The organism is Cupriavidus sp. NPDC089707 (assembly GCF_044748965.1).
GTDB lineage: Bacteria > Pseudomonadota > Gammaproteobacteria > Burkholderiales > Burkholderiaceae > Cupriavidus.
On the sequence record NZ_JBIVHB010000021.1, the window covers coordinates 1 to 56206 of the forward strand.

Sequence of the window (56206 nt, forward strand, 5' to 3'; positions counted from 1 at the left end):
GGCGGTGCGCGTGTGGCAGGTCGGGGAGTTCCGGGGCGGACTGATGGTCAACCACCACGGCGAGCCGGTGGCCATCATTCGTCCTGCCACGGTGAAGATGTATCCGGGACTCAGCCACATCTATGAGATCGAAATTGACCTGTCCAGGCTGCCGGGTGGGGCGGGCTTGAGCGCCATGCACACGTTCGCCTGGATGGTGCCGGTGCCGCATAAGTATGCGCAGCGCCCGGAACTGGCGGGCATCGAGATGTGGGAGTACCAGGACCAGGTCATCCTTGATTTCCTGGACCGGCAGAAGGCCAATTCGCAGCGCAATCATTATCCCAGCCTGTACGAGTTTGACCTGTCGTCAGAATTGCCAGGCAACGCACTGCCAAGGCAGATCTCGGACAGCAATCATCGTCTGATGGCCTGGCACCCGGTGATCCGCGGCAAAGCCGCGCAACTCAGGATTGGCCATCTGTCCGATGTCCATGTCAACGTGCGCCAGAACGCGCTGGCAAAGTCACCGGCCCATCTGCTGGAACTGCCCGGCGGCGCTGCCGCGCCTGGTACGCCGGACTCCCCGCCCGCTTCCCGCCTGTGCAACAGCTTCGAGGCGCTGCATGGTCTCGTGAATCGCTTTGCAACAGGGGACAATCAAATGCCCAAAGCGGATGCGCTGGTCATCACGGGGGATTTGCTGGACTTCAACCGCAACCTGGACCCCGGCGCCGTACCATCGAACAGCATCGGCGAACAATGGAAGGCCTTCAACGTCCTGAACAAGATCCGCGATGGCAGGCTTTACAAGCGCGGCATGGACGACATGCTGGTCTATTCGCTGCTGCGCCACGCCTATCGCGACCTGAACCTGCCGGTGTTTCTGACCACCGGCAATCACGAGGCTTATCAGGTGCCCTATGGGATCTCGCCGCGCCAGAACGCCTGGGTGCTGGCTGCCGGCGTGCTGGAGGACGAAGGCGGCTTCGGCAATGCACCGCATGGCCTGCGGCCAGTCAATCTCGGGGCCGCGGGCCTTGTCAGCGCCGCAGCCAAGTACAAGGGCATGGCCGGGGCCGGCAAGGACGTTGATCTCACCCGCAACCCGACGGATGTCTACGCCGACGCACGCCGCGCCAGCGACTTTGTCGAGGCGAAAGCCAACGATGGCATCGCCGCCGATCACAACCTGACCCTCTACGAGGCCTGCCTGGCTTATGGACCGACCTACCCCCAGGTCCTCACCGCCAGGAACTTCGATGCTGGCCACTACGACTGGTTCTTTACGTTGTTCACGCCGCTCTCCGACTGGCGCCATGTCTATGGCGGACAGTGCATGCTTGGCCTGGATTGGGGCACGGAGGAAGAATACGTCAATCTGTCGGGCTGCTTGCCGCTACAGGCCGACAAGCAGGGCACTGGCATCTTGCCGCGCGCCAAACAGGCCATCAGTGATGCGCAGCGTGTCCTGCTGGACTGGACAACCCGCCTGGCCAAAAGAAAGTACAGGGCGCAGATGCTGCTCTTCTCGCACTTCACCTTCGTCAGCTACGACCTCAAGGTGGCATTCTCCGCGCCCGACCGCTGGATCGTACCCGCTGATTCACTATCCGAGAAAACCATGCCGGGGGAGAACAGCGGCGGCTGGAACTTCAACAACATGGGCACCTGCGAGCGCAACGTTCGCTGGTTCTTCGAGAACTGTGCCAACCAGTCCAGGAACGGCGGCGTGGACGTGCATTTCAGCGGGCATTCGCATCGTGCTGGGGTCTACACCACGGCGCGCAGTGGCAACGCCGTGAAGATCGAGAGCGCCTTCGATCCGGGATTGCAGCCCGCGCATGCGGCCAATGCCATTGAAGCTGGCAAGACCAAGTTCATTGTCAGTTCCTGTGGCGGACCGATCGGCGTGCAGAACCTGAACGACGAGCTGGGCGGCTGGACTCTGACCCCGCCTTCGGGCACGCTCTACGATCCATCGGCCAAAGTCCCCTTCCGCCAGGTTGCCTATACCAAAGGCAGCGCGCAACCGCGGCTGGCGGTGGCGCTGGATTATATGCACATCAGCAAGATCGAGCTCGTGCTCCATTGGGAGCCCGCCAAAGGGAATAGCCTTTTCATGGTCGTCGGCCCGAAGACGCACCGGCTGGCGTGCATTGCGGGGGTTCGGTTGTGGGGTTTTGGCAAGACCGCGAATCAGCCTGACGGGGGATGGATTCCCTTTGATACCGTGCTCAAGTTCCGGCACATCGCTGGGAGCTCAGCCTTTGAGAGCCCAGCCGCGGCACCGCAAAGCGGCATCTATGAGATGACACTGCCTGCCGGCAGGCAGGCTGAAATCGCTGCGTTACAGAATCCGCTTCTGGCGGATACCACCCGCTGGTTCTGTGAGGTCAAGCTCCAGGCGCCCAAGGGGCTCCCGGCGGATCATTTCAAGCTCGACCCGTGGTTCTTTCCGGTCGACTTCACCACTTGGAAGACTGCCTGGAAGGGTGGTCCCAGGCTTGTCCCAGTGTTGCGTCGGCGGTTGGGCGAGCAAGGGGAAGTGCCGGATTGGGATTGGCTACACGAGACGCTGAGCAAGAGTCGGTATCCCGACCCGAGAATTGCCACTCGCGTAGACAGATGAGCACCCGCCGCCAGTTCCTCGCCATGCTCGGCATGGCCAGCCTCACAATTACCGGATGCACCCGAATGACTGCCAAGAACATCGAGGCCATGCCTCACGAGTATGCCTTGCTGATGGACCCCGCCAAGCGCCGTGCGGCATTGGGCGACCAGCGGTTGAGAATCAGCGGTGCCGACTTCGGTTTGGGTGGCACGGACTTCTATGACAAGGCGTGGGAGAATGTCCACTTCTATGACTGCATCTTCTATGGAGTCATCCACCTGTCGCTGATCCAAAACTGCGTCTTCGAGCACTGCCAGTTTCCGGGCTCGAACTTCCAAGCCCGTACCATGGAAGATGTGCTGTTCGCGCGCAGTGACACGCTGGGCGGGGCCTATCTGATGGCGGCTGGGGGCAAGAATGTGCGCTTTGTGGAATGCGATTTTGGCGCCAAGAACCCAGACGTGAATCAATACGGCTCCATCTACTTCAACGGAGATGTTTCATACGAGCGCTGCACCGGCCAGTACATGGATGTCAGTGGCGACAGCGTCGTTATCTACCGCGACTGCAAGTTCGGCAGCGTCGATTTGAAAAACGGCACGTTTGAAAAGGGTCAATGGATTTATGCCACTGTGACGATCGAAAATTGCACCTTCAAGGGCCGGACAAGATTGTCCCGCTCGTCCCTCACCGGCCTCACGATCCGCAACAGCCAGTTCGACATTCTCAAGATCGGCCTCTCAGACGTGCAAGGCGACGTGCTGATCGAGGGGGTTCAGGCGCGCGCCATGGTCGACATGTTTGAGAATGCGCGCTCCATCACCATCCGCAACAGCCGGTTCCGGGGTGTCAGCATCAGCCCCGAAGGATACGAGGCGCGCTATCGCTCGCTCGATTGTGGTATCTCACCTGAGAATCGGAAGAACCTGAGATCCGTTGTCCTGGAGAACATTGAATGCGGGCGGGATGATTGGGGAGTGAACGACATCGTGGACAACAAGCTGACCAACATCTCCCGAGGCTGCCAGATCATGGGAGGGTATGACTCCACGGTCATTCGCCATTGCACGATCCCCAATGCTTCTCTCATGCTCGAATCCGCCAGCGTCCTGATCGACAAGTATGAAGGAGAAAAGGCCAGCTTTGTCACCAGCAAGATTGGCTCGTTGACTCTGCGTGATACCGCCATCGTCAAGGCCATCGATTTCACCGGCGTCCAGGTACAGAAGCTCGACGCAAGCGGACTGGTGCGCTACACCGGTCAGCAGATCGTGACCAAGGACAGCAATATCAACCTTTGAGGTGGTTGGCGTGGGGACGACAGACAAATGCCCAAAGGGAATGAGCTGGTCATCACGGGATCGTGAAGTCGCCGGATTTCCAGCACGCTGAAGGAATTCGCGCGCCGCTTCCAGGATGAGACGGTGAAGTTCGCGAAGCTGGTGAAGGACGGCAAGGTGACGATCGAGTAAGCGCCGCCGGCGGTTTGCTCCCTCTCCCGCTTGCGGGAGAGGGAGCGCCCAGAGAGTCTTCCCAGACGCCAGCTCAATCCGGCTTGATCTGCGCCCGCGCGATGATCGGCTTCCAGCGCTGCTGCTCCTGCGCAATAAACCGCGCAAACTCCGCTGGCGTATTGCCCACCACGATGGCCGCATCCGCGCTCAGCCGCTCGACCGAGCTTTGGCTCTTGACTGCCTTGATGGTCGCATCCGCCAGCTTGTCGGCAGCCGGCTGCGGCAGTGTTGCGGGCGCGAGCAATCCATACCATTGCGTCATCTCGAAGCCGGGATAGCCTTGCTCGGCCACCGTCGGCACATCCGGCAGTTGCGGCATGCGCTGCGTGGTGCCGGTGGCGATGCAGCGCACCTTGCCGGTCTTGATGAACTGCAGGATCGCCGGCGCGCCCACGGCGGCCGCTTCCAGCCTCCCGGAGAGCAGGTCGGTGATCTGCGGACCGCTGCCGCGGTAGGGCACGTGCGTGATGAAGGTGCCGGTCGCTGCCTTCAGGTATTCGAATGCCAGGTGCCCGGCGCTGCCATTGCCGGCGGAGCCGTAGTTGAGCTTGCCGGGCTTGCTCTTGGCCAGCGCAACGAATTCCTTCAGGTTCTTCGCCGGCACGTCGGGATGCACCACGTACAGGCTCGGGACCTTGGACAGCAGCGAGATCGGGCGGAAGTCCTTGACCGGATCGTACGGCAGCTTGGGGAAGATGAACGGGTTCACCGCCAGCGTGCCGATGTGGCCGAGGATCAGCGTATGGTTGTCTTCTGCGCGCGCCACTTCGCCCATGGCAATATTGCCGGCGGCGCCTGGCTTGTTTTCCACGAAGACCGACACGCCCAGCAGCTTGGTCAGCTCCGCCGCGGTGGAGCGCGCGACGATTTCCGAGCTGCCGCCGGGCGCGAACGGCACCACCAGCCGGACCGGCTTGGACGGCCACGCCTGAGCGCGGGCGAGCGTGGGGAAGAGGGCGCTGGCGCCAAGTGCTGCCGTGGCTTGCAGCAGTTGGCGGCGGACGGGGTTGATGCGGGTCATGTGAGTCTCCGTGAATGTCTCAGTCGTTGTCGCGCGGGAAGCCGATGCCCGCGATCATTCGGGCTTGACGTTGCCGTCCTTGATCACCTTGGCCCACAGCCGGGCCTGGCCGTCGATGAACTGCTGCGCCTGTGCCGGCGGCGCGGCCACCACCTCGCCGCCCAGTTCGGCCACGCGTTGCCGCGTCTCGGGGCTGTGCATGACCTTCTGCAGCGCGTCCGCGAGCCTGGCGACGATCGGTTCGGGCGTGGCCGCCGGCAGGAAGGCCGCGTTCCACTCATAGACTTCATAGCCGGGCACGCCGGCCTCCTGCATCGTCGGCACGCCCGGCAGCGCGCTGGTGCGCTGGTGGCTGGTGACCGCCAGCGGCTTGAGCTTGCCGGCCTTGATGTGCTGCAGGCTCGAGGCAACGTTGGCGAAGAACAGCGGCACCTGCCCGGCGATGACGTCGGTCATGGCCGGGCCGCCGCCCTTGTAAGGTACGTGCAGCAGGTCCACCCCCGCGCGCTGTTCGAACAGCGCGCCCGCCAGGTGCTGCGCCGAGCCATTGCCGGAGGAGGCAAACGCCACCTCGCCCGGCTTCTGCTTCGCCATCGCCAGCACGTCGCCGACCTTGGCGGCCGGGAAGCTGGGCGTGGAAACCAGCACATTGGGATAGCGCGCCAGCACGCCGACGGGCTTGAACGCCTTGGCCGGATCGTAGGGCAGCCTGGCATAGAGACTGGGATTCACGGCGTAGGAAGAGGCGTCGACCATCACCGTGTAGCCGTCCGGCGCCGCCTTGGCGACATAGGCCGCGCCGATCTGGCCGCCGGCGCCGGGGCGGTTCTCCACCACCACCGACTGGCCGAGTTCGCGGCCGAGGCCCGGCGCGATCAGCCGTGCCATCAGGTCGGCGCCGCCGCCCGGCGGATACGTGACCACGATCGTGATGGGCCGGGACGGCCACGTGGCCGCGCTCTCGGCTGCGTGCGCCGGTGCAGGTTGCAGCAGGATGCCGGTGGCGCCAATGGCCGCGGCCATCGCCTTGATGGAATGCATGAAACTGTCTCCTCGGATGCGGATCGGGTATCGGATGGCTAGCGGATGTCCGCCGTATAGCGAAAAGCAAAGGCATCGCCCCGGGTCAGCCGGTATTCGATGCAGGTGCCGCGCAGGTCGAAGGCATGCCGGGTCACCACCGCGCACGGGTGCGCATCCGGCAGTTCCAGCAACTCGGCCTCGTCATGCGCCAGCGTGCGGAAAGTGACCTCGTCGACCGCGCGGTGCACGGTGATGCCGCACTGGCTGCCGAGCAGCGGATACAGCAGGTCGCCCCATTCCCATACCGGCAACTGCTGCAGCGCTTCGCAACGCGGCAGCGGCAGCCAGATCGATTCCAGCAGGCGCGGCTTGTCATCCAGCCAGCGGCGGCGCGTGATCGCCAGGCCGCGCGCTCCGGATGGCAGCCCGAAGCGTTGCGCCATGGCCTTGTCCAGCCGCGCGGCGCGGCACGACAGGATCTCCGAGCGGGGCACCGTGGCGGCGCCGTCGGCGCCGCCGAAGCGGAAGAAACGCATCAGGCTGGCGCCGGTCAGGCCCTTGCGCACAAAGGTGCCCCGGCCCTGCACGCGTTCCAGCAGCCCTTCCTGTACCAGCACGGCGATCGCCTGTCGGATCGTCCCCAGCGCGATGCCGAACTCTTTCGCCAGTGCGCCCTCGGCGGGTATCGCCTCGCCCGGCGGCCAGTCGCCGGAAATGATGCGCGCCTGGAGCTGTGCGGCGATCTGGCCATATCGGCTCAGGCCGGCCGCGCTGGTGATTTTCTGAAGCTGGTCAATGTCCGCCATCGGTTGTCCATCGGTCTGGAACCGTGCTAAATTGTTATTCATATCCTCTAGAGGACTAGAATACTGACGCGGGCTTGCTTCCCCTATCCGGAATTACCCGTGGACACAGCAGGGCAGACCAATGAATCAAAGCGCAACCCCGGTGGTGGATTGCCACTTCCATATCTTCGATGCCGGCCCGGCAGCGCCCTCCGCCCGCTATCGGCCCCCATACGCCGCCACGCTGCCGGACTGGCAGCGCCTGGCCGGGGCGCTTGGCGATCCGTTCGGGGTGGTGGTGCAGACCAGCTTCCTCGGTACTGACAACACGGCGCTGCTTGCGGCGCTGCGCGCCATGCCGGCGCGGCTGCGCGGCGTCGCGGCGGTCGATCCTGACGTATCCGATGCAGCATTGCGTGAGCTGGACGATGCCGGCGTGCGCTGCATCCGGCTGAACCTCTACCGCGATCCCGGCTGGCAGCGCATCGGTTCAGCGCCGTGGCGCGCATTGTTCGCGCGTATCGCCGCGCTGGGCTGGCATGTCGAGCTCCATACGGACAACGGCGACGGCAGCGCAATGCTGGCCGCGCTGGATGCCGCGCTGGGCGAGGGGGACGTACCGGTGGTGCTAGACCACTTTGGCAGGCCGGGCGCCGCGGGAGTGGCGGATCCGGTGTTTGACGTAGCCGCTGCGGTGAGGGGACGCCGGCAGGTATGGGTCAAATGCAGTGCCCCGTACCGGCTGGTGGCGCCGGCGGCGTGGCGCGAACTGGCGCAGCGCTGGCTGGAAGTGGTCGGCGCCGATCGGCTGCTTTGGGGCAGCGATTGGCCGTGGACCAATCATGAAGCCGGGGAGCGGGCGGGAGAGTGCAGCGAAATCAGCCGCTGGACCGGCACCGCGCTGCCGGATGCTTTGCTGAACGAAGCGCTGCGCTGGCGCAATGCCGCGGCGCTTTACGGGTTTGCGATCGCGCCAGGGGCGGCGGACTAGCCCGCCGGCTTTCGCGGCTTGCTGCGGGTGGTCTTTTTTGCGCTCGTGGCCCGCGCCGCTTCGTTCTCGGCCGGTGCACCACCGCGATGCAGTTGTTCCAGCCACGCCATCGCCTCGACATACGAGAAAAACTGCTCCAGGTAGCCTGGCGACAGCTTGTGCATCAGCGTCAGCGCACGATGCACGAGGTGGTCGGAATTGAGCGGGCCGGCATTGCCCGGCAACTGCGCCTGCGACTGCCGCAGCTGGCGGCTGACACTGACGCGCGACCACGTGTCGCGGAAATAGTCGACCAGTTCCGGCTCGGGTTCGGGACGCAGCGCGCGCACCGGTGCGATGGCGCGCGGTGCAAGGGCGGGTTCAGCGGCGCGGTCGGCGGCGCGCGCATGGGCCTTGATGTAGCTGACCAGGCTGGCAAGCGTGCCCGCCGCTACCGCGGTTGCATCCTGTGCCGATGCTGCGGCCGCTTCGCGCCGCGCGGTGTCATACGCCACGGCCTCGCGGTAGCTTTCGACCAGCGCCGCCAGCCGCGCATCCAGCATCTGCCGCACAGCGCCATCATGGTCCGCCGAACGCCGCACCAGCGCTTCGATCAGCCGGAAGCGCACCGGATCGACGCCGGCGGCATCGCTGTCGCGCCAGGCGTCGAGCTGCGCGCGCGCGCTTGCGGCGACGTCTTCAGCCACGAGGCTTCCCCGTTCCCATGGTCACGCGCGGCACCGGCGCGATTTCCACACGCCGGTTCTTCGCGCGGCCCGCGGCATCGGTATTGGCGGTGACCGGCTGCTGCGAGCCGAATCCCGCCGAGAACAGCGACGCGGGAGGCACACCCGCATCGATCAGCGCGCGCGTCACGGTCAGCGCGCGCTGCGCCGACAGCTCCCAGTTGTCGGCGAAGCGGCGGTTGCTCTCGCGTACCTGCTGGTCGTCGGTGAAGCCGCTGACCATCAGCATTTCGTCGCGCGTGCGCAGGTAGGCCGACAGCGGCGCGGCCAGGCTGCGCAACAGCTCACGGCCTTCGGGCTGCAACTGGTCGGAGTTCAAGGCAAAGAGCACGCTGCCGCTGATGCCGATGCGGCCGTTCACCAGCGTCACCCGCCCGGCGGCGAGCGGGCCGGCCAGCGCCTGCTCCAGCGTCTGGCGGCGCTGCGCCTCTTCCTGCCGCTGCCGGACCTCGTCCTCAAGCCGCGCCGACAGTTCGAGCTGCACGCCGATGACGCCCAGCAGGACCAGCACGAACGCGCCCAGCAGCACCGACATCAGGTCGCCAAAGACTGCCCAGGCCGGTACCGTCGGCTCGGTGCCCGCGTCGATGTCATCGTCCTTCATGCCGCCTCTGCGCGCGCTGCCTGCCGGCCGCCCAGCTGCTGCAGGTCTTCCAGGATCTGCTTCTGCGACAGCATGCTGAGGTCGACCACCTCGCGCGCCTGCGCCACGTAGTAGGCCAGTTGCTCATCGCTGCGCGCCATCGACTTGTCGAGCGCGGCCTCGATGCGCTGCAGCTGCTCGGACAGCTTGTCGTTGGACGCGCTGAACATCTGCACCGCCACGCCGAAGGCTTCGCCCAGGCTCGCCACTTCGACGGCGCTGCCGGTGACCTGCGCCGCAGCCTGTGCCAGGCGGCCGGTCTCGGACTCGACCTGCTCGGTGAAGCGGCCGCCGACGCGTTCCAGCAGCTCGGACGTGGTCGCGAGCAGCGTGTCGACTGCGGCGCGCTGGCCGGTGGAGGCATGGTTCACGGCGTCGAGCAGCGTCCCCAGCGTTTCCAGCATGCGGCTGCGTTCTTCCAGCATGGCATTGTCGCGGGCTATGCCTTCGGTGAGCTTCTGGCGCAGTTCGGCGATGACTTCGGCCGCGGCCCTGGGGGCTTCGGCGGACGCCTGCATCAGGCGCGCGACTTCGGCGATGGTGCCGGTTGCGTGCGCCTCGGCCTGCGCCGTGATGTCGCGCACGGTCTGCGCCAGGGTGTCGCAGATCTCCTGCTGGCGGCTGGCGCTATGGTTGCCGGCTTGTTCCCATTGCTTGCGCAGCGATGTGGCCATGCTGTCGAGGTGGCCGGTCCAGGCCGCCAGGCGCTGTTCGTCGCGCGCGGCCAGTTCGGCCTGCAGCGCGGCGGCGGCCTTGGGTGCCTCGGCGGCGGCCCGCACCAGCCGCTCGATCTCGGCGAGCGTGCCGCTGGCGTGCGCCTGCGTTTCGGTGGAAATCGCTTGTGCGGTGTGCGCCAGGGCTGCGCAGATTTCCTGCTGGCGGGTGGCGGTCTGCGCGCCGGCCTGCTGCCATTCCTGGCGCAGCGTGGCGGCCATCGCGGCAAGGGCTTCGGTCCAGGCGGCCAGGCGCTGTTCGTCGCGCGTGCTGAGTTCGGTCTGCAGCGCGAGAGCGGCCTTGGGCGCGTCGGCCGCGGCCTGCACCAGCCGGTCGATCTCGGCGATGGTGCCGCTGGCGTGGGCGTGCGCCTGTGCCGAGATGTCGCTGGCGGTCTGCGCCAGCGCGGCGCAGATTTCCTGCTGGCGGCTCGTGGCCTGCGCGCTCGCCTGTTCCCATTGCCCGCGCAGTCCGGTGGCCATGTTGCCAAGCGCTTCGGTCCAGGCGGCGAGGCGTTGTTCGTCGCGCGCGCTCAGTTCGGCCTGCATGGCCAGCGCGGCCTTGGGCGCGTCGGCGGCGGCCTGCACCAGCCGGTCGATCTCGGCGATGGTGCCGCTGGCATGGGCCTGCGCCTGGACAGAGATGTCAGTTGCAGTCTGCGCCAGCGCCGTGCAGATCTCCTGCTGGCGATGCGCCGTTTGCTCGCTCGCTTGTTCCCATTGCTCGCGCAGGCCCGTAGCCATGGCGCCGAGCGAATCCGTCCACGCGGCCAGTCGCTGTTCGTCGCGTGCGGCCAGTTCGGCCTGCAGCGCGAGCGCCGCCTTGGGTGCGTCGGCGGCGGCCTGCACCAGCCGCTCGATCTCGGCGATGGTGCCGCTGGCATGCGCTTGCGCCTGCGCGGAGATCTCGCGCGCGGTCTGCGCCAGCGTCTCGCCGATTTCCTGCTGGCGGCTCGCGGCCTGCGCGCTGGCCTGGTCCCACTGCTGGCGCAGCGCCTCGGTCATGCTGCCGAGCGTACCGGCCCACGCGGCCAGGCGCTGTTCGTCATGCGATGCCAGGCCCGCCTGCAGGTCGGCATGCGACTGGCCCACGGTGCGCACCAGCGACGCTGCCTGCTGTTCGAATGCCGCCGTGGCGGCGGCCAGCGCCTGCTGGTTGTCGGCGGCGAGCTTCTCGCCAGTGCGGGCGTGCTGCGACAGGGCCTCGGTCCACGCCTGCGCGGTGCTGGCGGAGGTGGTTTCCAGGCGGGCCGCCACCTGCTCGATGAGGCCGGCCGAACGTTGCTCGAACGTCTGCGCAAAGCCCTCGAGCGCGCCGCGCAATGCGCCCGCCAGGGCTTCGTTGCTGCGCTGCTGGCTGGCCAGCGCCTCGTTCCAGATCCCGGCGACGCCGGCGGTCGACGTCTCGAAGCGCGCCGAAATGCCTTCGAGCTGCTGCTGCACGGATTGCGTGACGGCGTCGCGCATGGCGGCGGTCTCGCGCGCCAGGCCCGCCATGGTAGCTTCTACGGCCGGCTGGATCGCCGTCCCGGCGGCGCGCGCGCTGTCGGCAACGCTGTCTTTCAGCGATTGCCCGACCGAGGCGGCCAGCTGCGTATACACCGCTTCGGTCTTGCCGTGGAAGGCTTCCTGATTGGCCGCCAGGCGCTGCGCCATGGCCTGGTTCTGCTGTTCCATGGTCGCCATCATGGCCTGCAGCCGGTCGACCAGCGCCGGCATGGCATCGGTCTGGCGCTGCAGCATGCGGAACGACTCGTCGCGCTGGTGGCTGCGCGAATAGGGGCGCAGCGTGCTGGCAATGCGCGCATCGAGCGCCTGCGCGGCCTGCACGCGTTCGCGCCGGCACAGCGCCGACAGCAGGCCCAGCATGGCCGACGTGGCCACGCCGGCCACCGAGGTGCCGAAGGCGAAGCCAAGCCCCTTCACCGGTGCCGCCAGCGACGCGCGGATCGCCTGCAGGTCGGTCGCGGTTTCCAGCGCCATGCCGGTGCCGCGCAGCGTCGACACCATGCCCAGGAACGTGCCGAGCATGCCCAGCAGCACCAGCAGGCCGACCAGGTACGGCGTCAGCGCCGGACCCGGCAGCGCCACGCGCTCGCCCTCGACGCGCAGGCGCACGGCGTTGCGCAGCCCTGCGGGCAGGCGCTCCAGCCAGCCATCCAGGCTTGCCGGCGCCTCGGACAGGCCTTGCACCGCCTGCGCCAGCCCCAGCGTGGCCTGCCGGTAGCGCAGCAGTTCATGCGCGCCGGCCACGTAGCAGGCGCCGATCAGCAGCGTGACCGACAACGCCAGCGCATTCGAGCCCGCATAGCCGGCGGCAATCCAGCACACGGCCGCCAGGCCCGCCAGGAAAACAACAAGATGGAAGAAGTATCGGTTCATGGTGTCCTGGTCAGCTGCCGCGCAGGGCGGCGAGCAATCCTTCGACGGGTTGGAAGCGTATGTCCAGCTCGGCCAGCAATACGCTTTGCATATCTTTGCGAAACACGGCCAGCCACGCGCCGGGCGTGGCCGGCGCCGGCGCCGCGGCGGCCTGCGCTTCGGCCAGCGCCGCAGCTTCCGCCTGGCGCAAACGCTGGAAATGCCCTTCCAGCAGGGTCGGCACGCTGCCGAGCACGCTTTGCTCGCGCGCGCCCAGCACGCGCTCCATCACGGCATCGACCATCGCCAGCCGGGCCATGTCCGGCGCGCGCGTCGACAAGGCCGCCCGCAGCCGCCCGCGCAGCGCGCCGATCGCGGTCTCCATGGCCTGCTGCTGCGACACGTAGCGGTGGCGATAGATGGCGTAGTCCACCTGCGCATCCACCGCCTCTGCCAGCGCCGATGGCCGTCCAGGGCCGCGCCTGCGCGCCGTCAGGGCGTTGTCCCCGGCGATGGCATCGGCCAGCGCCCCGCGCACGCGCGCGCACTCCTGCTCTTCAGCGGTGGCGCCGGAGGCATGTGCGACGGCCGGCGCCGCGGGCGGCCCGGCTTTCAGCGCCGCCGACAGGGCGATCGCATCCGGCCAGCCCAGCCATTGGCTCAGCTGGCCGGAAAGTGACGTTGCAGGAGGTGGGGCGTCGGCGTCGGTCAGGCGCGCCAGCAGCCGGACTAGCGTCGGACCGCTGAAACCTGTGCGCCGGGGCTCTTGGGACATACCGCGGGATTAAAAAAGCCAGCAGTTTACACGCCTCGGGGAGGGAGACGGCAGTATCCGGGGGGAGGGGAGCGGCGGCATCGGATGCCGCCGTGGGCGGGCCGTGCTGTTCAGCAAATCCCGCTGGTCATGATTCCTGAACATGCCGCGGAAATGAACAGCGCGGCACAGCCCTTCAGCGCTTCAGGCCGCGAGCTTCTGCAGCGACGCGACCGTGCGGATGCATGCCTGCGCCGCCTCGCGGCCCTTGACCACGAAATGCTCGGCAAAGAAGCGATGGTGCTCGTCGTGCTCGTGGAAGCTCTTCGGGGTCAGCACGGCCGAGAACACGGGGACTTCGGTGTCAAGCTGGACGCGCATCAGGCCGCTGATGACGGCATCGGCGACGAATTCATGCCGGTAGATGCCACCGTCGACGACAAAGCCGCTGGCGACGATGGCGGCGTACTTGCCTGACCTGGCGAGCCGTTGCGCATGCAGCGGGATTTCGAAGGCCCCGGGAACATCGTAGATGTCGATGACATCCGCGGTGACGCCGAGCTTTGCCATTTCGGCCACGAACGCGTCGCGCGCGCGATGGACGATATCGGCATGCCACTGGGCATGGATGTAGGCAATGCGCTTGCCGTCGGGGAAGGAAAAGCCGGCCGCGGGTGCGGTGGCGCGCTGGAAAGCGGAGACAGGCTGATTCATGGTGTTCCTGTACGGATGGAGTTGGCCAGAATCAGGGCGCACGAGACTTGCCCCCGTGAAGACGGGGGGCATTGTGGCTCGCTCTCTTTCATCCGGACTATCACCGTCGGCTTCGGATTTGAACCGAATCTGCTGACCCCGGCATGTGGGCATGCCGGGCGCTCGCGGGCTTGTGCGTCAGACGCCTTCACCGCCGGTAGGGACTTTCACCCTGCCCTGAGAACGTTGCCGCGTTGTGCTTAGTTGTGCGTTCAACGCGGCGGGGGAATCATACCGCAGAGTAGCGTTCGGCGTTGGCGGACGCTTTTGTCAGGGGCACGCAGCGGTCAGCGCCTGCACCGGAGCCACCGCCAGCGCCGCCAGCAGCCTGAGCGCAGCCACCTCGGCTGCCGACCAGATGGCGCGGTCGGCCAGGTAGTTGAAGGTGCCGATCACCGAGCCCTGGCAGCACAGCGGCACGTTGACCACCGCCGTGCAGCCGAGCGTGCGGATCACTTGCACGTCGTCGAACACCGCCGCCAGTGCGTCATCGCCCTCGCCGACGAAGACTTCGCCACGCTCCAGCAATTGCCGGCGCCACGGGCTGTCGCCCTTGGTCTTGTGCCCGCCGACCGGGTAGGCGCCGGTGTCCGAGGACCATAGCCGTTCGATCCGGTGCACGTCCGCATGCCAGGCATTGATCGTCAGCAACCCGGGACCGAGCGTGCGCAGCGTGGCCGCGCCGATGGCATCGAGCGCCGCGGCTGGTCCGCGCGCCTGCCGCAGCGCGTCGCACAGCAAATTGACCTGCGCGATCAGCGAGCCAGGGTCTTCCAGCGGTGCACCGGCTTGCGGGACGGGGGGCAGGGCGGAGTGCGTTGGCTGGCTCACTTCACTCCCCCTGGATGCCCAGTTCGCGGATCAGCTTGCCGTAGCGGTCGGCATCGCGGCGCAGGATGGTGGCGAACTGCTGCGGCGTGGAGGTCGCGGTTTCGACGCCGATCGCGTTCATCTTGGCCTTCACCTCAGGCAGCGCCATCACGGTATTGATCTCGCGATTGAGCCGCGCCGTCAGCTCGGCGGGCATGCCCTTGGGCCCGAAGGCGCCGTACCAGACTGCCAGCTCATAGCCGGGCAGGGTCTCGGCCACGGTCGGCACGTTGGGCAGCAGCGGTGAGCGCTTGCTCTCGGTCACGGCCAGCAGGCGCAGCTTGCCCGCCTTGACGTGCGGCAGCGTCTGCGTGCCCGCCGAGAACAGCAGCTGGGTCTGCCCGGCCACGGTATCGACCACCGCCGGCGCGCCGCCCTTGTACGGCACGTGCAGCATCTGGATGCCGGCCATTTTCTCGAACAGCACCGCGCTGAGGTGGTTGGTGGAGCCTGGCCCTGCGCTGGCGTAGGCCAGCTTGCCCGGATTGGCCTTGGCGTAGGCCACCAGTTCCTTGACGTTCTGCGCCGGCACCGACGGGTGGACCACCATGGTGTTGGTCACGTACGCCAGCAGGCCCAGCGGCGTAAAGTCATCCACGCCGCGGAACGGCATGTTGGACATCAGCGCCGGGTTCATGGCGTGGGTGCTCATCGAGCCGACCAGCAGCGTGTAGCCGTCAGGCCTGGCGCGGGCCACCATGGCCGAGCCGATGTTGCCGGATGCGCCCGGCTTGTTGTCGACGATCACCGGCTGGCCGAGCGAGCGCGTCAGGTGCTCGGACAGCACGCGCGCCAGGATATCGGTCGAGCCGCCGGCGGCCCACGGCACGATCAGCGTGATCGGCTTCTGCGGCCAGGCTTCGCTGGCGCCGGCCGGGGCCGCCAGGCACATCGCCAGCGCGGCCACGCCGCCCAGCAGGGTTTTCAGTACTGCGCGCATTTTCCTTCCTCCTTGGTACTGGCGCGGACCTGATGCGGTCCGCTGTCATGCATCGAATTCGTCAGCGACACCTCGGTCAACGGCCCACGGCGTAGCCCTGCATGCCGCGCGGATTGGCGCCGGCGCGCAGCACCAGCCGCCCGCGTCCGTCGCGTTCGCGCGAGCATGCCGACATGCGGCCTTCGGACCAGGGTTCGCCTACGCGCACCTCATGCCCGCGTTCGCGCAGCGCCGCCAGTGTTGCCGCCGGGAAGCGCGATTCCACGCTGATGCGGTTGAGCACGGTCTGGCGCGGCCAGAACGATGCCGGGAAATGGTCGATATGCCAGGCGGGAGCGTCGATCGCTTCCTGCAGGTTCATGCCATGCACCGCATGACGCAGGAAGAATGCCAGCGACCACTGGTCCTGCTGGTCGCCGCCCGGGGTGCCGAACACCATGTAGGGCTCGCCGTCGCGCAGCGCCAGCGACGGCGACAGCGTGGTGCAGGGGCGCTTGCCGGGGGCCAGCGTGTTGGGCAGGCCAGGCTCCAGCCAGGTCATCTGCAGGCGGGTATTGAGCGCGAAGCCGAGCGCCGGGATGGTCGGGCTCGACGACAGCCAGCCACCCGACGGCGTGGCCGCGACCATGTTGCCGTGGCGGTCGATCACGTCGATATGGCAGGTATCGCCGACAAACAGTTCGCGTTCGGCCCATTCGGCCACCGGCGGCAGTTCGGCAAAGGTCGGTTCGCCCACGCCGAAGCGCACGTCGGCTTGCCGCAGCGTGCGCTCGGCCGCGCCCAGGTCGGGCAGGCGCGGCGCAGTGCCGTTGAGCGTGCCGGGATCGATGGCCAGCGCCGCGCGCTCGCCGATGCGCTGCGCGCGCGCGGACAGGTAGCCGTCGTCGAGCAGCGCGGCAAGCGGGCTCGGCGTGAAGTCGGGATCGCCGTACCAGGCCAGGCGGTCGGCCATGGCCAGCTTGGTGGCTTCGGCAATGCGGTGCACGAATTCGGGAGAATCGGGCGCATGCCGCGCCAGCCCGGCGTGGCGCAGCATGCCCAGCTGCTGCAGGAACACCGGCCCCTGGCTCCAGATGCCGCACTTGGCCACCGTGTAGCGGCCGAAGTCGAGTGTGACCGGGTTCTCTTCCTCGGGGGTCCAGCCGGCCATGTCGTCGTAGCGCAGCAGGCCGGTGTGCTTGTCGCCGGTGGTGTCGCGCACCGGCGTGTTGCGGCAGTAGGCGTCGATTTCCTCGGCGACGAAGCCGCGGTACCAGCAGTCCAGCGCGGCGTCGATCTGGGCGGTGCGGCTGTTGCTGCGGCGCTGGGCATCTTCAACGATGCGGGTGTAGGTATCGGCCAGCACCGGCAGCGTATGCAGGCTGCCGGGGCGCGGCACCTTGCCGTCCGGCAGCCAGGTGGCCGCCGAGCTGTGCCATTCGTCGCGGAACAGCGCCTGCACCGCCAGGATCGCGCGCGAGATGCGCGGCACCAGCGGGAAGCCGTCGCGCGCGTAGCCGATGGCGGGCGCCAGCACGTCGGCCAGCGACCACGTGCCGTGATCGCGCAGCATCGTCAGCCACGCCCCGAAGGCGCCGGGAACGGCGGCGGGCACCAGGCCGATGCCGGGCATCAGTTCCAGGCCCTGCGCGCGCAGCGCGGCGGGATCGGCAAGCGCCGGTGCCGGGCCCTGGCCGCACAGGGTGCGCATGCGGCGCTCGCGCTCGCTCCAGAACAGGATCGGCACTTCGCCGCCGGGGCCGTTCAGGTGCGGCTCGACCACCTGCAGTACAAAGCCGGCCGCCGCCGCGGCATCGAAGGCATTGCCGCCGCGTTCGAGCACGCCCATGGCGGTCTGCGTGGCCAGCCAGTGGGTGGAGGCGGCAACGCCAAAGGTGCCGACGATTTCGGGACGGGTGGTGAACATGGATTGCAGCTCCGGTGATGCGAGCCAGTATAGGATTGGGAAATAACCGCGAGCGTCTGATTAGTTATTGTTGTATTACGCTTTGGTAATATGACCCTTGCGCCCCGTTGCAGGATTCCCGTGTCCATTGCCGCCTCCGACAAGCTGGTCCACAACCTCGTCTCGCGCCTGCGCCTCAGGCACCTGCCGCTGCTGCTGGCGCTGGAGCGCCAGCGCTCGGTGTCGCGCGTGGCGGCCGAGCTGAACCTGTCGCAGCCCGCCATCACCAAGACCCTGCGCGAGATCGAGGACATCTTCATGGTGCCGCTGTTCACCCGCACCCGGCGCGGCCTGGAGCCCACGCCCACGGGCCGGGCGGTGCTGGCGCATGCGCGGCTGACGCTGGCGGATACCGATGCGCTGGGGCGCGAGCTGGCGGCGATCGGCGCAGGCATGTCGGGGCGGCTGCGCATCGGCGTGATCCCGTTCATCAGCCGCGCCGTGCTCGATGCGGCCTGCAGCTTCGGCCTGACGCAGTCGCCGCGGGTCTCGGTGCTGGTGCGAGAGGGCACCACCGACGAGCTGGTGGCGGCGCTGCGCGAACATGAGCTGGATTGCGTGGTGGCGCGGACTTTCTACGCGCCCGGCGCGGACATCGCCCAGCAGCCGCTCTACCGCGAAGAGCCGGCGCTGGTGGTGCCCGCCGCGGCCGCCGGCCGGCTCGGGCGCGGGCTGCTCGACTGGCACCGGCTGGCCGAACGCGACTGGATCCTGCCGCCGCCGAACACGCCGATCCGGCGCACCATCAACACCATTTTCGCGGTGGCCGGCGTCGCGCAGCCGGTGCCGATCGTCGAGACCTACTCGATCAAGACCATGGCCACACTGCTGCGCAACCATGCGGCGGCCACCACCATCGTGCCGCGCGCGGTGGCCGGGGAGCTGGTCGAAGGCGGAGGCGCGGCGGTCTTGCCGCATGCACTGAGCTGGGACTTGCCGCCGGTGGGGGTGATGTGGCGGCGGCAGGCGCTGGAGGACGATGTGGTGGTGTCGCTGGTGGCGGCGTTGGGGACATTGCGGTGGGAGGAGGGATAGGGCGCCGGCTTTGCGCAGTCATCAGAGCTTGCTACCGCCCCCCGCATACGCTCCCCTCTCCCGCGCGCGGGAGAGGGGCGGGGGAGAGGGCCGGCGCATCCACGGAGTGCAGCGCTTCAGTGCTGCCAGCGCCCGCCCTCTCCCCCGGCCCCTCTCCCACTTCGCGGGAGAGGGGAGCAAACCACTGGCGGGCCTGCGGCGTGTCGGCGATCATAAGCAACTTTGCGTCCCGCAATACCTTCAACCCCAACCCGGAGAAAAACCCATGCGACTCATCGGCATGCTCGATTCCCCCTACGTCCGCCGTGCCGCCATCACGCTGCGCCTGCTGGGTTTGCCGTTCACCCACGAATCCATCTCCGTGTTCCGCACCTTCGACCAGTTCCGCGCGATCAACCCGGTGGTGAAGGCGCCGTCGCTGGTGTGCGACAACGGCGTGGTGCTGATGGACTCGACCCTGATCATCGACTACGCCGAAGCGCTGTCCGGCCGCAGCCTGATGCCGGCTGCGCTGGAAGAGCGCCAGCGCGCGCTGCGCACCATCGGCCTGGCGCTGGCGGCCAGCGAAAAAACCGTGCAGCACGTGTACGAGCACAACCTGCGGCCGGCGGAGAAGGTGCACCAGCCGTGGGTGGAGCGCGTCGACGGCCAGCGTGCCAGCGCCTTTGCACTGCTGGAAGACGAGATCGCCCGCATGCCCGTGCCGGCCGATGAGACTGCCGTGAACCAGGCCACGCTGACTGCCGGCGTGGTGTGGACCTTCACCCAGGCGCTACTGCCCGGTCACGTCGACCGGGCGGCGCACCCGGCACTGGCGGCGCTCGCGGCGCAGCTGGAAAGCTTCACTGCCTTCACGGCGCTGCCCCACGCCTGACAGCTCGCGGGAGCCCGGTCGCCGATTGCGGTAAGCTTCTGACGCACCCATCGCTCCCGCCTGGCCGGCTTTGCCGGGTGACGCCGCCACCACAGGCAGCGCCCCGGCGCCCAATGCAAGCCGCGCCATGTCCGCAGACCATGAACCACGACCGATCCATTGCCACCCAGATCGTTGCGCTGATCCAGGCCGAAGGCCTGCCGGTCGGCGCGCACCTGCCGGCGCAAATGCTGGCCGACAAGCTGCGCGTATCGCGCTCGCCCGTCAACGAGGCGCTCGCGCTGCTGCACGAGAAGGGCGTGCTCACGCGCGAGAAGAACCGCGGCTTCTTCCTGGCGCAGCCGGTGGCGGCGCCGGCAGCGGAGTTTGCAACGCAGCTGGGCCTGGTCGAGCCCGACCCGGCCACCGCGGCGTATTTCCAGATTGCCGAAGACCTGCTGCAGGGCACGCTGGAAACGCAGGTTTCGGAGCAGCACCTGCGGCAGCACTACGGCCTGACCGCCACCCAGCTCGGCACCGTGCTCAAGCGGATTGCGCAGGAGGGGTGGGGCGAGCGCAAGCCTGGCTATGGCTGGGAGTTCTCGTCGATGCTGACCACGCCCGATTCGCTGCTGCAGTCCTACCGGCTGCGGCTGGCGCTGGAGCCGGCCGCGCTGCTCGAGCCCACCTACCGGCTCGAGCCACAGGCCATCGAGCGGCTGCGCGCCGCCGAGCGGCACCTGCTGGAAGGCGGCATCGAGACCGACAGCGCCGACCAGCTGCACGACCGCGGCGTGCGCTTCCACGAAACGCTGGTCGAGGCGTCGGGCAACCCGTTCTTCATCGACACCATCCGGCGCGTCAACCGCGTGCGCCGGCTGCTGTCCTACCGCTCGATGCGCGACCGCGAGCGCTATCCCGAACACGCCAGGCAGCACCTGCACGTGCTGGACCTGCTCGCGCGCGAGCGCAACGAGGAAGCCTCGGAGGCGATGCGCGAGCACCTGCAGCACACGCTCAACGCGCTGGCGCAGATCAGCCGGCTGCTGGAGCCTTGACGGGCTGCGATCATCAGGTCTGTGCCGATATTGCCGAGCCGATGATGGCGGCTTTGAGCTTGCGCGTCATAGGGACTCTCCTTGGATAGATTACTCGACGCTGGCGCCGCTGGCCTTGACCAGTGGGGTCCAGCGCGTGCTTTCGCTGGCGAGGAAGGTGCCGAACTGCTGCGGGCTCATCGGCATCGGATCAAGACCCTGGTCGGCAAACCGCTTGGCGACTTCCGGGGCCTTCAGTGCTTTCAACGCGGATTCGTTGAGCCGTGCGACCACGGCATCGGGCGTGCCGCTGCGCACCACCATGCCGAACCACACGCCGGCATCCAGGCCGGGCACGCCCAGCTCGGCCAGCGTGCGCACATCGGGCAGGCTGGGCGAGCGCTTGCTCGACGCGATCGCCAGCGCCTTGACCTTGCCGCCCTTGATCAGCGGCGAGGTGGTGATGACCGGGTCGAACATCATGTCGACCTGGCCCGCCATCACGTCCTGCAGCGCGGGGGCCGAGCCCTTGTAGGCAACGTGGGTGAACTGTCCACCGGTCTTGTCACCGAACAGGCCGCCGAGCAGATGGCCGATCGAGCCGATGCCCTGCGAAGCGTAATTGACCCCGTCCGCGCGCGATTTGGCCAGTGCCACCAGGTCCTTTACCGAATTGGCCGGGCTGTTCTGCGGCACCACCAGTACCAGCGGCGAGGCCGCCAGCGCCGTCACCGGCTTGAAGTCCTTGAGCGGGTCGTACGAGAAATTGCGGTACAGGCCCGGGTTGATCGCGAACATCTCGGTGGCCGCGACGAATACCGTGTGGCCATCCGGCTCGGCGCGCTTGACCGCCAGCGCGGCGATCTGCCCGCCGCCGCCGGGGCGGTTTTCCACGATCACAGGCTTGCCGAGGTCGCTCTGCATCTGCTGCGCGACCTGGCGCGCGATCATGTCGGTGATGCCGCCCGCCGGGAACGGGACCACGATGGTGACGGGGCGGTTGGGGAAGGCAGGCGCTTGCGCCGTGGCCGCACCGGCGTTGCCGGTCAGGGCGGTCAGGGCGGCCAGGGCGGCGAAAGCGGCGCCAATGGCGAAGGGGGCGAGCAGCCTGGCGATCAGGCGATGGTTGCGATGGGGGCGTTGCATGGTTGTCTCCGGTTTCTCTGTCGTTATGGGTTGAACGCTTCGGCTGGCGTGTCAGCCCTCGGCGAACCTTGTGCGCACGGTGCCGACGCTGGTGATATGCGCTGCATAGGTCTTGCCGGCCTGCACCGGCACCATCGGCCCGAGCGCCCCGGTCAGCACCAGGTCGCCGGCGCGCAGCGGGTCGCGCAGGCTGGCGAGCTTGCGCGCCAGCCACACCGCGGCATTGAGCGGATGGCCCAGGCAGGCGGCGCCATTGCCGTGCGAGACGCGTTCGTCGCCGCACCGCATTTCCATCTCCACCGCCTTCAGGTCAAGGCCAGCCAGCGGCACCGGCACCGCGCCGATCACCACCAGCCCGCTGGACGCGTTGTCGGCCACCGTGTCGACATACGAGATATCCCAGTTGGCGATGCGGCTGCCGACCACCTCGATCGCCGGCAGCACGTAGTCCACCGCGCCCAGCACATCGAGCACGGTGGCATCGGCCAAGTCGAGGTCCCGGCGCAGCACCAGCGCCACCTCGGCCTCGACTTTGGGCTGCAGCGTGCGCGCCATCGGGATCGGCTCGTCGTCGCCGTAGACCATGTCGGCGAACAAGGTGCCGAAGTCGGGCTGGTCCACGCCAAGCTGGCGCTGCACCGCGGGCGAGGTCAGGCCGATCTTGCGGCCGACCACGCGGCGTCCGGCGGCCTGCCAGACGGCGACGTTGGCGCGTTGCACGGCATAGGCGGTGGCGGCGTCGTCCGCGGCGATCTCGCCGCGCAGCGGCGCCACCGGCGCGCGTGCGCGTTCGGCTTCACGCAGTCGGGCGGCGAGGGCGAGGATGGTTTCCTGGTCGGGCATGGCTGAGTCCTTGCGATGGGTTTGGTGCGCGGTCACGGGAAAAGGGGGCGGGCAGGGGCGGCGTGCATCAGCGCAAAGCCGGCAATCCATTCCGGGATCGGGCGGTAGTAGTCCAGTTCGGCGCGGTAGGCGCCGCTCGCGGCGAGCGCGGCAAAGGCGGCAATCCAGGTGCGCACCTCATGGGCCGACTTGCCGGCGTCGCGCGTAATGCCGTCGTTGGTCATGCCGTCGACGCGGGTCAGTTCGCCGCTTGCGAGCAGCGCCAGGAACGCGTGGTCCCAGTCGGGGTTGAGCGCATGCAGGTGGCTGTCGCCGCCGGTAAAGGCCCGTGCCGCGGCCACGGTGCGCTCCTGACGCGCCTGGCGTGAGGCCGGCGGCGGGTTGCGTCCCGCGATCAGGCGTTCCGCGACCTCCGCGCTGGCGCCGGCGATCTCCGGCACCGGCGGCTCGTGCGAGATGCCGCCGGAACCGACCACCAGCACGCGCTTGCCCAGGCCCGACAGGTAGCGGCCGATGGCATCGCCCAGCAGCCGCGCGCGGCGGCAGCTTGCCATTGGCGGCGCGACCGAGTTGATGAAGACCGGGATCACCGGGTAGCGGTCGAGCGCGCCGGTCAGTACCTCCAGCGCTTGCGCGCAGCCGTGGTCTACCTGCATGCGGTACGACACGGCCACGTCGAGGTCCTGCGCCATCACCGCTTCGGCCAGGCCGAGCGCTCCGTCCTGCGGTACGTCGAGCGGACCGGCGAGGCTGTTGAAGTCGCCGATGGCGCTGGCCGCCACGCCCACGCAGAACGGCGGCATCACGTCATAGAAGAAGCCGTTGTAGTGGTCGGGCGCGAACACCACCACCAGCTCGGGATCGAAAGCTTCGACGCGGGCGCGCGCAGCGGCCTGCAGGCGCTCCACTTCGGCCACGATTGCCGGCGCGGGGTCGTAGTAGCCGTGCAGCGGTGTATGCGACAGGCATTCGAGATGGATTGGCATGTCAGGCTCCTGCGGCAAGCTGCCGGGCGGCGGCCTGCGTGTCGTACGCAGGCGCGGCCGTAGGTGCGACGATAGGGGCGGCGGCACGCGTGTCGGATTCCTCTGCAGCCGGCATGCGCAAGGCCAGCTTGCGTGCCAGCGCCACCACTGAATCCGAGACCTGCTGCGGCGAGCACATACCCGCGACAAAGCGGTCGGGCCGCAGCAGCACCACCGAGTCGGGCTGGTTGCCGAACCAGTCCTTGAGCCGGCTGTCCACGTCACCCACGGCGATCACGCCATCGGGCACGTCGTCGCGGTAGTCGAGCTGCGGATCCGGCTTGGCCAGCACGAACACGCCGCCGAGTTGCCGCCACACCGCGCGTGCCTGCGCCGTCAGGCCGAAGGTGGGATCAGTGCCCCAGCCCACGATGGCAAAGCGGTTGCCGATCACGTCGTCGAGGCGCTCGACGGTATTGGCTTCGGTGCGCACCAGCGGCTGGATGAACATGCGGCCTACCGGCGCGTAAGCCGCATAGCCAGCCGGATCGCGGCCATGCACCAGCCGGCCGACCAGCGATTCGCGCTTCTCGCTCATCAGCCCCAGCAGGCGGCCCAGCGCGGAGTTGCCCGAGCGCTCCAGCCAGCGGGCCAGCAGGCCGGGATGCAAGCGGCGCTGGCCTTCGGGCAAGAGCACGACACCCTGCTCGTAGCGCGGCATCGGCTTGAAGCGCATCTCGACGAAGTACTGCTTGACCGAGGGGAAGCGGTTCAGCACCTTGGTGAGGCCATCGCGCAGCGCCGAGCCCGCGCGGCTGGCAGGCGCGAAGATATCGCCCGCCACTTCCGACAGGTGGATCATTGAACGCGCATGGGCGCGGCGCTCGGCGGTGTAGGTGTCGAGCAGCGCAGCGCCGGCCTGGCCTTTGACCACCATCGCCAGCTTCCAGCCCAGGTTGCTGGCGTCGCGGATGCCGCTGTTGTAGCCCTGGCCCTGCCATACCGGCATGATGTGCGCGGCATCGCCCGCCAGCAGCACGCGTCCGGCGCGGAAGTCGCGCGCCAGGCGCGCGTTGTGGGTATAGACGCGCTTGCGGATGTAGTCGACCTTGTCCGGGTCGGCGACGACTTTGCGGATCAGCGCGGCCATGTTTTCGGGGCGCGACAGTTCTTCCTCGGTCTCTCCGGGCATGACCATGAACTCGAAGCGACGGATGCCGTGCGGCAGCGCGGCCGACACATAGGGCCGCTCGGGGTCGCAGTGCATGTAGATGTGCGGCGTGCCGATCGGGTCGTTGCGCACGTCCACCACGATCCACTGGTTGGCCTTGGTGCGGCCTTCGAACGGCATGTCGAGCGTACGGCGGACCAGGCTGTTGCCGCCGTCCGCACCGACCATGTAAGCGGCGCGGATGCGCACCGGCCGGCCGGCTTCGTCGGCGGCATCGACCTGCACGCTGCGCTCATCCTGCGTGAACGACGCCACGCTGTGGCCGAGCAGCGTGCGCACATGGGGGAAGCGCTGCAGGCCCTCGAAAAGGATGCGGTCGGCCAGCGGCTGGATGAAGGCATTGCGGCGCGGCCAGCCGAATTCGTCGGTGCGCGGCTCGATCGACGCAAAGCAGCGCCCGCTCGCGGTGACGAAGCGCATCCAGTGATTGGGCGTGGTGTGCGGCAGCAGCGTCTGCGCCAGCCCGACCGACTGGAATACGCGCAGCGCTTCATCGTCCAGGCCGATGGCACGCGGATAGTCGATGATCTGCGGGAGCTTTTCCACCAGTACCACGCTGACGCCCTGCAGGCCGAGGATATTGGCGATCATCAGGCCGACCGGCCCGGCACCGACGATGGCGACATCGCAATCGACAGTGTCGGGACGAGCGTCGCCGCCCGCCATGGCGATGGCGTGGGTCATGTCTGTCTCCGTTTTGTGTTGTGGTGTCCGGGAGTGGCCCCGGACCGTCAGGGATGCGCGCAGCCCAGTCGTCAGGGATGCGCGCAGCGCATCAGACCGTGGAGGCCTCGGGCACCGGCTTGCCGAGCAGGAAGTTCAGGTGGATGCGGTTAAAGGTCTCGGCATCCTCGAACTGCGGCCAGTGGCCGCAGCCATCCATCACCGTGAACAGCGCGCCGGGAATCATGGTGGCGATGCGCTGTCCTTCCGACACATCCGCGGTGGGATCGTCGGAGGTCCACAGCACCAGCGTCGGCGCCTGGATGCGGCCGTAGTCGTCGGCCCGCAGGATGTTGCGCTGGCGCGTCTCCATGTCCTGCAGGATCATGTTGCCGCGCTGCGCCTCGACCATGCCGGGCTGCGCATAGATCGCCTGGCGCGTGGCGACGAGGTCGTCGAAGACCTTGGACTTGTCGGCCATCAGCCATTCCACGCGCGCCTTGATGAAGTCCCAGCTCGGGTCTTCAACCGCGCGCATCGACAGTGTCTTCAGGCGTTCCATCACCACGGGGTCTGCCTGCGAGCCGCCGGCGGTGTTCAGTACCAGGCGCTCGACGCGCTCGGGATGGTCGATCGCCAACTGCGAGGCGACCCAGCCGCCCAGCGATTCGCCGCTGAACGAGGCGCGCTCGATGCCGAGCGCATCGAGCACGCGGATCACGTGGTCGACATAAGCAGACACCTCGCGCGGGCCATCGGGCTTGTCGGTCCAGCCGTGGCCGATCATGTCGATGGCCCAGACGTCGAAGTGCTCGGCGTGTGCCTTCAGGTTGCGCACATAGGCTTCGGCGTGGCCGCCAACGCCGTGCAGCAGGATCAGCGCGGGTTTGCTGCGATCGCCGGCGTGCAGGTAGCGTGTCTGGATGCCGCCGGCATCGAGCCAGCCCTGGGTGAAGCTGACGCCGCGCAGGTCGGCCCAGATGCTCTGGAACGGCTTGGCGGCAGCGGTGGAAGTAGTGGGGGCGGTAGGGCCGGCGGCCGGGGCGGCTTGCGTCGACATTGGTTGTCTCCAGGTTCTTGGCAGGGTGCCTGCATTCGGGGGGCTTGCTTTGCACGGAAGTCTAGAGACCGCGTTGCTCTGGGGAAAAAAAATGTGCAAACTGTGCAAGGAATGCACGGCATTGATTTAAAAGGATTTTTTATGTCGCTGGAGCGCGATGCCATTTACGCCAATGTCAGGGGTCTGACGCGTGGCCTGGATGTGCTGCGGGCGCTGAACCGCATGGAAAGCGGGCGCGCAACGGCCCAGCAACTGGCGCAGGAGACGGGTCTGCACCGCACCACGGTGCGGCGCCTGCTGGAGACGCTGGTGGCGCAGGGCTTCGTCCGGCGCAGCGAGTCTGACGACACCTTCCGCCTGACGCTGCTGGTACGCGCGCTCAGCGAAGGCTTTACCGACGACGAGTGGATCGCCACCACCGCCGCCCCGCTGATGGGTGAACTGCTGCAGCAGGTGGTGTGGCCCTCTGACCTGACCACGCCCGACGGCGACGCGATGATCATCCGCGAGACCACGCACCGCTTCAGTCCGCTGTCGTTCCACCGCGCCATGGTCGGGCGGCGGCTGCCGATGCTGCTGACGGCGTCGGGGCGCGCCTACTTTGCCAACTGCACCGAGGCCGAGCAGGAGAGCATCGTCGCGATGCTGCGCGCCGGTGCCGGCGGCGAGCGCCAGACCGCGCTCGCCAGCGATGCGCAGTTCGTGCAGAACCTGGTGAAGCGCGTGCGGCAGGACGGCTTCAGCACCAATCATGGCGACTGGAGCGAGCAGCGCAATATCAGCGCCATCGCCGTGCCGTTGCGTGCGGGGGAGCGCGTGCTCGGCAGCCTGAACGTGGTCTACCTGTCGCGCGCGCTCAAGCCGGCCGAGGCGGAAGCGAAGTTCGTGGCGCCGCTGACGAGCATTGCGGGCAAGATCGCGGCGGGTCTGGCTGCCTGAGCGGACGGCGCCGCAGCCGAATAGTCGCCCACCGCACCCATCCCGCTACAGCACGTTCACATCCGCCGTGCCTGCTGCCACTTCAAGCACTCGCGTGCTCGCAGTCGCCGGCAGCGCCGGCGCGACGCCATCGCTGACGGCCTTCAGCGTATGGAGCGTGCAACTGAGCTTGTCCGGCGTCAGCGTCACCAGCGAATACCCTTCCGCGTTGGTGTCGGCGTGCCGGATCCACGAATTGAAGGCGCGCAGCGTGTTGTCGAACGCATTCACGAGCACCCCGCCTACTTCGCTGTAGACCAGCTCGCGCAACGCGGCAAATGCCTGGTCGTTGTCGACGATGGCTCGGAACGAGCTCAGCAGCGTATTGCTCGACAACCCAGCCGTGACCAGGTCGACCATCACCGGCGTGGGCGACGCCGCATCGTAGTCGTCCATCACCTGCCCGCAGACGAACCCATGGATGTCCCCACTCAGTGCCACCACGTTGCGCACGCCGTTGTTCTTCAGGAACGCCATCAGGTTCTTGCGTTCGGCGTTGAAACCATCCCACTGGTCGGCATTGAGGATAAAGCGGTCGAGCAGCGCGATCGCCGGCAGCCGGCTTTCGATCAGCGGCCGGATGTTGGCATCGAAGGCGGCCGCATCGATGCCGGCCTGCGACAGCACGTTGCGCAGTGCGGCGTACGCCAGGTTGGCATAGGTGCCAGCCGCCTTGGCCGCGGCCAGGTCGCTTTCCAGCGCGCTGGCGATGGCCGATTGCAGCGATGACAGCGCGCTGTTGGCCTGCACCAGCGCCCGCGCGATCAGGTCGGCGACGGCCTTGGTGATGTCGACCTGCATGCGCAGCAGCGACAGCTGGTTGCCCCACAGCTTCCACGCGGTATTGGCGCCGCCCACGCGGTCCTGCCACCAGGCGCGCTGCGTGTCGCCGAGCATCGATACCGGCGTCAGCGCATTGCCGGCGTCGCTGATCTTCTGCGCCTCGGTGGCGGCCAGCGTCCCGGCGGGCACGAAGTACAGGCTGCCGACGGCGCGGCCGGTGGATTCCTCCGGGATGATGTGGTCGGCGCGGTACAGGCGCTCGTCGGTCATCAGCAGCGTGGCCAGGTTGCCGAAGGTAAAGGCGCGGTAGATCTGGATGTTCTGGAACGACGGGTTGCTGGTGTCGAGGCTGACGTCGGCGGGCAGGTATTCGAACCACGCCTGGCTGGCGGCGCGCCGGCGCGCGGTGCGCGGGGACAGGTCGTCGTCCGAGTCGTAGGTCTGGCGGTCCTGCCAGCAGTTGTCCGAAAACTCATGGTCGTCCCAGATCGCGATCATCGGGAAGGCCGCGTGCAGCGCCTGCAAGCGCGTATCGCTGCGGTAGCTGCGGTACAGGTAGCGGTAGTCGTCGAGCGTGGTGGCGTAGACGCTGCCATCCGGCAGCACCGTGCCGTTGGGCAGCTGCAGCGCGGCGTGGCGGTCTTCCACCAGGCCGGCGCGCGCGCCGCCGGGAACGGCTTCGTAGATGTAGTCGCCCACGTGGACGATGAAATCGAGATCCTGCTGCGCCAGTTCTTCCATGCCGGCCCAGTGGTTGGCGTTCCAGTCCTGGCAGCTGACAAAGGCAAAGCGCAGCTGCGGCAGCGGCGTGCCGGCCGCAGCGGCGGTGCGCGTGCGCCCCACGGTGCTTGGGCGGTTGCCGAGCAGGAAGCGGTAGTAATAGCGAGTGCCGGCGGTCAGGCCCGTGACCTTGTTGCGAATGGTGTAGTCCCATTCCGGACGGGCCATCAACGGCTCGTTGACCAGCAGCGATTGCGGCGGGAAATCCTGCTGGGTCGAGACTTGCAGGCGCACCACCACGGGCCGCTTGCCGTTGTTGCCTTCGACGCGGGTCCACACGACCACGCTGTCAGGCCGGGGGTCCCCCGAGGCGACGCCGTGTACGAAATTGAAATTTTCCGGATTGCCGGTATCGGGCTCATCGTCGCCGCCGCCCCCGCAGGCAGTCAGTCCGCCGGTGGCGATCGTGACGGTCATGAAACTTCCCCACTTCAGGAACTGGCGTCGATCCATGATCGCTCTCCTTCTCTCGGGTTGCGGAGCGCAGCCGCAGCCCGGACGCCGGAGGGCATCAGTTTTTTGTGGGAGGCGGGACTGCTTGTTGCATGGATACTAGTGGCCGGCTTCTGTCTTCGCTGTCGGTCAAGCGCCGACATCGAGATAGGAAAAGGATGACTGGTGCCGCGACACATTGTGCTCGGCCTTGCCAGCGATGATTCGTCAATGACTGGCTAAGAACCCTTTTCATTATGAAATGGGTTCTTAGGCACGTCGCGCTGCGGCGCGCCGTCATAGGTCCACAGGAACTGGCGCGGGATCGGTCCCTTGTTGCGCCCGCCCTGGCAGGTCTGCTCCCATGCGTGCGCGAGAATGCCAACCGAACGCGACAGGCAGAACAGGCCGCGCGCCAGCGGGGCGGGAAAGCCGAGCTCGGCATAGATTACGGCGGTGGCGCCATCGATATTCATCGGGATGGCTTTGCTGCGTCCAGCGGACAGTGCCTGCTCGATCGCGCGCGCGATCGACGCATAGCGTCCGGTGACGACGCCATCGGCAGCGGCTTGTTCCACCAGCGCAAGTAGTCGTGGCGCGCGGGGATCGACCGGATGGAAGCGGTGGCCAAAGCCCGAAACGAACTTGCCATGCAGGTCGCAATAGCCATGCAGCGCCGCGGCGACGGCATCGTCCATGCTGCTGCCGGCGTCGATGCGCGCGGCGACATCCTCGTAGAGCGCCACCGCCTGTTCGCCCGCGCCGCCATGCACGTCGCCCAGCACGTTGACCGCCGACGCCATCGCATTGTTCAGCCCTACGCCGCAGGTCGCCGCCATGCGCGCGATGGCAATGCTCGGTGCTTGCGGGCCGTGGTCGACGGCGGCCACCAGCGCCGCGTCAAGCAACTCTCCCTGGCCCGGCCCCGGCAGTTCGCCGCGCAGCATCAGCCAGATCATCTGCGCGAACGAGACGCGGCCGGTCAGCTGCTCGATGGGATAGCCGCGGTAGCGGATCTCGCCGGGCTTCATGTCGATGATGCCGGTGTGCCACCAGTCCTGCGACAGGCGCTGGCCCGGATCCATGTCGTGTTCGGCGGGGTTGGTGTGTTGGCCGATGCCGCTCATATTGCGCGCTCCTGGCTGAGTTGGTCGATGTCCGTGTTGCTGTAGCCCAGGTTTTCCAGCACCTGGCGCGTGTGCTGGCCCAGTTCCGGCGGTGGCGTGTCCACCGCCGGCGCCTCGCGGTTGAGCTTGAAGCCGGTGCGTAGCACGCGGATGTCTCGGCCCACGCCCGGCACTTCGGGAAATTCGCCGATCATGCCGCGGTCGCGCACCTGCGGATGCGCCAGCGTGTCGGGCACATTGAGCACCGGGCCGGCGGGGACACCGGCGGCGTTCAGCAGCGGCCACCATTCGGTGGCGGGCCTCGTTGCCAGCTCGGCTTCCAGCGCTTCGGTCAGTGCCGCACGATTGGCCAGGCGCGCCTGCCGCTGCGCGAAGCGCGCATCGCCAGCCAGTTCGGGACGGCCGACCACGCGGCACACGGCTTCGAACTGCTCCTGCTTGTTGGCGGCGATATTGAGCAGCCCGTCGCCGGTGCGGAAGGTGCCCGACGGGCTCGCGGTCATGTTCTCGTTGCCCATCGGCACCGGGGCCTTGCCGGCGATCAGGTGATTGGAGACCACCCAGCCCATCGTGGCCAGCGTGGCTTCCAGCATCGATACGTCGATGAAATAGCCCTCGATGCGCTGGTGGTCCGCCAGCGACGCCGCCACGGCAAACGCGGCGGTCAGTCCGCCAATGGTGTCGGACACCGGATAGCCGACGCGATAGGGCGCTGTCTCCGGATCGCCGGTGATGCTCATCACGCCCGACATGCCCTGGATGATCTGGTCATACGCCGGCAATTCCGCCAGCGGCCCGTCCTGGCCGAAGCCGGAGATCGCGCAGTAGATCAGCCGCGGGTTCTCCTGCCTGAGCGTTTCGTAGCCGAGGCCAAGCCGGTCCATCACGCCGGGGCGGAAGTTCTCCACCACCACGTCGGCGCTGCGCACCAGCTTGCGGAACACTTCCTTGCCGCGCGTGTGCTTGAGGTTGATGGTCACGGACTGCTTGCCCGGGTTCTGCGCGAGGAAGGAGACGCCCATCAGGCGCTGGTTCAGCGCGGCATCCGCGCCCAACTGTCGCGCCAGGTCGCCGGTACCCGGCGTTTCCACCTTGATGACCTCGGCGCCCAGGTGGGCCAGCTGGTGGCAGCAGAAAGGCCCGGCCAGCACGTTGGTGAGGTCCAGCACGCGGATGTTGCGCAGGGGTTTTTGCATGGTGTTGGTGTGTTTGATCCGTTATTCGACTACTCGACGCGGGCGCCGGACTGGCGCACGATCTCGCCCCAGCGCGTGTTCTCGCTCTGGATAAAGGCGCCGAGCTCTTTGGCGGTGCCGCCGCGCGGCTCGCTGCCTTCTTCACGCAGCTTGCTGGCGGTGTCGGCTTGCGCCAGCGCCTTGTTGACCTCGGCATTCAGCCGCGCCACCACTTCGGGCGGCGTGCCGGCAGGCGCCACCAGCGCCTTCCAGTCTTCCGCCTGGAAGCCGGCGTAGCCCGACTCCGCAACGGTAGGCACGGCGGACAGCAACGGCAGCCGTTTGGCCGACGTCACCGCCAGCGCCCGGATCTTGCCGGCCTTGATCATCGGCATGGCGATCGGCGGCGTGGCGAAATAGAAATCGGTCTGCCCGCCCATCAGGTCGGTCAGCGCCGGCGAGGCGCCCTTGTAGGGCACATGCAGCATCTTGATGCCGGCGCGCCGCGCGAACATCTCGCCGGTCAGATGCCCGACCGTACCGGTGCCGGCAGATGCCATCGACAGCTGCTTCGCCTTGGCCGCGGCAACCAGGTCGGCGACTGTCTTGTAAGGGGCATCGTTGCGCACGATCAGCACCACCGGCTGCGTCGCCACCAGTGCCACCGGGGCGAAGTCCTTCAGCGCGTTGTAGGGCATCTTCGGATACAGCGACGGATTGATCGCCAGGTTGGCGGTCTGCCCCATGCCCAGGGTATAGCCATCGGGCCTGGCCTTGGCCACGCCATCCATGCCGATATTTCCGCCCGCGCCCGCGCGGTTCTCCACCACCACGTTCCACTTGGTCGCCATGCCGATCTTGTTGAAGACCAGCCGCGACAGCACGTCGGTGCCGCCGGCCGGCGGGAAGGGCACGATCAGGCGGACTGGCTGCGCGGGATAGGCGTCGGTGGCATGGGCGACGCCAGTGCCTGCGGCCAGCAGCGCTGGCAGCGCGCAGCAGGCAACGGCGCGCGCCAGGGCGCGCATCGGCTTTGCAAGCATCGAGGAAGGAAGGGATCGGCGGGTCATCGGGTCTCCTGACTGGTGCTGCCGTTATGCCTGGTGGCGGCGCGACGGCATCGGTTTGTTCTTTCAGATAGAACTAAGTTCTATTGAAAAGAACTTTAGAGCCGAAATGGAGCGAAACTAATCCGGGTATACCCGAGAATTTCGAAAAACCATCGAACGTGTGTTCTACTAGACAGAACTTTGGCCGCTTCGCATCATGGAAGACAAGCAACCCGCCCAACCCGCCGGCGTCCCCGATACCTCCAGCGGCGTCGCCGTGCTGGACCGCGCCTTCGCCATCCTCGGCGCCTTCGGGCCGACCGACGAGCGCCTGTCGCTGACAGAGCTGTCGCGCCGCACCGACCTTTACAAGAGCACCGTGCTGCGCCTGCTGGCGGCGCTGGAGCATGGCGGCTATATCCGCAAGCTCGATGACGGGCAGTACGCGATCGGACCGCAGCCGCTGCGGCTGGCGGCGATCTACCAGCGCTCGTTCCGCGTCGGCCCGGTGATCGAGCCGCTGCTGGAGCAGGTCAGCCGCGAGCTGGGCGAAACCTCATCGTTCTACGTGCGCCAGGGCGACCAGCGCCTCGTGCTTTACCGCGTCGAGCCGGCGCGCGCGGTGCGCGTCTCCATCGGCGTCGGCGATGCCTTCCCGATCGACCGCGGCGCCTCGGGCAAACTGCTGCGCGCCTTCACCGAACCCGGCGACGAGCGATGGAGCGAGGTGCGGGCGCGGCTATGGGCGGCGTCGTACGGCGAGCGCGATGCCGAGACCGCCTCGGCATCGGTGCCGGTGTTCGGCGCCACCGGCGAACTGGTGGGCGCGCTGACCTTGTCGGGCCCGAAGCAGCGGCTTGCCGCGGCGCCGACGATGTACGCGGCGGTGGCAACGCTGCTCAAGGTCGCGCGGCAGGCCACCGCGGTGCTGGGCGGCAATGGCGCCCGCTACGATCAATGCATCGCGCAGCTGAGCATGGAGCAGGTCATGGCCAGCGGTGCCATGGATCCGCGGGAGACAGGCTAGACGACTGCAGGCCAGGCGCATGGCCAAAAGGGCCCAAGAGGCGGCTACCCCACCAAAGCAGGGGCACCCCGATGCATACCCACACGCTACATTAGCGGCCACCTGCGGTCCGCAAGACCTCAGGCACAAGAACAAGAGCCATAGAAATCGAAACCCCGGGGAACATGCGGTCAACTTTGTCAATGGTCCTCGCCAGCACCTGCCTGGCGAGCGGTTGTGCGTCCATCGTGGGCGGCACTACCCAGGTCGTCTCTGTCGAAACCCACCAGTCCCAGCGTCCTGTCGCTGGCGCCCGCTGCGAGATGGTGAACAGCAAAGGCACCTTCCACGTGACCACGCCCGGCACAGTGACTGTCAGCCGGGCTTACGGCGACCTGGTGGTTCGCTGCGACAAGGAAGGCATGGATACCGGCCAGGCCACGGTGGTGTCGGCCACCAAGGCGCTGGCGTTCGGCAATATCCTGTTTGGCGGCGCGATCGGTGTGGCAGTGGACGCCTCGTCCGGCGCTGCCTATGACTACCCGGAACTGATCCGCGTGGGCATGGGCGAGACTGGCGTGATCCATGCACGCGACGTGGCCGCGAGCACGCCGGCGGCACCGGATCCCGGCCCGTCGTCCGGCTCGCCTGGCGCTACCGCCAATGTACCGGCTTCGTCCTCGTCCTCGCCCGCGGAGCCGCGTGTGGCCGTGCAGGCCGGCGCCCGCGGCGCGCAGCCGGTGGCCATGGACGACCTGCGCTATCTGTTGCCGCCACGCTGACGTTCGCTGATGCCAGCTCGCCTTTCATCGCCTTCTTTGCTGCTTCGTTTCCCTGCCAGTTCCATGCGCCTACGTTACCTGCCTTTCGCTATCGGCCTGCTTTGCTCCGTTGCCACGCCTGGCATGGCAATGGGGCCAGACCAGTTGCTCGCCAACGTGTCCCCGAGCGTCTTTGCCGTGCGCACCTATGGCCAGCAGGAGGCACCAATGGGCGCGGGTTCGGGCGTTGTGATCGGGCCGGGGCAAGTGGTGACCGCGTGCCAGGTGCTGGCCGGCGCGCGTTCGATCGCGGTGCGGCGCGATAACGTCAGCTACGGTGCCACGCTGGATGCGCCCGACGTGGAGCGCGGCCTGTGCCTGCTAAGGGTGCCGAACCTGCCCGCCCCGGCCGTGCAGATCGCGTCCGGGGCGGCGCCGGGATTCGGGCAGAAGGTTTTCGCGGCCGCAGCCGCAGGCACCGCGGTGAGCTTGCGCGAGGCGACCGTGGCGGGGCTGCAAGCCGGTGCCAACGGCAAGCTAGACCGCATCGAGGCATCGGTCGCGCCAGAGGATGCCGCTGCCGGCGGCGGCCTGTTCGACGAGGGAGGGCGGTTGGTCGGCATCCTGGTCGGCACGGCTGCGCCAGCCCAACCGCGCCAGGCGGCAGTGCCTGCGTCGTGGATTCCGGAGATCCGGGCGCGCGGCGCGGTAGCGCTGGCGAGCTACCGTCCCGCGGCACCAACCGCTGCGCAGCCTGCTGCTGCGGCGGCCGCCGCCCCGGTTACCGCCAGCCCGGGTTCACCTCGCGTCGGCGAGGAATGGCGCTACCAGCTGACCGACAACCTGACCGGCAAGCGCCAGGAAGTGCGGTATCGCATCGATCGGATTGAGAACGATCGTGTGATTTTCAACCAGGGCGGCCGTATCGAATACATGGACGGCCGCGTCGACAGCATTGCCGCGCCGGCAGGTGGCGAGTTTGACGCGGTCGCGCCGCCGGGCGGCTGGGTGCCGGCCAACCTGACGGTGGGCAAGCGTTGGCGGGTGTCCTACCGCCAGGCGGGTACGGGCTTCGAGACCCAGTTCGATGGCGTGGCGACCGGTGAATCGACCATCCGCGTCGCCGCCGGCGCGTATCGCGCTATTCGCATTACCTACGACGGTTTCATGCAGCGCCCCTTCTATGGCTTTGGCTCCAGCGGAAGCGGCTCGGTCCCGTACAAGGCTGTCGTGTGGTATGCGCCGGAGCTCGGCCGCGTGGTGCTCTTCACGGCGGACTTCGTTACGCGCTATGAGCGGGTCAGCGAAAAGCTGGAGTTGGCGGCGCATAGGCTCGACTGAAGGCGGCCGGCGGCAGGCCCGCGCCTATTCCGACAGCTCGCAGAAACGCAACCGGTTGCCGAACGGATCCGCTACCTGCAGCTGCCTTCCCCAGCCGAGCGTCTCGATTCCGGGGCGCGCATACGCATAGTCCTTCGCCGCCAGCTCGCGGTGCAGCGCATCGATGTCCTGCATCGGCACGAACACCGTCGATCCGGGCGTGGCGTCGCCGTAGTGCTCGCTCAGGTGCAGCGTCAGGCCGGAGCGCCTGACCTGCATGTACAAGGGGAATCCCTCTTCGAAGCGATGCTCCCAGTCCACCGTGAAGCCGAGGAAATCCAGGTAGAACTCGCGGGCCTTGTCGACCGAGAAGATGCGCAGGATCGGGATGGCAGGAGACAGTTGCATGGCAGTGGCCTCGTCAATAAAGGGGTGGCCGGATCATAGCGCCATCCTTGCCGATCCGCGCAGGATGCATAAGCTTGCGCGACATTGTTCGTTGGCTTGCGCCTCGCCCGTGACTATGCTGGTCCTCTTTGCCATTGCCCGGAGTGCCGCCATGAATCCCCGATACAACGCCCGCCGCCGCCAGTTGCTCGCGGCCACAGCCGCAGCGGGCGTTGCCGCGGCGGCCGGCGCATGGACCGGCGCGGTCCGTGCGCAGGGCCAGCCGGCGCCGCTGCGCATCGGCTACCAGAAGTCCTCCACGCTGATGATCCTGCTGAAGTCGCGGCAGACGCTGGAGAAAGCGCTGGCACCGAAGAGCGTGGCAGTGCAGTGGTACGAATTCACATCTGGCCTGCCGCTGCTGGAGGCGCTCAACGTCGGCAATCTCGACCTTAGCGCCGACGTGGCCGATGCGGTGCCGCCGTTTGCGCTGGCTGCGGGCGCGGACCTGACTTATTACGCCAGCGAGACGCCCTCGCCGCAGGCGCAGGCCATCGTCGTGCGCGGCGATTCGCCGATCCGCGAAGTGGCGCAGCTCAAGGGCCAGCGCGTCGCGTTTGCCAAGGGCGCTGGCGCGCACTACCTGGTGCTGGAAGCGCTGGCGCGCGCCGGCCTGTCGATCCGCGATATCGACCCGGTGTACCTGAGCCCGGCCGACGCGCGCGCGGCCTTCGAGCGCGGCAGCGTGGCCGGGTGGGCGATCTGGGACCCGTTCCTGGCCGCGGTGCAGCGCCAGGCCAATGCGCGCGTGCTGCGCGATGGCGACGGGCTGGCCAGTTACCGCCGCTTCTACCTGGCCGCCACGCCGTATGCGCGTGCGCACGCAGACGTGCTCAACGTGGTCTTCGACGCGCTGCGCGACGCCGGCGAGTGGGTCAAGCGCAATCCGGCCGAGGCCGCGCGCTGGCATGCGCCGCTGATCGGGCTGGATGCGGCCACGGTCGAGGCTGCCAACGCGCGTCGCAGCTACGCGGTGCGCACCGTCGACGGCGCGGCGCTGGCCGAGCAGCAACGCATCGCCGATGCCTTCACCGCGCAGCAGATCCTGCCGCGCAAGGTCGCGATCTCCGGTTCGCCGGTCTGGCGCAAGGCTTGACGTCTTCCGGCTGCGCTGTCCGCGCGCAGCCGCACTCTTCGCATCAGCCCATCACTTTGCAGGCACCCGCGCTCAACGCGGGTGCCTGCGCTGCTTTTTCACGCTTTCACGCGCGTCTTCCTGCTTCTCCTTCGCTGCAGTCGCCGGCCTGACGGCTGCGGTCCGCACGCGTCTCCGTGTCTTCATTGTCTCGGCGTAATGGCGATCGCTGACGTGCCGTAAGCGACTGCCGTGCTGCCCGATTTCTAAGGAATAACCCTTGGACGCGGAAAAATATATCATGACATGATGTATTGTTCGGGATCCAGAAGCAGGCGCCACCACGTTGGCGCCTTCTGTCGCCCCCAGCTTCAAGGATCCTGCATGCGCATACGCAAACAAACCGACTTCCTTTCCGGCCTGATGTTCGTCGTCGTCGGCCTCAGTTTTTCTTATATCGCCCGTGGCTACACCATGGGCACCGCTGCCCGGATGGGCCCTGGATATTTCCCGTTCTGGCTCGGCATCATGCTGGCGCTGCTCGGCGCCGTGGTGGCGTTCGGCGCCATGTCGAAAGAAGGCAAGGCCGATAGCATGGCACGCTGGGACATCAAGACGCTGCTGTGGATTCTCGGCTCGGTCGTGCTGTTCGGCCTCGTGCTCAAGCCGCTCGGCATGGTGCTGTCGGTGCTGGCCCTGGTGCTGGTGTCGTCGATGGCCAGCCACGAGTTCACGTGGAAGGGCGCCATCCTGAACGCGGCGGTGCTGGTGGCGATCAGCACGGTCGCCTTTGTCTACGGCATCAACCTGCAGATGCCGGTGTGGCCGGCGATCTTCACCAACTAGGAGGCACCCGATGGAACTGCTCAGTCATCTCGCACTCGGGTTCTCCACTGCGCTGTCGCTGCAGAACCTTGCCTATGCCTTCCTCGGCTGCGTGCTCGGCACGCTGATCGGCGTGCTGCCGGGCCTGGGGCCGCTGGCTACCATCGCCATGCTGCTGCCGATCACCTATACGCTGCCGCCGGTGGCCGCGCTGATCATGCTGGCCGGCATCTACTACGGCGCGCAGTACGGTGGCTCGACCACCGCCATCCTGGTCAACCTGCCGGGCGAGTCGTCGGCGGTGGTGACCACGCTGGACGGCTACCAGATGGCGCGGCGCGGCCGGGCGGGCGTGGCGCTCGCCACGGCGGGCATCGGCTCGTTCTTCGCCGGCAGCGTGGCCACGCTGATCCTGGCCGCATTCGCCACGCCGCTGTCGGAGCTGGCATTCAAGTTCGGTCCCGCCGAATATTTCTCCCTGATGGTGCTCGGGCTGATCGGCGCGGTGGTGCTGGCGTCGGGCTCGCTGGTCAAGGCGGTGGCGATGATCGTGCTGGGGCTGCTGTTGGGGCTGGTCGGCACCGACGTGAACTCGGGCGCAGCGCGCTTCTCCTTCGATGTGCCGGAACTGACCGATGGCATCAGCATCACCGCGCTCGCGATGGGCCTGTTCGGGTTTGCCGAGATCATCGCCAACCTGGAGCAGAAGGAGCACCGCGAGACCTTTACCGACCGCGTCACCGGCCTGTTCCCGAACAAGGAGGACTTCAGGCGCATGATCCCGGCCGTGCTGCGCGGCACCGTGCTGGGCTCGTCGCTGGGTATCCTGCCGGGCGGTGGCGCGTCGCTGGCATCCTTCGCCGCGTATTCGCTGGAGAAGAAGACATCGAAGTATCCGCAGGAATTCGGCAAGGGTGCGATCGAAGGCGTGGCGGGGCCGGAGTCGGCCAACAATGCCGCGGCGCAGACGTCGTTCATTCCGCTGCTGACGCTGGGCATCCCGCCCAATGCGGTGATGGCGCTGATGGTCGGTGCGATGACCATCCACAACATCCAGCCGGGGCCGCAGGTGATGACCAGCAACCCCGCGCTGTTCTGGGGCCTGATCGCCTCGATGTGGATCGGCAACCTGATGCTGGTGGTGCTGAACCTGCCGCTGATCGGCATCTGGGTCAAGCTGCTGACCGTGCCGTACCGCTTCCTCTATCCGGCGATCCTGGTGTTCTGCAGCATCGGCGTCTATTCGGTCAACAACACGGTGTTCGATGTTTTCGCCGCGGCCGCTTGTGGCCTGATCGGCTACATCTTCCACAAGCTGCGCTGCGAACCCGCGCCGCTGCTGCTGGGCTTCGTGCTCGGGCCGATGATGGAGGAGAACTTCCGCCGTACCTTGCTGCTGTCGCGCGGCGATTTCTCGGTGTTCACCACGCGGCCGCTGTCGCTGGGTCTGCTGGTGGCCGCCGCCGCGCTGGTGGCGGTGGTGGCGCTGCCGTCGATCAAGGCCAAGCGGGAGGAGGCTTTCCAGGAGGAATAGGCAGCGGTCAGGCCTTTCCTCAACCGGCACGCAGGCATCGCCGCCTGCGTGCCGGTTTTTTTTGCCCAGTATCGGAAGGCTTCACCGAGGACGACGCGGCAAAATTCCCGTTCGACCATCTCGACCCCACCAAGATCATCCCGGAAGAGACGGTGCCGCTGAAGATCATCGGCCGCATGGTGCTCGACCGCTGGCCCGACAACTTCTTTGCCGAGACCGAACAGGTGGCGTTTTGCCCGGCCAATACCTTGCCGGGGGTGGACTTCTCCAACGTTCCGCTGCTGCAGGGGCGCTTGTTCTCCTATCTCGACACACAGCTGCTGCGGCTGGGCTCGCCGAACTTCCACCAGATCCCGGTCAACGCACCCAAGTGCCCGTTCGCCCACCACCAGCGCGATGGTCATCTGCAGATGGTGCAGCCGCGCGGACGCGTGGCCTATGAGCCCAGTTCGCTCGATGACGCATCCCCGCGCGAGGCGCCCGGGCTGGGCTTCCCCAGCGCGCGGGTGCCCGAGCAGGGCGACAAGGGTCGCATCCGCGCCGAGAGCTTTGCCGATCATTACAGCCAGGCGCGCATGTTCTATCGCAGCCAGACGCGCGCCGAGCAGGCGCATATCGCCTCGGCGCTGGTATTCGAGTTGTCCAAGGTCGAGCACATGCACGTGTGCGAGCGCATGGTGGCGCACCTGCGCAATATCGACGACGACCTGGGCCAGCGCGTCGCCGATGGCCTGGCGCTGGACCAGCTGCCCGATCCGCTGCCGTCCGCCGTGCCGGTGCAGGACCTGCCGCCGTCGCCTGCGCTGCAGATCATCGGCCGCATGAAAGACACGCTGCAGGGGCGCGAGGTTGGCATCCTGGTTGCCGATGGCTCGGATGGCGCCACCGTCGAATCCATCCGGCAGGCAGCCATCGCCGACGGCGCCACGGTCAAGATCGTCGCGCCCAGGGTCGGCGGTGCGGTGCTGGCCGACGGCACCGGGCTGGCCGCCGACGGCCAGCTCGCCGGTACCCCGTCTGTGATGTTCGATGCGGTGGCGGTGGTATTGTCCGCCGACGGCGCGGCGCAGCTGGCGCAGGAAAGCGCGGCACTGGACTTCGTCTGCTTTGCCTACGCGCACCTGAAGGCCATCGCGGCCGATGACGGCGGCGACGCGCTGCCGGCGCAGGCCAACCTCAAGCCCGATAACGGGGCCGTGCCGGCCGGCGATACAACGCGCTTTATCGCGGCGGCCAAGACACGGCAGTGGGATCGCGAGCCGCAGGTGCGAATGCTGGCGTAGGGCCTGCAAATACAGCGCCGGCCGTCGCGGGCCGGCGTTGTTTCGCATGCCTTGTGCACACAACGGGCATCAATGAATACGCAGGGCGCGGTAGAATCACGCCATCGCCTTGTTCCATCGCCGTGTTCCATCGCCTTCGCAGTCCATGCCCGAAGAAAAGAAAAGCCTGTCCGACACCATCCGCGCCGCAATCGAGCAGGAGATTCTTTCGGGGAAACTGCCCAGCGGCACGCAACTGGAAGAGCAGCAATTGCTGGCGCGCTTCGGCGTGTCGCGCACGCCGGTGCGCGAGGCGCTGATCCAGCTGGAGTCGGCCGGGCTGGTCGACCTGGTGCCGCGCCAGGGCGCGATCGTGTCGTCGATCACGCTGCGCGAGTATGTCGCCATGAACGAGATCCTGGTGCAGCTCGAGGCGCTGGCCGCGCGGCTGGCGGCGCGCCGCATCTCGCCGGCGCAGCGAAGCGCCATGCAGGAAGCGCTGGCCGCCTGCCGCGCCGCGGCCGGGGAAGCCGATTCCGAGCGCTACCGTGCAGCCAACGACGCTTTCCACGACGTCATCTACGAGGCCTGCTGCAACGACATCCTGTCGCGGCAGATCCGCACCATGCGCGCACGGATGCGCGGCATGCGGGACCTGCGCTTCGAAAAGCCGGCGCGCATCCTGGCCTCGCTTGAGGAGCACCAGGCCGTGATGGCAGCGATCGAGCGCGGCAGCGAAGAAGAAGCCGCCGCGGCGATGGTGCGCCATATCGCCACCGGCGGCGATGTCTATGCCGACATGATTGCGTCCATGCCCGGCGACGAAGCCGGCAGCAAGCGCGCGCGGCGCTAGGGACGGCTGCCTGTTCAGTCGAGCTTCACGCCGGCCTGGACGATCCGCTCCAGCGCCGACTTGCCGTCCGCGCCGGCCCATTTGCCGAATTCCGCCGGCGACGCCGAGGTCGACACCTCGCTGCCGTTCGATGCCAGTTTGGCGCGCAGCTGCGGATCGGCCATCACCTTGGTCGCCGCCGCGAACAGCTTGTCGCGGATCTCCGCCGGCAGGCCCGCCGGCCCATACAGCCCGAACCAGAACGTGAACTCAAATCCGGGCAGGCCGGCCTGCGCCAGCGCCGGCAGCCCCGGCGCCACCGCCGAGGGCTGGGGCGTGGTCACGCCGATCATCTTCACGATCCCCTGCGTTCCCATCGGCAGCACCGACGACGCGGTGCCGAACGACAGCTCCACCTCGCCCGCTGCCACTGCCTGCAGCGCCGGCGCGCCGCCCTTGTACGGCACGTGCGTCATGCGCACGCCGGTCGCCTTCTCGAACTGCAGCCCGGCGATATGCGGCGAGCCGCCGATGCCGGACGACGAGTAGTTGAACTTGCCCGGCTGTGCTTTCGCCCTGTCCACCAGCGCCTTGACGTCGGCGACGTTCAGGTTCTTGTTGACCGCCAGGATCAGCGGCGACACGGTCAGCCGCGTGATCGGGGTGAAGTCGGTCGACTTGTAGCGTGCCTTGTACAACTGCTGGTCGATGCCATACAGCGTCGCCGTGGCGAGCCCCAGCGTATAGCCGTCCGGTGCGGCCTGTGCCAGCGCGGCCGAGGCCAGCGTGCTGCCGGCGCCGGGTTTGTTGTCGACCAGCACGGTCTGGCCAAGCTCCTTCGACAGCGCTTCGCCGAACATGCGCGCGACAAAGTCGGCGGCGCCGGCGGGGGTGTAGCCGACCAGCAGCCGGATCGGGCGGCTGGGGTAGTCCTGCGCCGCGGCTACGCCGGGCAAGGCGGTCAGCGCAGCGACTGCTGCAGTCGCTGCAGCGCGGCCAGCCCGGGCGAAAAGGTATTTCATCGTTGTCTCCTCGTTGTTGTGGGCAGCGGCCCGCCATTCAGGCGGCCACGCTGGCCGCGCGCAGCGCCGCCACCGCGGCGGCGTCGTAGCCCAGGCCGCGCAGGATCTCGTCAGTGTGCTCGCCGGGATCGGGCGCGGCGCGGGCAAAGCGCTCGGGGTGCGGCGCCGCCGACAGGTTGATCGGCGAGCGCAGCAGATCCAACTGGCCCAGCACCGGGTGCTCGGCCGGGCGGGTCATGCGCAGATGCCGCACCTGCGCGTCTTCAAAGGCCTGGCCGATATCGAACACCGGGCCGCACGGCACGCCGGCGGCGTTCAGCCGCGTGGTCAACTCCGCCGCGCTGAAGCCGGCGGTGCAGCGGCCGATGGCCTCGTCCAGCCGGTGCCGCTCGGCGGCGCGGCCCGCGGCGGTCTGGAAGGCGGGATCGTCCAGCAGCCAGCCGGCTTCGAGCGCGCGGCAGAAGTTGCTCCACATGCGGTCAGTGCTGGCGGCGATATTGACCACGCCATCGCGGCAGCGATAGGTGCCCATTGGCACCAGCGTCGGATGCGCGTTGCCTTGCGGCGTCGGCACTTCACCGTCAACGGTGTAGCGCGCGCCCTGAAAGTCCAGTTTGTTGAGCATGCCTTCGATCAGCGAGGTGTGGACCCACTGGCCCCGGCCGCTGCGCTGGCGCTGCAACAGCGCGAGCAAGATGCCCTGTCCCAGGAACATGCCCGCGGTGGTGTCGGAGATGGCAATGCCCACGCGCAGCGGTCCCTGGCCCGGCACACCGGTGACCGAACTCAGGCCGGACATGCCCTGCACGATCTGGTCGAGTCCCGGCCGCTCGCAATACGGGCCGTCCTGGCCAAAGCCCGAGATGCTCGCCAGGATCACGCGCGGATTGATCGCGCTGAGGCGCTCGTAGGTCAGGCCGAGCCGCTCCTTGACCACGGCGCGGAAGTTTTCCACCACCACGTCGGCCTGCCGCACCAGCCGCGCCAGCACCTCGGTGCCCTGCGGCGTCTTCAGGTCCAGGCACAGGCTGCGCTTGTTGCGGTGCAGGTTCTGCTCATCCGAGCCGCGGCGGCGCCCGGTGACCGAGCCGCGGTCCTGCGGCGGCGGCGGTTCGACACGGATCACGTCGGCGCCCCAGTCGGACAGCAGGCGTACCGCGGCCGGGCCGGCGCGGGCGATGGACAGGTCCAGCACGGTGATGCCGGACAGCGGCAGGTCTGCGGCGGGGCCGGGGGAAGGTGGCGTCATGGCAAATCCTTGGTGGAATCTGCCTTAAGTATACAAATACAACGATAAAAAATACGTATACGGAGTTTCCATGATGCGCGGAGGGCAGGATTGCGTTAGCCTGCTCAGGAAATTCCCCCGGGTAAGTGGCCAGAATGCAACTAGTGCAGCAATTTTCGCGAGCTGCGGCGTTCGCCATGCGCACTACAACACCTTTCGTCGAGAGTTTTGTATGCTGACAGACTCAGTTTGTATAAATTCACATGGCGGACCTGATGTCCTCGCGTTTTGCCAGATTCCCGTCGCGGCGCCCGGCCCCGGCGAAGTCCAGTTGCGCCAGTCCGCCATCGGCCTGAACTTCGCCGACATCTACCAGCGCAAGGGCGCGCATGGCCCGCATGCGCCGGCGCCGTTTCCGGTGACGCTGGGCTCGGTCGGCGCCGGCGAGGTGACCGCCGTCGGCGCCGGCGTGGAAGGCATCAGCGTGGGCCAGCGCGTGGCGTGCATGCACCCCGGCGCCTACCAGGTGACGCGCAACGTCCCGGCCGGCCGCATCGTGCCGCTGCCGGATGCCATGCCGGAAGACGTCGCGGGCGCCACGCTGCTGCGCGGCCTGACCGCCGAATACCTGCTGCACCGCCTCTACGCCGTGAAGCCGGGCGATACGGTGCTGGTCCACGCCGCGGCTGGCGGCATGGGCGTGCTGCTCTCGCAATGGGCGCGCGCGCTTGGCGCGACGGTGATCGGCACCGTTGGCAGCGAGGCCAAGCGCGAAGTGGCGCTGGCGCATGGTTGCCACCATGTGGTCAATTACCGCGAGACCGACTTCGTTGCCGCCGTGCTGGCGCTGACCGCCGGCGCCGGCGTGGCCGTGGTCTACGACGCGGTCGGCAAGGACGTATTCGTGCCGTCGTTGCAATGCCTGCGCCCGTGCGGCATGGCGATCAACTACGGCACTGCCTCGGGCGATGTCGAGGCCTTTGACCTGCAGTTGCTGCACGCGCGCTCGCTGCTGGTGTCGCGGCCCACGCTGCGCACGTATATCGCCACGCCGCAGGCACTGGCCGGCGCCGCGGCAACGCTGTTCAAGGCGGTCGAAGCCGGGCACCTGCGCCTGTCGGTCGACCGGCGCTACCCGCTCAGCGCGGTCCGCGACGCGCATCGCGACCTGGAAGGCCGCGCCACTACCGGCTCGGCCGTGCTGGTGCCATGACCGGCGCCGCGCGGATGAAGCTGTTCCACGGCTGGCTGTCGAGCGCTTCGCGCCGCGTGCGCCTGTGCCTGGCCGAGAAGGGCATCGACTACGACAGCGTCCCGGTCGACCTCGCGGCGCAGGAGCATCACACGCCCGCGTTCCTGGCGATGAACCCGAACGGCGTGGTGCCGGCGCTGGTGCTGGAAGACGGCCGCTTCCTGCATGAAAGCAGCACCATCTGCGAATACCTCGACGAGATCCAGCCGCAGCCGCCATTGCGGCCGGTCGATCCCTACCAGCGCGCCGTGATGCGTAATTTCGTGCGCTGGACCGACGAGAAGCTGCTGCCCCATCTGCTGGTCTTGAACTGGAGCCTGGCGTTGCAGCCGGTGGCAGCGCAGTGGAGCGATACGGCGCTGGCCGAGCGCCTCGCGCGCATCCCCACGCCCGAGCGCCGCGAGGCGTGGCTGCGTATCGCGCGGCGTCCCTATACCGCCGAGGAAAAGGGCGCGGCGCTGGACCAGTTGCTCGCGCTGGTGCCGCGCATGGAAGCCATGCTCGCCGACGGCGACTGGCTTTTGGGCGCGCAATACACGCTCGCCGACATTGCCGCCATCCCCTTTGCCGCGCGCATTGCCGAGCTGGCCCCGCAGGCGCTGGGCGCGCCTGTCGTGTCGGCATGGTGGCAGCGCGTGCAGGCGCGGCCTGCCTATGCCAGTGCGCGGCTGGAGCGCTTCGATGCCGCGCTGGCCAGCCGCGCTGACGGGCATGGAAACAACCACGGACACAACCACGGAGCTTGACCGATGCACACCGACGATTCCCTTCCCGCGCTCGACCTGGCAGGCCATGTCGCCACCATCACCCTGCGCCGCCCCGAGGTGGCCAACCGGCTCGGCCCGGATGACCTGGCCGCGCTGCTGCGGCATATCGAGGTGGTCAACGGCAGCGACGCGCGCGTGCTGCGGCTGCGCAGCAACGGCAAGTATTTCTGCAGCGGCTTCGATATCGGCAAGCTCGCCGCGGGCGAGCGCGGCATCGGCTTCGAGCCGATGGTCAACGCGCTGGAAGACTGCCGCGCCGTCACCATTGCCGAGATCCACGGCGGCGTCTACGGTGGCGGCACCGACCTGGCGCTGGCTTGCGACTTCCGGCTCGGCACCGACGTGGTGGACATGTTCATGCCGGCCGCGCGGCTCGGCCTGCATTTCTACCAGCGCGGCATGGAGCGCTATGTCAGCCGCCTGGGCCTGAACTACGCCAAGCGCCTGTTCCTGACCGCCGAGCGCCTCGATGCCGAGGAGATGCTGCGCTGTGGCTTTCTTACCGAGCTGCTGCCGGCCGAGCGCCTGCGCGAGCGTGCCGAACAGCTCAGCGCCACGGTGGCCGGGCTGGCGCCGCTGGCGGTACAGGGAATGAAGCGGCACCTGAATGCGATTGGCCGCGGCGCGCTGGATGCTGCGGCGCTGGCCGAGGACATCCGCCGCGCCACCCAGTCGCAAGACATCCGCGAAGGCGCGCTGGCATGGCAGGAGAAGCGCCCGCCGCGCTTCACCGGCACCTGAGCACGGCCGTTTCTCCAAGGGAAACCCACTAGAAGATCCCCTTTGCCTTTGGCACATAATGTGCAAGCGATGCCGGTGAAACGGCACACGCGAGCGGGCTACCCGCCGCCACAGAGGGGAGACAATGAGCAGTTCAACCGACAAGTTCTCGGCCACCATGCGCGCTGGGCTGGCCGACCTTGCCCGCCGCCTGCGCTTTGCCATGGAGGAAGGCGCGATCTGGCTCGACGAGCAGCGCATGATCCTGATCCACACCGCGGCGCTTGGCGCGCTGCGCAAGGAACTGGTGGACACCATGGGCATGGAGCGCGCGCGCGGCCTGTTCATGCGCATGGGCTTCCATTCCGGCATGCGCGATGCCGAAGTTGCGAAGAAGCTGCGCGCCGGCCAGAGCGATTTCGGGCAGCTCGAGATCGGACCGTGCCTGCACACCATCGAAGGCGTGGTCCGCGTCACGCCGGTCAAGGTCGATATCGATATTGCCGCCGGCATCTACGACGGCGAATTCCTCTGGGAAGACTCGTTCGAGGGCGACGTCCACCGGCAACTGTTCGGCATCGTCGACGAGCCCGCATGCTGGATGCAGATCGGCTATGCCACCGGCTACACCTCGGCGCTGATGGGCCGCACCATCCTTTATCGCGAGGTGGAATGCATTGCCTGCGGCCATGCGCACTGCCGCATCGTCGGCAAGCCGGTCGAGGCCTGGGAAGACGGCCAGCAGGTGCTGGCGCTGTACCAGCCGGATCCCGTGATCGAAACCATCATGGCGCTGCAGAGCGAGGTCGAAAACCTGCGCGCGCTGCAGGAAACGCGCGCGACCCCGGCCGATCTGGTCGGCAGTTCGCCCGGCTTCCGTGCTGCATGGAACCTGCTGCAGCGCGCCGCAGCGAGCAACGTGACGGTGCTGCTGCTGGGGGAGACCGGTGTTGGCAAGGAGCGTTTTGCGCAGGCGCTGCACAGTGTCAGCGGCCGTGCCGACAAGCCCTTCATCGCTGTCAACTGCGCAGCGATTCCCGATGAGCTGATCGAGTCTGAACTGTTCGGTGTGGAGAAGGGCGCCTTTACGGGCGCGCACCAGTCGCGGCCCGGCCGCTTCGAGCGCGCGCACGGCGGCACGCTGTTTTTGGACGAGCTGGGGGAGTTGTCGGCATCGGCGCAGTCCAAGCTGTTGCGGGTGCTGCAGGAGGGGGAAGTCGAGCGCGTGGGCGGCTCGGGGTCGCGCAAGGTCGATGTGCGGCTGGTGGCTGCAACCAACGTCGATCTCGCGCAGGCGGTCAAGGAAGGCACCTTCCGCAAGGATTTGTATTACCGGCTCAACGTGTATCCGGTGACGATTCCGCCGTTGCGAGAGCGGCTGGATGATATTCGTTTGTTGGCGGAACGCTTTGTGGCGCGCTATGGGGCGCGGCATGGCAAGCGCATTCTCGGCATTACGGATCGGGCATTGGCCGAGTTGCGGCGCTATGACTGGCCGGGGAATGTACGGGAGTTGGAGAACGTGATTGAGCGGGGGGTGATCCTTGCCAGCAACGGTGGTCAGATCGGTGCCGATCATCTGTTCCTGCCCGCCAGCGCTGCGCCGCCGGTGGATACCGCACCACGCCTTGGCGCTGGCGGGACTTTGCCAGAACTGCGTGAGGCGGCTGTGCATGCGCTGCTTGACCAGTTGTCGGAGCAGCAGCTGGCGCTGGGGGATGTGGAGACTGTGTTGATGGAGGCGGCGATGCAGCGGACCGATGGGAATATGAGCCAGGCGGCGCGGTTGTTAGGGATTACGCGGCCGCAGTTGGCTTATCGGTGGAAGATGAGAAGAGGGGGGAATTGACTCTTTTCTTGTTTGCCTGCGGCTTTTTATCTGATGGATATTTGATATGCCCGGTTCCGCCCTAAAGGGGCCGAGCCAAGACTTTCGGAGCCGATCGCCCTGTCGCCAGGACTGGCAGACCAACCAGGACCCGCGCGCCGCGCAGCCGAAGGCGTTCCTGCCTTGCCGCCAGCAGCAGGGGCCACCAACCCTCTGGGCTCGTTCAATCACCGCGTCAACCCGCAGCCACCGTAGTGCACCCGTGCGGCAGGCAGTCCTGCCTTGCAACGAAGCCCAGCCCCGCACGAAAGCCGCCGCCCACTACGATAAAAGTGGCCGCCCGCCCGGGGCAGCAAACGCGCTTTCTGGTGACTCTTTGTCGCTCGGACAAAGAGTTACCCGCCCTTCAGGGCGGAACCGGGCATATCAAATGTCCGCCAGATGCAAAGCCGAAAGGGATAACCCCACACCAGCTTCACCATTTGATCCATCCCCAATCCCAGCCCCCAGCCTAAGCGGCAGCGCAATGCTGCACCGCGCAGTCGAATTTCCATCACTACATCAGACTGTTAGCCGCAATCGCCCGCACCTCGCTGCTGCGCCGCAAGGTAAATAAGCCGACTTTCCTCCGCTACCCGCAAACGCCCACCCCAGGCGGCTTTTGATCATTTGATCAAACACTCCCCACAGCTTGATCAATCGATCGATTGCCACAATGCCAGCGCTTGCGGGTTAACGCTGACGCAATCCACCCCCATCCCCGCAATCCCTTATCCCACCGCGCTTTAAAGCCCTTGGCACGGTCTTCGCAGTAAGCCCCGCACCCAAGCCACTGCGAAGGAGCCTGCCATGACCGCCCCATCGGTCCCTCTGTTCGAAGCCACGCCTCGCTACGTCCGCGTCGAAAACCGTACGCCCGAAGGCTTCGTGCAATTCGCCTTCAGCGTGGCCGACCCCGACCTGAACGTCGAACTGATCATGCCCGAGCCGATGTTCGAAGCCTTCTGCTGCGTCAACCGCGTGCGCTTCCTGCCGCCGCTGACAGAAGCCCCGCAGCAAGACGAAGACTGACAAAGCAACACCACCCACCGCACCACAAGAGAGGGACACAGGAGACCAAGCGATGCAAGTCGACATCAAGACCCAGCAGATCCAGCCGCTGCGCCAGACCTACGGCCATGTGGCGCGCCGCTTCGGCGACAAGCCGGCGTCGCGCTACCAGGAGGCGACCTACGACGTGCAGTCGGAAGTCAACTTCCACTACCGCCCCACCTGGGACCCCGGCTTCGAGCTGTACGACAAGCGCCGCACTGCCATCGTGATGCAGGACTGGTACGCGCTGAAGGATCCGCGCCAGTACTACTACGGCGCCTACGTGACCACACGCGGCCGCCAGCAAGATGCCGCCGAGAAGAACTTTGCCTTCGTCGAGAAACGGGGCCTGCTGCAGGCCCTGCCGGCCGAATGGCAGGAACGCCTGGCCACGGGCCTGCTGCCGCTGCGCCACGTGGAGTGGGGCGCGAACATGAACAACTTCTATTGCGCCGACTACGGCTGGGGCACGGCGATCACGCAGGCCTGCACCTACTGCGCGATGGATCGCCTCGGCATCGCGCAGTACCTGTCGCGCATCGGCATGCTGCTCGACGGCAATACCGGCGTGGCGCTGGAGCGTGCCAAGGTGGCGTGGCTGGAAAGCGCCGCGTGGCAACCGCTGCGCCGCTATGTCGAGCACAGCTTCGTCACCGAGGACTGGTTCGAGACCTTCGTTGCGCAGAACCTGGTGCTCGACGGCCTGCTCTACCCGCTGGTCTACCAGCACGCCGATGCAGTCATCGTGCGCGCCTGCGGCACGGGCCTCGCCGTGCTGACCGAGTTCATGAACGACTGGCGCGACGAGCATGCGCGCTGGGTCGATGCCGTGATCCAGGCTGCCGCCACGGAGTCCGACGCCAACCGTGAGCTGCTATCCGGCTGGGCGCACGCCGCCGCCGCGCAGGTGGCCGAAGCGCTGGTGCCGGTCGCCGATGCGCTGACCGGCGCCGACGGCGCGCAGATGGTCGCGCTGTGCCGCGAGCAGTTCGTAATCCGCCTGAACAAGCTCGGCCTCGCCGCCTGAGCCCACGCACACAAGGACACACGGAGACAACACATGACGACCGCCGCCAACGTCTACATCGCCCTGCAGAACAACGACGACACCCGACCCATCATCGACGCCATCACCGAGGCCAACCCGCACGCCGTGGTCTCGCAGTTCCCGGCCATGGTCAAGATCGACGCCCCCGGCCACCTGACCATCGTGCGCGAACTGGTCGCAGGCAAGCTCGGCCGCGACTGGGACCTGCAGGAGATCCACCTCAACCTGATCTCGCTGTGCGGAAACATCGACGAAGACGAAGACGCCTTCACGCTGCGCTGGAACGCCTGACCCGCGCAAAAGACAACACGGAGACATCATGGACGCACGCAAGAAGCTCAACCTGCGCGAGAAGTACGCCTCGATGACGCGCGACCTCGCCTGGGAAACGACCTACGAGCCGATGGACAAGGTCTTTCCCTTCGACAAGTACGAAGGCATCCGCATCCACGACTGGGACAGGTGGGAAGACCCGTTCCGCATGACCATGGACGCGTACTGGAAATATCAGTCGGAGAAGGAGCGCAAGCTGTACGCGATCATCGACTCGTTCGTGCAGAACAATGGCCACCTCAACGTGTCCGACCCGCGCTACCTGAACGCGCTGCGGCTGTTCCTGACCGGCGTGACGCCGCTGGAATACGCCGCGCACCGCGGCTATGCCCACCTGGGCCGGCATTTCCGCGGCGCCGGCGCGCGCGTGGCGGCGCAGATGCAGTCGATCGACGAGCTGCGCCATGCGCAGACCCAGCTGCATACGCTGTCGGTCTACAACAAGTACTTCCACGGCTTCGGCGAATGGCGCCACATGCACGACCGAATCTGGTACCTGTCAGTGCCCAAGTCCTACTTTGAGGACGCGATGAGCGCGGGGCCGTTCGAGTTCATCACCGCGATCTCGTTCTCGTTCGAATACGTGCTGACCAACCTGCTGTTCATGCCGTTCATGTCGGGCGCGGCGTACAACGGCGACATGGCCACCGTGACCTTCGGCTTCTCGGCGCAGTCAGACGAGTCGCGCCACATGACGCTGGGGCTGGAGGTGGTCAAGTTCCTGTGCGAGCAGGATCCCGGCAACATCCCGATCCTGCAGAAGTGGCTCGACAAGTGGTTCTGGCGCGGCTTCCGCCTGCTGACGCTGGTCGGGATGATGATGGACTACATGCTGCCCAAGCGCGTGATGTCGTGGGCCGAGGCGTGGGAGATGTACTTCGAGCAGGCCGGCGGCGCGCTGTTCAAGGACCTGGAGCGCTACGGGCTGCGCATGCCCAAGTACCACGAGGTTGCCACCAAGACCAAGGACCGCATCACGCACGAGGCGTGGGGCACCTTCTACAACTACGCGGCCGCCGCCGGCTTCCACACCTGGGTGCCGAAGCAAGACGAAATGGCGTGGCTGGCCGAGAAATACCCGCAGACCTTCGAGCGCTACTACAAGCCGCGCCTGGACCACTGGCAAGAACGGCAGCAGGCCGGCGAGCGCTTCTATAACGCCACGCTGCCGATGCTGTGCCAGACCTGCCAGATTCCGATGGTGTTCTCGGAAGCGGACGATCCCACCCAGACCTGCTACCGCGAGAGCAGCTACCACGGCATGAAGTTCCACTTCTGCTCCGACGGCTGCAAGGACATCTTCGACGACGAGCCCGAGAAATACACGCAGGCCTGGCTGCCGGTGCACCAGATCTACCAGGGCAACTGCGGCGGCGCCACGCTGCCTGACGTGCTGCAGTGGTATCGCATCAACCAGGGCGCCGACAACCTCGACTTCGAGGGCTCGCAGGACCAGCGCAACTGGAACGCCTGGAAGGGCATCGCGCCGGCCGCCTGAGCGGACGCATAACAGACAAGGAGACAACCATGCCCGTCGTATCCATCGGCGACTACACCTTCGCGCCGGCCGACCGCGAAGACGCGTTCCACGGCAACCGCCTGCTCTACATCGGCTGGGACGGCCATCTGCTGTTCTGCGCGCCGCACTGCTTCCCGTTCGCGCCGTCGATGCCGCTGCGCGCGGTGGTGCAGGACGTGCTGCCCGGCGTCTACGGCTATCACCCGGACTTCGCCCGTATCGACTGGAGTGCGGTGCAGTGGCTGCGCGGCGGCCAGCCGTGGCAGCCCGACCTGGACCGCACGCTGGAAGAGAATGGCCTGGGCCATAAGGACGTGATCCGCTTCCGCACGCCGGGGCTGGACGGCATCGCTGGCAGCGGCAGCTGAGGCGGTACGCGCCAAGCAAGGAGACCAAGATGTATTCGCTGACCATTGAACCCATCGGCCAGACCATCCCCATCGCGCCGGGGCAGACCGTGCTGGACGCCTGCCTGCGCCACGGCGTGTGGCTGCCGCATGCCTGCTGCCACGGCCTGTGCGCCACCTGCAAGGTGCAGGTGGTCGACGGCGAGGTCGACCAGGGGGAGGCCTCCGGCTTCGCGCTGATGGACTTCGAGCGTGACAACGGACAGTGCCTGGCCTGCTGCGCCACCGCGCAGTCAGATCTGGTGATCGAGGCCGATATCGAGGAAGACGCCGATGCCGAAGGCCTGCCGCTGGCCGACTACCGTGCCGAGGTGGTCGCCACGCGCGCGCTGACGCCGACCATCCTTGGCATCTGGCTCAAGCCGAAGGACGGCCAGCGCGCCGCATTCCAGGCCGGCCAGTACCTGAACCTGCAGGTGCCGGGCTGCGACCAGCCGCGCGCGTTTTCGCTCGCCAGCAAGCCCGGCGACGAACTGGTCGAACTGCATGTGCGGCGCGTGCCCGGCGGCCCGGCCACCACATGGCTGCACGAGCAACTGGCGGCAGGCAGCGAACTGCGCTTCTCGGCTCCGTACGGGCGCTTCTTCGTACGCAAGTCGGCGCAGGCGCCGATGCTGTTCCTGGCCGGTGGCTCAGGCCTGTCCAGCCCGCGCTCCATGATCCTGGACCTGCTCGCCGCCGGCGAAACGCTGCCGATCACGCTGGTGCAGGGCGCGCGCAACCGCGGCGAGCTGTACTACGACGACGAGTTCCACGCGCTGGCGAAGGCGCATGCCAACTTCCGCTATGTGCCGGCGCTGTCGGACGAGCCCGCCGACAGCGGCTGGGACGGCGCGCGTGGCTACGTGCATGACGTGCTGCACCAGCTCTATGCAGTGGACGGCAACGCCGATTTCCGCGGCCACAAGGCTTACCTGTGCGGCCCGCCGCCGATGATCGAGGCCTGCATCCGCACGCTGATGCAGGGTCGCCTGTTCGAGACGGATATCCACACGGAGAAGTTCCTGTCCGCGGGCGATGCGCAGAACAGCGCGCGCAGCCCGCTGTTCAAGATCTGAGAGGGGAGGCCATGCATGCATACCGTGGAAATCACCGGCAGCGGCCAGCGCTACGCGTGCGCGCCGGAGCAGAACTTGTTGCGGGCAATGGAAGTACTGGGCCAGCGTGGCATTCCCGCCGGCTGCCGCGGTGGCGGTTGCGGCGTGTGCAAGGTGCGCATTGAGGCCGGGCAGTACCACGTCGGCAAGATGAGCCGCACCTGCCTGTCCGAGTCGGAGCAGCGCGACGGACTGGTGCTGGCCTGCAAGACCTATCCCGACAGCGATATCCGGCTGCGCCCGGTGGCGCTTCTGCAGCGCTGCCTGGAGCGGCATGCCGGCAAACGCGATCACGCATGACCAAGCAGTGAACACACACACAAGGAGACTGACATGGCATTGACTGGCGTATTGCGCCCGGGGCACGTGGCCCTGCGCGTGCTGGAGCTGGAACCGGCGGTAAAGCACTACACCGAGGTCCTCGGCCTGATCGAAACCGCCCGCGACCAGCAGGGCCGCGTGTTCCTGAAGGCGTGGGACGAGCACGACCACCACAGCGTGGTGCTGCGCGAGGCCGACAGCCCGGGCATGGACTACATGGGCTTTCGGGTCGACAGCGGCCGCACGCTGGAGCGGCTGGCGCGGGAGGTCGAGCAATCGGGGCTGGCCACCGATTGCCAGTGGATCGCCGCGGGAGAGCATCCGCATACCGGCGTGCGCTTCCGCTTCACGATTCCCACTGGTCATGCGATGGAGCTGTTCGCGGACAAGGACAAGCTCGGCTGCAATACCGGCGACCTCAACCCCGATCCCTGGCCGGACGACCTGCGCGGCATGGCGCCCAGCCGCTTCGACCACTGCCTGCTGTATGGCGACGATGTCGACGGCACCGTGAAACTGTTTCGCGAAGTGCTGGGGTTCTCGCTGGCGGAGCAGGTGGTGGCCGGGCCGGATGGCGAGGTACTGATCGGTGCCTTCCTGACGTGCTCGAACAAGGCGCATGACGTGGCCTTTATCCGGCATCCGGAGAAGAACCGCTTCCACCATGCGTCGTTCCTTCTTGACAGCTGGAGCGAGGTGCTGAAGGCGGCGGACATCATTTCCAAGAAGGACGTGTCGCTGGATATCGGTCCGACGCGGCATGGGATTACGCGCGGGGCGACGATCTACTTCTTCGATCCGTCGGGGAACCGGAACGAGGTGTTTTCCGGTGGGTATATCCACTACCCGGACAAGCCGACGATCACTTGGACGGACAACGAGCTGGGCAAGGCGATCTTCTATCACGACCGCAAGCTGAATGAGGCGTTTTTGAATGTGCTGACCTGAGCGGCACCACTGGTTTGCTCCCCTCTCCCGCCTGCGGGAGAGGGGCCGGGGGAGAGGGCGGCGCAAGCATACCGGCACGCTTCACTTCGTTGATGCATCGGCCCTCTCCCCCACCCCTCTCCCGCGCGCGGGAGAGGGGAGCGAATGCCAGGAATAGCGGCCAGCCCCGCCGCACTCGCTGGCGGAAGCCCGTTCCAGCACCCAACACCAGAGAACCAACATGAAAGACTTCAAGAACTTCATCAACGGCGAGTGGGTCGGCACCTCCCGCACGTTCCCCAATCGCAACCCGGCCGACAACACCCTGATCGGCCACGTCCACGAAGCCGGCCAGGCCGAAGTCGACGCCGCCGTGCAGGCCGCGCGCAATGCGCTGCACGGCCCCTGGGGCCGCATGACCGTCGCGCGGCGCGTCGAACTGCTGCACGCCGTCGCCGACGGCATCAACCGCCGCTTCGAGGAATTCGTGCAGGCCGAGATCGCCGATACCGGCAAGCCCTATGCGCTCGCCAGCCATATCGACATCCCCCGTGGCGCGGCCAACTTCAAGGTCTTCGCCGACCTGATCCGCAACGTGCCGAGCGAAAGCTTCGCCATGGATACGCCGGATGGCGGCAAGGCCATCAACTATGCGGTGCGCAGCCCGCGCGGCGTGATCGGCGTGGTCTGCCCGTGGAACCTGCCGTTGCTGCTGATGACGTGGAAGGTCGGCCCCGCGCTGGCCTGCGGCAACACTGTGGTGGTCAAGCCGTCCGAGGAAACGCCCGCCACCGC

General features: G+C 67.3%; 50 protein-coding genes, 1 pseudogene and 1 riboswitch (1 of these 52 cut by a window edge). Of the genes and pseudogenes, 28 read left to right on the top strand and 23 right to left on the bottom strand.

Features of this window, described 5'->3' with window-relative positions:
• Both ACIP1U_RS25440 and ACIP1U_RS25445 read left to right on the top strand, forming a co-directional pair.
• Positions 1–2611, top strand: a 2611-nt coding sequence (locus tag ACIP1U_RS25440) for a metallophosphoesterase (RefSeq protein ID WP_400320993.1), incomplete at its 5' end; no start/stop codon positions are given.
• A complete protein-coding gene (locus tag ACIP1U_RS25445) occupies positions 2608–3894 on the top strand; it encodes a hypothetical protein (RefSeq protein ID WP_400320996.1) in 1287 nt (428 codons plus the stop codon). The genes ACIP1U_RS25440 and ACIP1U_RS25445, both read left to right, overlap by 4 nt.
• A 244-nt stretch (positions 3895–4138) precedes the next feature.
• On the opposite strand, the gene ACIP1U_RS25450 is transcribed toward ACIP1U_RS25445, so the two are convergent.
• From ACIP1U_RS25450 to ACIP1U_RS25460, 3 genes are read right to left on the bottom strand one after another with little or no spacing between them, the layout of a single operon-like run.
• Complete coding sequence (locus ACIP1U_RS25450; protein ID WP_400320999.1) at positions 4139–5128, bottom strand: Bug family tripartite tricarboxylate transporter substrate binding protein; 990 nt, start codon at positions 5126–5128, stop codon at positions 4139–4141.
• A gap of 54 nt (positions 5129–5182) precedes the next feature.
• Entirely contained in the window at positions 5183–6169 is a 987-nt protein-coding gene (locus ACIP1U_RS25455) for a tripartite tricarboxylate transporter substrate binding protein (RefSeq protein WP_400321001.1), read from the bottom strand.
• A gap of 38 nt (positions 6170–6207) precedes the next feature.
• A complete protein-coding gene (locus ACIP1U_RS25460) occupies positions 6208–6957 on the bottom strand; it encodes a GntR family transcriptional regulator (protein ID WP_400321004.1) in 750 nt (249 codons plus the stop codon).
• Positions 6958–7078: 121 nt separating this feature from the next.
• On the opposite strand from ACIP1U_RS25460, the gene ACIP1U_RS25465 reads away from it, so the two are divergent.
• Entirely contained in the window at positions 7079–7927 is an 849-nt protein-coding gene (locus tag ACIP1U_RS25465) for an amidohydrolase family protein (protein WP_400321007.1), read from the top strand.
• Here ACIP1U_RS25465 and ACIP1U_RS25470 read toward each other — a convergent pair.
• From ACIP1U_RS25470 to ACIP1U_RS25505, 8 genes are all read right to left on the bottom strand, one after another.
• Complete coding sequence (locus tag ACIP1U_RS25470; protein WP_400321010.1) at positions 7924–8613, bottom strand: DUF2894 domain-containing protein; 690 nt, start codon at positions 8611–8613, stop codon at positions 7924–7926. The genes ACIP1U_RS25465 and ACIP1U_RS25470 overlap by 4 nt on opposite strands.
• On the bottom strand, positions 8606–9256 hold the full coding sequence (locus ACIP1U_RS25475; RefSeq protein ID WP_400321013.1) for an OmpA family protein: 651 nt from the start codon (positions 9254–9256) through the stop codon (positions 8606–8608). The genes ACIP1U_RS25470 and ACIP1U_RS25475 overlap by 8 nt, the downstream gene beginning before the upstream one ends.
• Positions 9253–12390 (bottom strand): DUF802 domain-containing protein, encoded by a 3138-nt coding sequence (locus ACIP1U_RS25480; RefSeq protein WP_400321015.1) that lies wholly within the window; start codon positions 12388–12390, stop codon positions 9253–9255. Before ACIP1U_RS25480 ends, ACIP1U_RS25475 begins: the two co-directional genes overlap by 4 nt.
• Before the next feature lie 10 nt (positions 12391–12400).
• Positions 12401–13144, bottom strand: coding sequence for a DUF3348 domain-containing protein (locus tag ACIP1U_RS25485; RefSeq protein WP_400321018.1), 744 nt, complete (start codon positions 13142–13144; stop codon positions 12401–12403).
• Between the two features lie 183 nt (positions 13145–13327).
• On the bottom strand, positions 13328–13837 hold the full coding sequence (locus ACIP1U_RS25490; RefSeq protein WP_400321020.1) for a 6,7-dimethyl-8-ribityllumazine synthase: 510 nt from the start codon (positions 13835–13837) through the stop codon (positions 13328–13330).
• A gap of 76 nt (positions 13838–13913) precedes the next feature.
• A riboswitch (FMN riboswitch) is annotated at positions 13914–14065 on the bottom strand.
• Positions 14066–14146: 81 nt separating this feature from the next.
• The gene (locus ACIP1U_RS25495) at positions 14147–14707 is read right to left on the bottom strand and encodes a GAF domain-containing protein (protein WP_400321023.1); all 561 of its coding nucleotides are present in this window, start codon (positions 14705–14707) and stop codon (positions 14147–14149) included.
• Between the two features lies 1 nt (position 14708).
• Entirely contained in the window at positions 14709–15686 is a 978-nt protein-coding gene (locus tag ACIP1U_RS25500; protein ID WP_400321026.1) for a Bug family tripartite tricarboxylate transporter substrate binding protein, read from the bottom strand.
• A gap of 76 nt (positions 15687–15762) precedes the next feature.
• The gene (locus ACIP1U_RS25505) at positions 15763–17592 is read right to left on the bottom strand and encodes a gamma-glutamyltransferase family protein (protein ID WP_400321028.1); all 1830 of its coding nucleotides are present in this window, start codon (positions 17590–17592) and stop codon (positions 15763–15765) included.
• 120 nt (positions 17593–17712) lie between these two features.
• On the opposite strand from ACIP1U_RS25505, the gene ACIP1U_RS25510 reads away from it, so the two are divergent.
• From ACIP1U_RS25510 to ACIP1U_RS25520, 3 genes are all read left to right on the top strand, one after another.
• The gene (locus ACIP1U_RS25510; protein ID WP_400321031.1) at positions 17713–18666 is read left to right on the top strand and encodes a LysR family transcriptional regulator; all 954 of its coding nucleotides are present in this window, start codon (positions 17713–17715) and stop codon (positions 18664–18666) included.
• Positions 18667–18931: 265 nt separating this feature from the next.
• Positions 18932–19540: a glutathione S-transferase gene (locus ACIP1U_RS25515; protein WP_400321033.1), complete on the top strand. Its 609-nt coding sequence runs from the start codon at positions 18932–18934 to the stop codon at positions 19538–19540.
• Between the two features lie 140 nt (positions 19541–19680).
• A complete protein-coding gene (locus ACIP1U_RS25520; RefSeq protein WP_400321036.1) occupies positions 19681–20577 on the top strand; it encodes an FCD domain-containing protein in 897 nt (298 codons plus the stop codon).
• A gap of 90 nt (positions 20578–20667) precedes the next feature.
• Here ACIP1U_RS25520 and ACIP1U_RS25525 read toward each other — a convergent pair whose 3' ends face one another.
• From ACIP1U_RS25525 to ACIP1U_RS25545, 5 genes are all read right to left on the bottom strand, one after another.
• Positions 20668–21702, bottom strand: a complete 1035-nt coding sequence (locus tag ACIP1U_RS25525) for a Bug family tripartite tricarboxylate transporter substrate binding protein (protein WP_400321039.1) — start codon at positions 21700–21702, stop codon at positions 20668–20670.
• Between the two features lie 51 nt (positions 21703–21753).
• Positions 21754–22545, bottom strand: a complete 792-nt coding sequence (mhpD, locus tag ACIP1U_RS25530) for a 2-keto-4-pentenoate hydratase (RefSeq protein ID WP_400321041.1) — start codon at positions 22543–22545, stop codon at positions 21754–21756.
• Positions 22546–22577: 32 nt separating this feature from the next.
• Positions 22578–23531, bottom strand: coding sequence for a 3-carboxyethylcatechol 2,3-dioxygenase (locus tag ACIP1U_RS25535; RefSeq protein WP_400321043.1), 954 nt, complete (start codon positions 23529–23531; stop codon positions 22578–22580).
• A gap of 1 nt (position 23532) precedes the next feature.
• Positions 23533–25425: a bifunctional 3-(3-hydroxy-phenyl)propionate/3-hydroxycinnamic acid hydroxylase gene (locus tag ACIP1U_RS25540; RefSeq protein WP_400321045.1), complete on the bottom strand. Its 1893-nt coding sequence runs from the start codon at positions 25423–25425 to the stop codon at positions 23533–23535.
• Between the two features lie 91 nt (positions 25426–25516).
• The gene (locus ACIP1U_RS25545) at positions 25517–26464 is read right to left on the bottom strand and encodes an alpha/beta fold hydrolase (RefSeq protein ID WP_400321048.1); all 948 of its coding nucleotides are present in this window, start codon (positions 26462–26464) and stop codon (positions 25517–25519) included.
• Positions 26465–26605: 141 nt separating this feature from the next.
• Between ACIP1U_RS25545 and ACIP1U_RS25550 the strand changes: the two genes are divergently transcribed.
• On the top strand, positions 26606–27403 hold the full coding sequence (locus tag ACIP1U_RS25550) for a DNA-binding transcriptional regulator (RefSeq protein ID WP_400321050.1): 798 nt from the start codon (positions 26606–26608) through the stop codon (positions 27401–27403).
• 45 nt (positions 27404–27448) lie between these two features.
• Here the strand turns inward: ACIP1U_RS25550 and ACIP1U_RS25555 are convergent, their stop codons facing one another.
• The 4 genes from ACIP1U_RS25555 to ACIP1U_RS25570 all read right to left on the bottom strand — a co-directional run bounded on the left by ACIP1U_RS25555 (position 27449) and on the right by ACIP1U_RS25570 (position 32767).
• The gene (locus tag ACIP1U_RS25555) at positions 27449–29458 is read right to left on the bottom strand and encodes an alkaline phosphatase D family protein (RefSeq protein ID WP_400321053.1); all 2010 of its coding nucleotides are present in this window, start codon (positions 29456–29458) and stop codon (positions 27449–27451) included.
• A gap of 218 nt (positions 29459–29676) precedes the next feature.
• Positions 29677–30564: a citryl-CoA lyase gene (locus ACIP1U_RS25560; RefSeq protein ID WP_400321056.1), complete on the bottom strand. Its 888-nt coding sequence runs from the start codon at positions 30562–30564 to the stop codon at positions 29677–29679.
• Positions 30561–31760 carry a CaiB/BaiF CoA transferase family protein gene (locus tag ACIP1U_RS25565; protein ID WP_400321059.1) on the bottom strand — a complete coding sequence of 400 codons (1200 nt, stop codon included), beginning with the start codon at positions 31758–31760 and terminating at the stop codon, positions 30561–30563. The genes ACIP1U_RS25560 and ACIP1U_RS25565 overlap by 4 nt, the downstream gene beginning before the upstream one ends.
• A gap of 29 nt (positions 31761–31789) precedes the next feature.
• The gene (locus tag ACIP1U_RS25570; protein WP_400321238.1) at positions 31790–32767 is read right to left on the bottom strand and encodes a Bug family tripartite tricarboxylate transporter substrate binding protein; all 978 of its coding nucleotides are present in this window, start codon (positions 32765–32767) and stop codon (positions 31790–31792) included.
• Between the two features lie 238 nt (positions 32768–33005).
• On the opposite strand from ACIP1U_RS25570, the gene ACIP1U_RS25575 reads away from it, so the two are divergent.
• The 3 genes from ACIP1U_RS25575 to ACIP1U_RS25585 all read left to right on the top strand — a co-directional run bounded on the left by ACIP1U_RS25575 (position 33006) and on the right by ACIP1U_RS25585 (position 35896).
• Positions 33006–33815: an IclR family transcriptional regulator gene (locus ACIP1U_RS25575; protein WP_400321062.1), complete on the top strand. Its 810-nt coding sequence runs from the start codon at positions 33006–33008 to the stop codon at positions 33813–33815.
• Between the two features lie 302 nt (positions 33816–34117).
• Positions 34118–34576 carry a hypothetical protein gene (locus tag ACIP1U_RS25580; protein WP_400321065.1) on the top strand — a complete coding sequence of 153 codons (459 nt, stop codon included), beginning with the start codon at positions 34118–34120 and terminating at the stop codon, positions 34574–34576.
• A 63-nt stretch (positions 34577–34639) separates the two neighbouring features.
• Positions 34640–35896 carry a serine protease gene (locus ACIP1U_RS25585; RefSeq protein ID WP_400321067.1) on the top strand — a complete coding sequence of 419 codons (1257 nt, stop codon included), beginning with the start codon at positions 34640–34642 and terminating at the stop codon, positions 35894–35896.
• Between the two features lie 24 nt (positions 35897–35920).
• On the opposite strand, the gene ACIP1U_RS25590 is transcribed toward ACIP1U_RS25585, so the two are convergent.
• Positions 35921–36283 (bottom strand): glyoxalase superfamily protein, encoded by a 363-nt coding sequence (locus tag ACIP1U_RS25590; RefSeq protein WP_400321070.1) that lies wholly within the window; start codon positions 36281–36283, stop codon positions 35921–35923.
• A gap of 151 nt (positions 36284–36434) precedes the next feature.
• On the opposite strand from ACIP1U_RS25590, the gene ACIP1U_RS25595 reads away from it, so the two are divergent.
• From ACIP1U_RS25595 to ACIP1U_RS25615, 5 genes and pseudogenes are all read left to right on the top strand, one after another.
• Positions 36435–37418, top strand: a complete 984-nt coding sequence (locus tag ACIP1U_RS25595) for an aliphatic sulfonate ABC transporter substrate-binding protein (protein ID WP_400321073.1) — start codon at positions 36435–36437, stop codon at positions 37416–37418.
• 363 nt (positions 37419–37781) lie between these two features.
• A complete protein-coding gene (locus tag ACIP1U_RS25600) occupies positions 37782–38243 on the top strand; it encodes a tripartite tricarboxylate transporter TctB family protein (protein ID WP_400321076.1) in 462 nt (153 codons plus the stop codon).
• Between the two features lie 10 nt (positions 38244–38253).
• Entirely contained in the window at positions 38254–39756 is a 1503-nt protein-coding gene (locus tag ACIP1U_RS25605; protein WP_400321079.1) for a tripartite tricarboxylate transporter permease, read from the top strand.
• A gap of 80 nt (positions 39757–39836) precedes the next feature.
• Positions 39837–41039, top strand: a pseudogene (locus ACIP1U_RS25610) (catalase); the annotation flags it as partial.
• 145 nt (positions 41040–41184) lie between these two features.
• Positions 41185–41871, top strand: coding sequence for a GntR family transcriptional regulator (locus ACIP1U_RS25615; RefSeq protein WP_400321082.1), 687 nt, complete (start codon positions 41185–41187; stop codon positions 41869–41871).
• Between the two features lie 14 nt (positions 41872–41885).
• Here the strand turns inward: ACIP1U_RS25615 and ACIP1U_RS25620 are convergent, their stop codons facing one another.
• Together ACIP1U_RS25620 and ACIP1U_RS25625 are read right to left on the bottom strand one after the other, a co-directional pair.
• On the bottom strand, positions 41886–42872 hold the full coding sequence (locus tag ACIP1U_RS25620; protein WP_400321085.1) for a Bug family tripartite tricarboxylate transporter substrate binding protein: 987 nt from the start codon (positions 42870–42872) through the stop codon (positions 41886–41888).
• A 37-nt stretch (positions 42873–42909) separates the two neighbouring features.
• Positions 42910–44121 (bottom strand): CaiB/BaiF CoA transferase family protein, encoded by a 1212-nt coding sequence (locus tag ACIP1U_RS25625; protein WP_400321088.1) that lies wholly within the window; start codon positions 44119–44121, stop codon positions 42910–42912.
• 211 nt (positions 44122–44332) lie between these two features.
• Between ACIP1U_RS25625 and ACIP1U_RS25630 the strand changes: the two genes are divergently transcribed.
• The 13 genes from ACIP1U_RS25630 to ACIP1U_RS25690 form a co-directional block, all read left to right on the top strand.
• Complete coding sequence (locus ACIP1U_RS25630; protein WP_400321089.1) at positions 44333–45313, top strand: quinone oxidoreductase family protein; 981 nt, start codon at positions 44333–44335, stop codon at positions 45311–45313.
• Positions 45314–45327: 14 nt separating this feature from the next.
• The gene (locus tag ACIP1U_RS25635; RefSeq protein ID WP_400321092.1) at positions 45328–46098 is read left to right on the top strand and encodes a glutathione S-transferase family protein; all 771 of its coding nucleotides are present in this window, start codon (positions 45328–45330) and stop codon (positions 46096–46098) included.
• 3 nt (positions 46099–46101) lie between these two features.
• Positions 46102–46860 (top strand): enoyl-CoA hydratase/isomerase family protein, encoded by a 759-nt coding sequence (locus ACIP1U_RS25640; protein ID WP_400321094.1) that lies wholly within the window; start codon positions 46102–46104, stop codon positions 46858–46860.
• A gap of 124 nt (positions 46861–46984) precedes the next feature.
• Positions 46985–48688, top strand: a complete 1704-nt coding sequence (poxR, locus tag ACIP1U_RS25645; RefSeq protein WP_400321097.1) for a phenol degradation transcriptional regulator PoxR — start codon at positions 46985–46987, stop codon at positions 48686–48688.
• Positions 48689–49516: 828 nt separating this feature from the next.
• Complete coding sequence (locus ACIP1U_RS25650; RefSeq protein ID WP_400321099.1) at positions 49517–49738, top strand: phenol hydroxylase subunit; 222 nt, start codon at positions 49517–49519, stop codon at positions 49736–49738.
• A gap of 52 nt (positions 49739–49790) precedes the next feature.
• Entirely contained in the window at positions 49791–50786 is a 996-nt protein-coding gene (locus ACIP1U_RS25655; RefSeq protein WP_400321102.1) for an aromatic/alkene monooxygenase hydroxylase subunit beta, read from the top strand.
• Positions 50787–50819: 33 nt separating this feature from the next.
• On the top strand, positions 50820–51098 hold the full coding sequence (locus ACIP1U_RS25660) for an MmoB/DmpM family protein (protein ID WP_133094759.1): 279 nt from the start codon (positions 50820–50822) through the stop codon (positions 51096–51098).
• 28 nt (positions 51099–51126) lie between these two features.
• Positions 51127–52638, top strand: a complete 1512-nt coding sequence (locus ACIP1U_RS25665) for an aromatic/alkene/methane monooxygenase hydroxylase/oxygenase subunit alpha (protein WP_400321104.1) — start codon at positions 51127–51129, stop codon at positions 52636–52638.
• 29 nt (positions 52639–52667) lie between these two features.
• Positions 52668–53027, top strand: coding sequence for a phenol hydroxylase subunit P4 (locus ACIP1U_RS25670; protein ID WP_400321106.1), 360 nt, complete (start codon positions 52668–52670; stop codon positions 53025–53027).
• Between the two features lie 29 nt (positions 53028–53056).
• On the top strand, positions 53057–54124 hold the full coding sequence (locus tag ACIP1U_RS25675; RefSeq protein WP_400321109.1) for an NADH:ubiquinone reductase (Na(+)-transporting) subunit F: 1068 nt from the start codon (positions 53057–53059) through the stop codon (positions 54122–54124).
• Positions 54125–54139: 15 nt separating this feature from the next.
• Positions 54140–54463 (top strand): 2Fe-2S iron-sulfur cluster binding domain-containing protein, encoded by a 324-nt coding sequence (locus ACIP1U_RS25680; protein ID WP_400321112.1) that lies wholly within the window; start codon positions 54140–54142, stop codon positions 54461–54463.
• Positions 54464–54496: 33 nt separating this feature from the next.
• On the top strand, positions 54497–55432 hold the full coding sequence (locus ACIP1U_RS25685) for a catechol 2,3-dioxygenase (RefSeq protein WP_400321115.1): 936 nt from the start codon (positions 54497–54499) through the stop codon (positions 55430–55432).
• Positions 55433–55652: 220 nt separating this feature from the next.
• Positions 55653–56206: the start of a 2-hydroxymuconic semialdehyde dehydrogenase gene (locus ACIP1U_RS25690; protein ID WP_400321117.1), read on the top strand. It continues 901 nt past the right edge of the window; 554 of the gene's 1455 nt are visible here — the first part of the coding sequence; it begins with the start codon at positions 55653–55655; its stop codon lies off the right edge, out of view.

Excerpts from the sequence above, each read along its gene's own strand:
- ACIP1U_RS25445 (WP_400320996.1), top strand. The coding sequence starts at position 2,608 with ATGAGCACCCGCCGCCAGTTCCTCGCCATGCTCGGCATGGCCAGCCTC.
- ACIP1U_RS25450 (WP_400320999.1), bottom strand. The coding sequence starts at position 5,128 with ATGACCCGCATCAACCCCGTCCGCCGCCAACTGCTGCAAGCCACGGCA.
- ACIP1U_RS25455 (WP_400321001.1), bottom strand. The coding sequence starts at position 6,169 with ATGCATTCCATCAAGGCGATGGCCGCGGCCATTGGCGCCACCGGCATC.
- ACIP1U_RS25460 (WP_400321004.1), bottom strand. The coding sequence starts at position 6,957 with ATGGCGGACATTGACCAGCTTCAGAAAATCACCAGCGCGGCCGGCCTG.
- ACIP1U_RS25465 (WP_400321007.1), top strand. The coding sequence starts at position 7,079 with ATGAATCAAAGCGCAACCCCGGTGGTGGATTGCCACTTCCATATCTTC.
- ACIP1U_RS25475 (WP_400321013.1), bottom strand. The coding sequence starts at position 9,256 with ATGAAGGACGATGACATCGACGCGGGCACCGAGCCGACGGTACCGGCC.
- ACIP1U_RS25480 (WP_400321015.1), bottom strand. The coding sequence starts at position 12,390 with ATGAACCGATACTTCTTCCATCTTGTTGTTTTCCTGGCGGGCCTGGCG.
- ACIP1U_RS25485 (WP_400321018.1), bottom strand. The coding sequence starts at position 13,144 with ATGTCCCAAGAGCCCCGGCGCACAGGTTTCAGCGGTCCGACGCTAGTC.
- ACIP1U_RS25490 (WP_400321020.1), bottom strand. The coding sequence starts at position 13,837 with ATGAATCAGCCTGTCTCCGCTTTCCAGCGCGCCACCGCACCCGCGGCC.
- ACIP1U_RS25500 (WP_400321026.1), bottom strand. The coding sequence starts at position 15,686 with ATGCGCGCAGTACTGAAAACCCTGCTGGGCGGCGTGGCCGCGCTGGCG.
- ACIP1U_RS25505 (WP_400321028.1), bottom strand. The coding sequence starts at position 17,592 with ATGTTCACCACCCGTCCCGAAATCGTCGGCACCTTTGGCGTTGCCGCC.
- ACIP1U_RS25515 (WP_400321033.1), top strand. The coding sequence starts at position 18,932 with ATGCGACTCATCGGCATGCTCGATTCCCCCTACGTCCGCCGTGCCGCC.
- ACIP1U_RS25520 (WP_400321036.1), top strand. The coding sequence starts at position 19,681 with ATGAACCACGACCGATCCATTGCCACCCAGATCGTTGCGCTGATCCAG.
- ACIP1U_RS25525 (WP_400321039.1), bottom strand. The coding sequence starts at position 21,702 with ATGCAACGCCCCCATCGCAACCATCGCCTGATCGCCAGGCTGCTCGCC.
- mhpD (WP_400321041.1), bottom strand. The coding sequence starts at position 22,545 with ATGCCCGACCAGGAAACCATCCTCGCCCTCGCCGCCCGACTGCGTGAA.
- ACIP1U_RS25535 (WP_400321043.1), bottom strand. The coding sequence starts at position 23,531 with ATGCCAATCCATCTCGAATGCCTGTCGCATACACCGCTGCACGGCTAC.
- ACIP1U_RS25540 (WP_400321045.1), bottom strand. The coding sequence starts at position 25,425 with ATGACCCACGCCATCGCCATGGCGGGCGGCGACGCTCGTCCCGACACT.
- ACIP1U_RS25545 (WP_400321048.1), bottom strand. The coding sequence starts at position 26,464 with ATGTCGACGCAAGCCGCCCCGGCCGCCGGCCCTACCGCCCCCACTACT.
- ACIP1U_RS25550 (WP_400321050.1), top strand. The coding sequence starts at position 26,606 with ATGTCGCTGGAGCGCGATGCCATTTACGCCAATGTCAGGGGTCTGACG.
- ACIP1U_RS25555 (WP_400321053.1), bottom strand. The coding sequence starts at position 29,458 with ATGGATCGACGCCAGTTCCTGAAGTGGGGAAGTTTCATGACCGTCACG.
- ACIP1U_RS25560 (WP_400321056.1), bottom strand. The coding sequence starts at position 30,564 with ATGAGCGGCATCGGCCAACACACCAACCCCGCCGAACACGACATGGAT.
- ACIP1U_RS25565 (WP_400321059.1), bottom strand. The coding sequence starts at position 31,760 with ATGCAAAAACCCCTGCGCAACATCCGCGTGCTGGACCTCACCAACGTG.
- ACIP1U_RS25570 (WP_400321238.1), bottom strand. The coding sequence starts at position 32,767 with ATGCGCGCCCTGGCGCGCGCCGTTGCCTGCTGCGCGCTGCCAGCGCTG.
- ACIP1U_RS25575 (WP_400321062.1), top strand. The coding sequence starts at position 33,006 with ATGGAAGACAAGCAACCCGCCCAACCCGCCGGCGTCCCCGATACCTCC.
- ACIP1U_RS25580 (WP_400321065.1), top strand. The coding sequence starts at position 34,118 with ATGGTGAACAGCAAAGGCACCTTCCACGTGACCACGCCCGGCACAGTG.
- ACIP1U_RS25585 (WP_400321067.1), top strand. The coding sequence starts at position 34,640 with ATGCGCCTACGTTACCTGCCTTTCGCTATCGGCCTGCTTTGCTCCGTT.
- ACIP1U_RS25590 (WP_400321070.1), bottom strand. The coding sequence starts at position 36,283 with ATGCAACTGTCTCCTGCCATCCCGATCCTGCGCATCTTCTCGGTCGAC.
- ACIP1U_RS25595 (WP_400321073.1), top strand. The coding sequence starts at position 36,435 with ATGAATCCCCGATACAACGCCCGCCGCCGCCAGTTGCTCGCGGCCACA.
- ACIP1U_RS25600 (WP_400321076.1), top strand. The coding sequence starts at position 37,782 with ATGCGCATACGCAAACAAACCGACTTCCTTTCCGGCCTGATGTTCGTC.
- ACIP1U_RS25605 (WP_400321079.1), top strand. The coding sequence starts at position 38,254 with ATGGAACTGCTCAGTCATCTCGCACTCGGGTTCTCCACTGCGCTGTCG.
- ACIP1U_RS25615 (WP_400321082.1), top strand. The coding sequence starts at position 41,185 with ATGCCCGAAGAAAAGAAAAGCCTGTCCGACACCATCCGCGCCGCAATC.
- ACIP1U_RS25620 (WP_400321085.1), bottom strand. The coding sequence starts at position 42,872 with ATGAAATACCTTTTCGCCCGGGCTGGCCGCGCTGCAGCGACTGCAGCA.
- ACIP1U_RS25625 (WP_400321088.1), bottom strand. The coding sequence starts at position 44,121 with ATGACGCCACCTTCCCCCGGCCCCGCCGCAGACCTGCCGCTGTCCGGC.
- ACIP1U_RS25630 (WP_400321089.1), top strand. The coding sequence starts at position 44,333 with ATGCTGACAGACTCAGTTTGTATAAATTCACATGGCGGACCTGATGTC.
- ACIP1U_RS25635 (WP_400321092.1), top strand. The coding sequence starts at position 45,328 with ATGAAGCTGTTCCACGGCTGGCTGTCGAGCGCTTCGCGCCGCGTGCGC.
- ACIP1U_RS25640 (WP_400321094.1), top strand. The coding sequence starts at position 46,102 with ATGCACACCGACGATTCCCTTCCCGCGCTCGACCTGGCAGGCCATGTC.
- poxR (WP_400321097.1), top strand. The coding sequence starts at position 46,985 with ATGAGCAGTTCAACCGACAAGTTCTCGGCCACCATGCGCGCTGGGCTG.
- ACIP1U_RS25650 (WP_400321099.1), top strand. The coding sequence starts at position 49,517 with ATGACCGCCCCATCGGTCCCTCTGTTCGAAGCCACGCCTCGCTACGTC.
- ACIP1U_RS25655 (WP_400321102.1), top strand. The coding sequence starts at position 49,791 with ATGCAAGTCGACATCAAGACCCAGCAGATCCAGCCGCTGCGCCAGACC.
- ACIP1U_RS25660 (WP_133094759.1), top strand. The coding sequence starts at position 50,820 with ATGACGACCGCCGCCAACGTCTACATCGCCCTGCAGAACAACGACGAC.
- ACIP1U_RS25665 (WP_400321104.1), top strand. The coding sequence starts at position 51,127 with ATGGACGCACGCAAGAAGCTCAACCTGCGCGAGAAGTACGCCTCGATG.
- ACIP1U_RS25670 (WP_400321106.1), top strand. The coding sequence starts at position 52,668 with ATGCCCGTCGTATCCATCGGCGACTACACCTTCGCGCCGGCCGACCGC.
- ACIP1U_RS25675 (WP_400321109.1), top strand. The coding sequence starts at position 53,057 with ATGTATTCGCTGACCATTGAACCCATCGGCCAGACCATCCCCATCGCG.
- ACIP1U_RS25680 (WP_400321112.1), top strand. The coding sequence starts at position 54,140 with ATGCATACCGTGGAAATCACCGGCAGCGGCCAGCGCTACGCGTGCGCG.
- ACIP1U_RS25685 (WP_400321115.1), top strand. The coding sequence starts at position 54,497 with ATGGCATTGACTGGCGTATTGCGCCCGGGGCACGTGGCCCTGCGCGTG.